This is a genomic window from Streptomyces sp. NPDC005393 (genome assembly GCF_040606675.1).
GTDB lineage: Bacteria > Actinomycetota > Actinomycetes > Streptomycetales > Streptomycetaceae > Streptomyces.
This window is the reverse complement of sequence record NZ_JBEXFG010000052.1, coordinates 1-44,451: the sequence shown is the minus strand read 5'-3', so window position 1 is coordinate 44,451 and position 44,451 is coordinate 1. Positions and strand designations below refer to the sequence as shown.

The window sequence follows — 44,451 nt, the reverse complement described above, 5'->3', positions numbered from 1 at the left end:
CCGAGCCTGACAGCGGGTCAGACCCGGCGACCGACCCCAGCCCCACCGGGCGCGGCCCCGAAGATCCGGCAGCCGGGACGGGGCCCGCTATCGGCGGCGGCTCGGGTCCGGCGCGCGGCGGGACCGACCCCGGCCCGGCGGGCGCACCAGGCCCCAGCACCGACCCGACTGACACGGCCGCAACCACACCCGAGCCCAGCCGGGGCAGCCACGTAGACCACGCACCCCATGGGTGCGGACCCACCGAGCCTGACAGCGGGTCAGACCCGGCGACCGACCCCAGCCCCACCGGGCGCGGCCCCGAAGATCCGGCAGCCGGGACGGGGCCCGCTATCGGCAGCGGGTTCACCGGCCCCGGCGGCGGGGGCGGACCGGGGCCGGCTACCGGCGGCGGTTTAGGCGCCGCGGCCGGGGCGGGGTTCGGGGCCGGCCACGGGGGCGGCCCCGACCGTGGGGCCGGGGCGTATGGCTCCCCGTCAGGCCCCGGCATCGACGTCTTTGAGGAGAGCGAACTGCTACGGCGTGCGTTTGTGACCGGTGGGGCGGCCGCGGTGGCCGCGGGGGTGGGGGCCCGGCGGGTGGGGGAGGCCGAGGCCGCCGCCGTGGAGGAGGCCGTACGGCGGATCCGGGTGCTGGACGACCGGCATGGCGCGGACACCCTTTACGCGTACACCGCCAAGCCGCTGAGCGCCGCCTACGCGCTGCTCGACGCGGGCGGCTACAGCCGCTCCGTCGCCGAGCGGCTGTTCGCGGGCGCCGGGGAGCTGGCCATCTCGGTGGGCTGGCTGGCCCATGACTCCGGCCGTCTCTCCGACGCGCGTTCGCACTACGCCGAGGCCCTCGCCACCGCACGCGTCTCGGGCGACCCCGCCCTGGAGGCGCACGCGTTCTGCAACACCGCGTTTCTCGCCCGCGACGCGGGGCGCCCCCGCGAGGCGGTGCGGGCGGCCCAGGCCGCGCAGCGGGTCGCCAAGCGGCTCTCCTCGCCGCGGCTGCTGTCGCTGCTGGCGCTGCGCGAGGCGGGCGGCTGGGCCTGGCTGACCGACCGGGGCAGTTGTGAGCGGGCGCTGCTGCGCGCGCAGGCGCTGTTCGGGCGCGGGCCCTCGGACGCCGATCCCGAGTGGATGAGCTTCTTCGGGGAGGCCGAGCTGGAAGGGCTGGAGGCACAGTGCTGGTCGGCGCTGGGCGACTGGGGGCGTGCGGTGGACCACGCCCGCCGCGCGGTCCTTCTCCAAAGCCCCCATTTCGCCCGCAATATCGCGTTGTTCACCGCGGAGCTGGCGAGCGATCTCGTGGCGGACGGGGCGCCCGACGCAGCCGCGGCCGCGGCGGGCCGGGCGCTGGGCCTGCTGGACCAGGTGAAGTCCGGCCGTATCCGCCGGATGCTCGACGACACGGCCCGCGTACTGCGTCCGTACGGGCACAACGCGCCCGTCGCGGACTTCCTGGCCCGCTTCGAGGCGGCCGGGCGCCCGTGTCCGGTGTGACCGTGACCGCGGCAGCGACGGGCGCGCCGCCTCAGGCCAGATGACCCGTGTCGTTCCAGCGCTCGATGGCCGGCTCCCCGTACGCCCAGCCCAGGATCGACAGGGACGTCGGGTCGAGGCGGATCCGGGCCGCGAAGGAGGCGTCGTAACCGAGCCAACGCGCGCCCAGCGTCCGCAGGATGTGGCCGTGCGCGAAGACCAGCACATCGCGGTCGGCCGAACGCGCCCACTCCACCACCGCGTCGGCCCGCGCCGTGATCCCGGCGAGCGACTCGCCGTCAAGGACGCCGTCGCGCCAGATGAGCCAGCCGGGCCGGGTGGCCTTGATCTCGTCGGGGGTCAGCCCCTCGTAGGCGCCGTAGTCCCACTCCAGCAGCGCGTCCCACTCGCGCGCCCGGTCGCCGAAGCCGGCGAGGCGACAGGTCTCCTTCGCGCGCGACAGCGGGCTGGTGCGCACCTCGACGTCCGGCAGCCCGGCCCACGGCGCGTGGTGCAGCCGCCGGCCGAGCAGCTCGGCGCCGCGCCGCCCCTCCTCGAGCAGCGGAATGTCCGTGCGGCCGGTGTGCTTCCCGCAGAGCGACCACTCCGTCTGTCCATGCCGGGCCAGGAGGATGCGTGGTGCCATGGGGTACTGCCTTTCACCGGAGTCGCACCGCCGTGCGCAGCCTGCGCCATTACACGCCGCTGCCTGCGGTTTTCTGCATGCGCGGGGACAGGCCGAGGTCTGTCCGCCGTCCTTCCATCATCACGCACCTGAACGGGAGGCAACCTCCGGGGCGGTCCCGGCGTCTTCCCCGTCGCGCATCTGTCTGCCGGGGGGGTACCAGCAGCGGGCGCCCCTCCGCGGCCGGGGGCATCTCGGGGGCGGTGCGCGGTTCGCCTCGCCTACACCGTACGGTTGACCGCGCGCCTTGTTGTGGCCGCCTGAACTTTGGAGAACGTCCGGATGCCCCATACCGCGCCGCGTGCCCTGGCAGCACAGGGCGGTCGGCCCCGTTGGTGGACCGAACTGCCGCTGATAGCGGTGGTGTACGCCGCGTACTCGACCGGTCGGCTGATGGCCCGCGGCGATGTGTCCACCGCCGTCGACCACGGTCTGGCCATCCTCCACTTCGAGCGGCGGCTGAACATCGATTTCGAGTCACCGCTGAACGACGTCTTCACGGCCCATGCCGCGATAGGCATACCGGCGGATTTCGCCTATGCCTCACTGCACTATGTGGCCACCCCGGCGGTCCTGGTGTGGCTGTGGAAGCGCCGTAAGGCGGCCGACTACCGCTTTTTGCGCACCGCGTTGCTGGTCTCCACGATCATCGGGCTGGTCGGCTTCACGCTGATGCCGACGTGCCCGCCGCGGCTGCTGGAAGCGGGCCACGGGTTCGTCGACACAATGGCGCAGTACCGCTCGTACGGCTGGTGGGGCGGCGAGGCGAGCGCGCCGCGCGGGCTCGGCGGGCTGACCAATCAGTACGCGGCGATGCCCAGCCTCCATGTGGGATGGGCCCTGTGGTGCGGGGTGGCGCTGTGGCGGCACGGGCGCTCGGTGTGGGCGATGACCGCCGCGGTCGCCTATCCGCTGGGCATCGCGCTCGTGGTGATGGGCACCGCGAACCACTACTTCCTCGACGCGGCGGCCGGTGTCGCCGCCATGGCGCTCGGGGCGCTGCTCTCGCGGCCCGTCCTACGGCTCGCGGACGGGCTCCGCGCCCGCTTCCGCCCGGCGCGCGCGGCCGTCGCCACGACCGCTTCCACGGCTGCCGCCACACCCGCGCCGACGACCGCCCCCACGGCCGCCGCCGTCGCCGGAAACGGCGGTGCGGCCACGAATGTCAGTGACAAGTGCGAGACTTCGGCGCGTGAACGGGAACGGATCCCCCGACAGCAGGGCAGGGGCGCGGACAGGCAACGTACGGACGCCGCCGTCGTCGGCGACGGCGGCCGGGGAGCCGGTGCCGGTGCCGGCACAGGCGCCGACCAGGCGGCCGGAGCGGACGACGGCACCACGCCCGCGGCCGGTGACGGGGCTGCGGCAGCGGCTCGCTGAGCTGCGCGGCCCGGCCACCGTTCCCCAGCCGATGGACGCCCGTGCGCTGGCGGCGCTGGCCGCCAACCCGGGCTGCCGCCGCCGCGCGTTGCTGGACGGCGCCGGGGTGGACAAGGGGGCGCTCGCGCGGGCGCTGGGAGCCCCCGCCGCCTTCGGCCAGTCGCAGTTCGCGCACCAGCGCGGCAACTCCTTCGAGGCGCGGGTCAAGGCGGACCGCGGCGAGGAGCTGCTGCGGCTGCTGCACGAGCGGCTGCGCGACGGCTCGGCCGCGCACGAGCCCGGCGCCGCCGCGACCCCCGATCTGACGGCCACCGGCCCCCAGGGGCGTACGGCCCGTACGGCGCTGGCGCTCAGGGAGGCCACGGCGGCGGGGCGGTGGGCGCTGCTGGACCATCCGATGGTGAGCCTGGACGTGGCGGGCTCCCCCGCCTTCCTGGAGCCGGACGCGGTCGTGGTGCACCCCGACGGGTCCTGGACGGTCATCGAGATCAAGTCCTTCCCCATGGTGGACGGCTCGGCGGACCCGGCCAAGGTGGGGGCGGCGGCGCGGCAGTTGGCGGTGTACACGCTCGCGTTGGAGCGGGTGGCGGCCCTGATCGGCGAGCCGCCGGAGGCCGAGAAGGACGCCCAGGACGCACACAACACACCGGCGACACCCGAGACATCCCACACACCCGACACACCGGCAACATCCAAGACATCCAAGACGCCGGTCCGGGCCCGGGTGCGCCATGAAGTACTGCTGGTCTGCCCCAAGGACTTCTCCAATCTGCCGACCGCCGAACTCGTCGATGTGCGCAAGCAACTGGCCGTCACCCGGCGGCAGTTGATCCGGCTCACCCGGATCGAGGAGATCGCCGCCGCCCTCCCCGAGGGCATCACCTTCGATCTGCGGCTCACGGACGACGGCCGGACGCCGACCCGGCCGGCCGAGGAGCTGACGGCCGCCGTCGAGGCGGTGGACGCGGCGTACGCGCCCGAGTGCCTGTCCACCTGCGAGCTGGCCGCCCACTGCCGCGCCCGGTCCCGCGCGGCGGGCGCCGTCGAGTCGCTGGGCCGCGGCGTACGGGGCGAGCTGGGCGGGCTGACGACGGTGGAGGCCGTCCTCTCGGCCGCCCTGGGCGAGGCCACGGGCCCCGGGGCGGAGCCCACCGGCGACCCGGCCGTGGACGCCCTGCGCCGCGCGGCGGCCCTGCGCGCCGAGGCCCTGGCGTCGCATGAGGCGGCGGCATGTCGCTGATCACCGCGCTGGCCCGGATGGAGGCCGTCCGGGAGGGGCGGGCGCGGCCGGTCGCGACGGTGCGGCACCGGCATCTGTCCGAGCGGCCGCTGGCGTTCGTCCCGCTGACCACCGCCGGTGAGGCCGGGGCGCCGCTCGGGGCGCTGGTGGGCACCGACCGGGACGCGCCGCGGCTGCTGGTCGTGGCGCAGCCGCGCAACCGGGATCTGCGGTTCGCGTTCCTCGCCGATCTGGCGGAGGAGATGCTGCCGTATCTCGACTCGTACGCGGACGAGGTCGATCTGGAGGAGCGCAAGGAGACCGACCCGGAGACCGGGAAGAAGGTGCCGGTCCAGGTCGAGCTGTGCACGGACGCGCCGCAGCTGCTGGTGCCGAGCGCCGCGGGCGTCGCGTACGTACGGCTGCTGGGCCGCTCGATGCGGTTCCGGCGGACGGCCGAGCAGGATCCGGAGACGCCCTTTCCGGCCCCCGCGCGGGTGCCGCTGCTCGGCCGGTGGCTGACGCACTACGGCGAGCGGTCGCGGGTGCCCGGATCGTGTCTGCTGCTGTCGCTGACCGAGCTACTGAGCCGTCACTGGGCGACCGGGCAGAGCAATCTGGAGGATCAGCACCTGGGCTCGCTGCTGGGCTGGATCGACCCGCCGGAGGGCGTGCCGGGGGCGGAGGCGGCGCTGCGGGCGGAGTCCGCGCGGGACGGGCACGGACAACTGCTGTGCCCGCCCGCGGGCCCGGCCACCGACCCCGCCTTCGACAACAAGCTGCTGGCACCGGCCATGTCCCGCTATGACGCGGCGCGCGCCGAGGTGGCCGGGGGCAGAGCCGGCGCGCAGGCGCGGCTGCGGCTCGCCGAGGCGGAGCTGCGCGCGCTGATCGAGTCACAGCTGCGGCCCACCTGGGATGCGCTGTGGCACGGCGTGGACCTGCTGCGCGCCGTTCCGGAGGGGGCGCGGGTGGCGGACCGCTGGAAGCGTGACCGCTGGTCGTACACCGGTCACCGGGACCGGGTGCGGGCGGGCGAGCCGCCGCAGCCGAAGCGGGACGACGCGGTGACGGCGGCGCAGAAGCTCTCCGCGCGGGAGACCGCGCAGGCGCAGTTGGAGGCGCAGGAGGCGCTGGACGATCCGCTGGTCATGGCCGGGCGGCGGCTGGCCGGGGAGGCGTTCGCGGGCGAGGTCACCGAGGTGGTGATGGCCTGGTCGGAGGCGAAGGTGCCCAGGCCGCGCCCGCTGGTCACCGTCCGTACGGAGGACCGCCCGCATCTGGCCGAGCAGATCAAGCTGCACCGGGTGATGGCCGATGGCAGGACGCAGACCGGGGAGTTCGCGGATGAGGCGGGCCCCGGCGCGCTGGTGGTGCGGCTGACCGGCGGGATGGGCCGGGGCAAGACCCCGGAGCCGGGCTCGGTGCCCGTCGAGGGCGACGCGGTGTGCTGGACGCTCTTCGAGCACGCGCCGCGCGGCGGCCCGGAGCTGCCCGATCCGGAGAGCACACCGTGGACCCACGGCGGCCCGCCGGACGCCGCCGCCCGGACCTCCAGGCCCGACCCCGACTCCGTGACCGAGGAGGACTATCTGTGATCGGCACGGACCGGACGGCCCGCGCCCGGGAGGGCGAGCCGTTCGACCCGTCGGTGGCCGCGGCGCGGGCGACCGACGCGATCCTGCGGGACACACTGCACGGTGCGCACCGCGGCGTCGTCGTCGACTCCCCGCCCGGTGCGGGCAAGTCGACGCTCGTGGTGCGGGCGGCGCGTGAGCTGGCCGCCGCCGGGCGGGCGTTGATGGTGGTCGCGCAGACCAACGCCCAGGTGGACGATCTGGTGGACCGGCTGGCCACGGCGGACCCGGATCTTCCGGTGGGGCGGCTGCACAGCAGCGATCCGCATCCGTACGACCCGGTGCTCGACGGCCATCCGTCGGTCCGTGCTTCCGCCAAGATCGCGGATCTGGCCGGGCTCGGCATCGTCGTCTCCACCGCCGCGAAGTGGGCGCATGTGAAGAACGTGGAGCCGTGGCAGCACGCGATCGTCGACGAGGCGTACCAGATGCGCTCGGACGCGCTGCTGGCGGTCGCGGGGCTGTTCGAGCGGGCGCTGTTCGTGGGCGACCCGGGGCAGCTCGACCCGTTCAGCGTGGTGGGCGCGGACCAGTGGGCGGGGCTTTCCTACGATCCCTCGGCGAGCGCGGTGACCACACTGCTCGCGCACAACCCGCAGCTGCCGCAGCACCGGTTGCCGGTGTCCTGGCGGCTGCCCGCCTCGGCCGCGCCGCTGGTCTCGAACGCGTTCTATCCGTACACCCCCTTCCGCAGCGGCACCGACCACGGCCAGCGGCGGCTGAGCTTCGGGGTCGCCTCCGACGGCTCGAGCCCGGACCGGGTGCTGGACGAGGCCGCGGCGTCGGGCTGGGGGCTGCTGGAGCTGCCCGCCCGGCGTACGCCGCGCACCGACCCGGAGGCGGTGGCGGCCGTGGCCCGGGTGGTGCGGCGGCTGCTGGACCGGGGCGGCGCGGCGGTCAGCGAGCGCTCGGACGAGCCGGTGCCGCTGACGGCGGACCGGATCGCGGTGGGCACCGCGCACCGGGACCAGGCGGCGGCGGTCCGGGCGGCGCTCACGGGGCTCGGGGTGTCCGGGGTCACCGTCGATACGGCCAACCGCCTCCAAGGGCGTGAGTTCGATGTCACGGTCGTCCTCCACCCGCTGTCGGGCCGGCCGGACGCGACCGCCTTCCATCTGGAGACGGGGCGGCTGTGCGTGCTGGCGTCGCGGCATCGCCACGCGTGTGTGGTGGTCTGCCGGGCCGGGGTCGCCGAGCTGCTGGACGAGCATCCGTCGTCGGAGCCGGTGCAGCTGGGGGTGACGGTGAAGTTTCCGGACGGCTGGGAGGCCAATCACGCGGTGCTGGCCCATCTGGACGAACACCGGGTGGAGTGGCGACGACCGTAAGGTGCGCCTCCGGCCGAGGGGCGGCCGCGTGGAGCCCGGCCAGGGTTCGGGACGCGGTGGGGTGGGGAGAGACCCCAGGTCGACGGCGTGTGGCAGGGGCGCTCTTGCCTCGCGCGCGACAATGGACAGCAAGACGCACCGCGCACCGAACGGTCTCGCGACTCAGGAGGAGAGATCACATGCCCGAGCCGGATCCGGCTCACGGCCCGCACGGCGCCGCGCCCCGGCGGCGTAGACCCGCCGCACTGCTCTTCGAACCGGCCGCCGCCGTCACGGACGAGGCGCACTTCTTCGACCTGGAGTCGATCGAGGACCCGCGTGAGCTGCTCACCCGCTCCACCGAGCTGGCGCTGGCCTTCCGCGCGGCGACCGACCGTGCCATGGAGTTCCAGGCGATGGCGGCCGCGCAGCTCGCCGACCCGAGGCGGTTCGACCGGCTCACCACGGCCGTGATCGCCGAGCGGGCGGAGTGGACGGAGGACTACGCCACGAAGATGGTCGAGTTCGGCCGCGAGCTGATGCGGAGCGGCGAGCTGCCGGACTGATGGGCGGATGCGATACGGACACGGTACGAGAGAGGCTGATGAGCTGGTGGTGCACCGTCGCGATCATGAGCCCGGGGCATATGCAGGTGGAAGATACCCCCTGCCGCCCCGCCATGTCCCGGTTTTGTCTCATCCGCCTACGCCCTCCCTGTCGGCCGTAAGGGTGGAAACATGAGCAGATTGCCTCGGGACTCACATCACACCGCCGCGTACGTCACCCCGGCCGGCGCGGACTGGCTCGCCTCGGCCAGCCCCTCCCCTCGCGGTGTGCAGGCGCTGTGGGCCCAGCACCCGGCCGCCGCCGTGGCACTGCCGTGCGGCACGGCGTTCGACGTGGTCAGCATGGACGCGCTCTTCGGCCGCCGGGTCGTCAGCCGGTTATGGACCGACGGCCCCGGCTCCGGACCGGTGGCCGCGCAGGGCGGCCGGGTCATGCTGTTCGCCACGCCGGGGACCGCCCAGCGGCTGCCCGCGCTGCTCGGCTGGGAGGAGTGGGGCGCCGCCGCTCCCCCGCTGCTCTGCTACGGGTGGGGGGACGCGGTGACCGTCCCGCCGCTGTTTCCGCTCGATCCCGCCCCGGCGGAGCCCGCCTCGGCGCCGCGCCCGCGCTGGCTGGTCGCCCCCGATGTCCGCAGCCCCTGGCTGCCCGGTCCCGAGGTGCTGCTGTGGGCGTGTGTGAGGGCGGCCCGCACGGTCGGTTCCGATCATGGCGCCACGGCTGTGACCAGCGTACCCGCCGTCTTTCCGGGCTGAGGGATATGGATTTTCACTCCGCCGGATCCGGGTGCTAAGGTCTTCTACGTCGGCAGGCGCCGCTAGCTCAGTTGGTTAGAGCAGCTGACTCTTAATCAGCGGGTCCGGGGTTCGAGTCCCTGGCGGCGCACAGACAGCGAAAGGCCCCTCACCTCGGTGAGGGGTCTTTCGCATGCGAGGGTGATCGTCACTCCCCCTCGCGCCGCGATCCGGCGGCCGGGTCCGCCAGCCGGGCCACCGCCGTGACCGCCTCCCGCGGGCCGGGCATCGTGAGCACCTCCCGGCGCAGGGTGCGCGCCGCGGTGCCGTACGAGGGCTGTTCCAGCAGCGCGAAGAGGTCCCGGGCCAGCCGGGCGCCCGCGCCGCGCGGCGATCCGTCGAGGACATCGGCGGGCAGATACACCCCGGCGCCCACCCGGGCCAGCCGCGCCCCGTTGAGCTGCTGTTCGAGACGGGGCGCGACGATCAGCTGCGGCACCCCGGCGACGGCGGCGGTCAGCACGGCGGGGCCGCCGCCCTGGTGCACCACAGCCCGGCAGCCCGGCAGCACCCGGTGCAGCGGCCCGGCAGGCGCCCGCCGCCCGGCGGCACTCCCGACGCGGACGACCTGGACGCCCCGCGCCTCGGCCGCGCGCAGGGCCGCCCGCACGGCGTCCGGCGGGCCGGTCGGGTCGTCCCAGGCGACGCAGATGCGCGCGGGCGCGGACCGCGAGGGGCCGGGAGGCCGCCGACCGTTCGACGCCGCGGCGCGCGGCTCGGGGCGTGGTGTCTCATACGGCTCGTACGGTGTGGCGTGCGGCGTGTCGTACGGCACGAAGCGCACCGGGAGCCGCCGCGCCCGCGAGGGCAGCGCCAGGCTCGGCGGGCAGGGGTCCAGCCAGAGGTCCGGTTCGCGGGCCGGGTCCGCTCCGTAACGCCGCATCAGGCGGGCGTAGCCGGGCAGCGGCGGGCCCTCAAGACGCTGCCGGTCCAGCCGTAATACGGCCGCGCTCCCCCACAGCTGGCCGACCGCCGGCACCCCGAGCGCCGCCGCGGCCACCGTGCCCGCGTACGCGCTCGCGTCGTGCACCACCAGATCCGGCTGCCAGCAGCGGGCGAAGGCCACCAGCCCCTGGGTCATCGCCTCGGCGATCCGCACCTGCTGATCGCCGATCGCCCGCAGCACGCCGTGCTGCTCCGGGCTGAGCGCGCCCGGCCGCATCGGCCAGTCCGCGGGCCAGACCTCGCGCGGCCGTCGCCCGCGGCCCGCCGCGCCGACCGCCGACGTGGGCAGCGTGCCGACCGGAACCGGGACCAGACCGAAGCGGGCCACGGCCGCCGCACACCCGGACGGCACCGCGACCCGCACCTGGTGCCCCACCGCGAGAAGAGCCCGCGCGAGCGGCACCATGGGGACGAGATGGACCCCCGAGGCCCAGGTCGTGAACAGGACGCGCACGGTCTCCTCCGGAGGGTCGAGCGAGGCCGGACCGTTCGGGCCCGGCCGACGGACAGGACGACGAGCCAACGGCCACAGCACCCCGGCCGCCCGCCCGAACACCGGCAACGGCCCCCGACGGCCGCAGCGAGCGGCCCACCCGCGTACTCCCGCCGCGCCGGTCGCCGTCCACCGGCCGCCCGCACCCGCGACCGCGGCCGGTCGCCGTCCATCGGCCGCCCGCTGCCGCCCCCCACCGGCGACCGCGAACCGGCAACCCACCACCCGCGGCCGGCCGACCCCACCAGCCCGCGCCCCGACCCGGCCGACCCGCCACGCGAATCGTCAGCGGCCGCCCGCCACCGTCACCGTCTCGCCGGTGATGTTGCCGTTGGCCGACGAGCACAGGAAGAGCAGAGTGCGGGCGATGTCCTCGGGGGTGCTCAGCCGGCCGGTGGGGGTGGCGGACAGCTCGCGCTCGCGGGCCGGGCCCGGTGGGGCCAGGCCGGCTCGCTCGCCCGCCGTGAGCCCAGGGCATACGACGTTGACCAACACCCCGTCGGCGCCGACGTCCCACCTCAGGCTGCGGACCAGACCGTGCAGCCCGGCCTTGGCCGCGCCGTGGAACTCCTGGCCGCGGTCGCCGTCCAGCGCGTGGTGCGAGGAGACGAGCGCGATCCGGCCCCAGCCGCGCTTGCGCATTCCGGCGACGGCGCACTGGACGGTGCGGATCGCGGGCGTCAGATTGTCCGCGACGACCGGGAGCCAGTCCTCCTCCCGGACGTCCTCGAAGCGGGCGTGCGGGCCCCGGCGCACGCCCCACCGCCATGCGTTCGCCACCAGCACGTCGAGCCCGCCCCAGCGCTCCTCGACGGCGGCCACGACCCAGCGCGGCGACGCCGTGTCCTCCAGTGCGTACGGCACGGCGAAGGCCCGGCCGCCGTCGGGACCGGCCAGCTCGGCGGCCAGCTCCTCGGCGACCTCGCGACGGTGCCGGAAGGCGAGCGCCACCCGCGCGCCCTGCTCCGCGAAGGCGCGGGCGGCGGCCCGGCCGATGGCCCCGGTGGCGCCGGTGACCAGGACCGTACGCCCCTCCAGGCCGAGGTCCATCATCGGCGCTCCTCGCGGTCGTTCCACTGAGAACGCCATGGTCGCCGCCGTGACTCGAGTCCGCCTCGACCCGCGCCCGAGGGGTGGCGGATTCAGGCCATGGTGCGCTGGAATGCGGCGCGGTAGGTGTGCGGGCTGGTGCCGACGACCCGCTTGAAGCGATCGCGGAAGGCGGTGGGCGAGCCGAATCCGACCTGGGTGGCGATCCGCTCGACCGGATGGCTGGTGGCCTCCGGCAGATATTGCGCCTGGCGGATCCGGGCGCGGTGCAGCCGCTGCAGCGGGGTGGTCCCGGTGTGCTCCCGGAAGCGGCGGTTGAGGGTCCGGGTGCTCATGCCGACGTGGGCGGCGATCTCGCCCAGGGTGAGATCGCGTCCGGCGTTGTCCTCCATCCGCCGCAGCACGGGTTGGAGCAACGAGCCCTGCGGTACGGGGGCTGGTCGTGAACGATGAACAACTGGGCCTGCCCGCCCTCGCGTTCCAGCGGCATCACGGACAACCGCGCCGCGTCGGCGGCCACGGCGGAGCCATGGTCGCGCCGGATCATGTGCAGACACAGATCGAGAGCGGCCGCCGCGCCCGCCGAGGTGAGGAACTGGCCGTTGTCGACATAGAGCACATCCGGATCGACGTCCACCTCGGGGTGGCGCTCGGCCAGCAGCGCACCGGCGAGCCAGTGTGTGGTGGCGCGGTGTCCGTCGAGCAGCCCGGTGGCGGCGAAGACGAAGGCCCCGGCGCAGATCGAGGCGATCCGGGTGCCGCTCGCGGCCGCGCGCCGCAGCGCGTCGATCACCTCGTCCGGGAGGCGGGGCGAGCGGATCGGCGCGGCCGGGCAGGACGATGGTGTCCGCGTCGGCGAGGGCCTCCAGCCCGTACGGCGCCTGGAGGGCGAAGACCCCGGCGTCGACCGTGCCGGCGGGGGCGCAGACCCGGACCCGGTAGGGGGCCCGGCCCTCCGGCAGCCGGGTGCGCGAGAACACCTCGATCGGGGTGGCCAGATCGAAGGCGATCACCTGGTCCAGGGCCAGAACGGCAACGGTGTGCATGGCCACAACGTAGGCCGTGGCGCATGCCGCGCCACGGCATCCCTGGCGAGATCGCGGTGGGGCACACCCTTCCCGCCATCGCGCCGATGGTCACCCCGCGCGTCACAGCCGTCCGTACGCCAGGTCGTCGGTGATGCGGATCGACGGATTCCCGTATGCCATCCGCTGGAGCACCTTGCGGTAGAGCGGCGTATGGCGCAGCGCCCGCGCGAGATGGGGGCGCACCCGGGTGGCGAACGCGCCGTGGGAGAGCATCGCGCGGCTCTGCAGGGTCTGCATCCGCATGACGGCCGCGATATCGGGCCCCCGCCGCCGTTCGAAGGCCGCGAGCCGGGCGGCGCCGGTGTCGTCCTCGGCGAGCGCGCGGGTCAGCACCGGATGCAGGACGACGGCGTCCTGCACGGCGAGATTGATGCCCTGGGCGCCGATCGGGCTATGGGTGTGGGCGGCGTCGCCGATCAGCACCAGACCGTCGTCGACCCAGCGCTCGGCGCGCGCCGAGAAGACATCCAGCAGGCTGAAGTCGCAGGGCGAGCGGATCTGCTCGCGGATCAGCGCGGCGTACTGCGGCACGACGCGCACCAGCCGCTCCTTGACATGGTCCAGGCCGAGCGCGGCGATGTCCCGGTAGCCCCGGTGCGGCAGCGTCCAGCCGATCTGGACGCGGTCGGGCCAGGAGCCGTACACGAGCGCCGGGCTGCCCCCGGCGCGGAACACCCGCACCTCGCGGACCGGCGGCCACTCCTCCCCGCGCACGCTGAGCGTGCACCACAGCACGTCCTGCGCGAGCGCCTCGGCGCGGCCCGCCCCGATGCCCGCCAGCCGCCGGATCCGCGAGAAGCGGCCGTCAGCGCCCACGACGACCCGGGCCCGCACGGTGCAGCGGCCGTACGGCCCGTCGGCGGTGACCCCGGCGATTCGCCCGTCCCGCCGCACCAGATCGCCGGCCCGCCGCCCGGGCAGATAGCGGAAGCCGGGCGACCGGCGGCAGCGGGCGAGGAGTTCGTCCAGCACATGAGGGCGGGGAAGGGACAAGATGTGGTCGTAGGGGGCCGGAAGCAGCCGGTAGTCGGCCTCCAGCAGCACCCGGTCCCCGTCGATGACCCGGTACCGGTCGTGCTCATGGGCACCGCGCGCCCGCGCGCCGGCGAGGACACCCAGCGCGTCCAACAGCGCCATCGCGCCGGGCTGGAGAAGCTCACCGCGGAATTCGCGCTGATGCGCGCGGGCACACTCCAGCACGGTCACCCGCGCCCCCGAGCGCAGCATCAGCAGCGCCAGCACCAGACCGGCCGGGCCGCCCCCGACCACGCACACATCGGTGTCGATCTCGCGCACCGGGCACCTCCCTACTCTTCGAGCAGCGCCACCATGCGGGTCCCGCCCGCCCCGGCGCCCGCGCACGCGGTCCGTGCGGGGCGGCAGGCGACCCGGAATCCGGTCGGCGGCAGGGTGTCCAGCCGGGCCAGCCGCTCGATCTGGCGGTAGGCGTGCCGGCGGCCCGCGAAGTGCGCGGGCCACAGCACCGAGCGGTCGCCCGTGGCGTGATAGCGGCGGATCATGTCGCGGAAGGGCGCGTCGAGGCTGAAGGCGTCGGTGCCGATGACGCGCACACCGAGGTCGAGCAGATGGTCGGTGGCCGGTCCGTCGAGCCCGGTGAAATCGGTGAAGTAGCGGGGCGTACCGGCCCAGCCGGAGGCGCCGGTGCGCAGCAGGACCACATCCAGCGGGCGCGGCCGGCAGCCGAGGCGGGCCAGCGCCCGGTCGATGTCCGCGATCCCTGCGGTACGGGTCCGCGGGTCCGCGCCACGGAGGTCGAGCACATGGGCCGGGCGCGGGATCCACCGCGGCCGGCTCCGGGGATCCGGCGACCAGCCGGAGGGGTCCACCGGTGTGGACAGATCGATGATGCGCACTGCGCCCCCTGGGCTGGTATGCGGATGGCAGGAACAGGCCCTGGATGCACTACGGCTCCGCTTGCCCGCGCGGGGGGATCGGGCAGCGGAGCCGTAGCGGGCCCGGCTGAAGGGCGGCGCCGGGCGTTTCGGGGGGTTGGTTCGCCGGACGGGGACGGCTGACGCGGGACTCCGGACGAGGGGACGTCGGGTCAGGGGAATAGGGGGATTCGGACTACGGGACTACGGGACTACGGGACTACGGGACTCCTAGCTGATGGGAGGGGGTACGGAAGGGCTTACGGGACTACGCGGCGAACAGGTCGAGCACCGGGCGCCGCCAATGCCCCTCCAGGTCCAGATCGAGCGCCGGATCCGAGGCGAGCACCGCCTGCTGCAACTTCTGCAGCCGGGGCGACGGCTCGAGCCCGAGGTCCTCGACCAGCCTGGCGCGCAGCCCCTGGTACACCTCCAGCGCCTGCCAGGGGCGGCCCGCCCGGTAGAGCGCGGCCATGCACTGGGCGTGCAGCCCCTCGTGGAGGGGATGGCGGGCGGTCAGCTCGGTGAGCTCGGTGAGCAGCTCGGCATGGCGCCCGAGCCGCAGATCGGCCTCGATACGGCGCTCCAGCACCCCGAGCCGGCTCTCCTCCAGCCGGGCCAGCTCGATCTCCAGAACCGGGCCGACCTTCACATCCACCAGCGCGGGGCCGCGCCAGACGGCGAGCGCCTCGCGCAGCAGCAGGGACGCCTGGACATCGTCCCCGGCGTCGAGCGCGTCCCGCCCGGCGGCCAACAGCCTGTCGTACTCATGGATGTCCACCGCGCCCGGCTGGGCCTCAAGCACATAGCCGCCGTAGCGGGTGGCCAGCACATCCTTCGACGCGTGCGGCGCCTGCGGGCCGTAGGCAGCGGCCAGTCTGCGGCGCAGCTGCAGGATGTAGGTCTGCAACGTGGTCAGCGCGCTACGCGGCATCTGTGTGCCCCAGATTTCCTCCATAAGAGTGGGCACCGGCAGCATCTGGTTGGCGTAGACGGAAAGCAGTGCAAGGATCTGCCGCGGCTTGCCCGCGCTGGGCACGATCGACTGACCGCACGCCTCGACGCTCAGCGGCCCCAACACCTTGATGTCCATGGTCCTGTACCTCCGTCAACGGTCCGTCAAGTGCCTCCTGGCCGCGCGGCCCTGCCACCGAGGCATCTAAGAGCCTCGCTCGTGGGGGGCCTGTACAGCCAGTGCCGGAATACCGAACTCGGTATGAGTCCTGGGCAGTCGCAGCATGAGAAATTCACACCCCGGCGATGAGAGAGTCCGCGATGACCGATACGCCCGCCCCGACAGAGCCCGACGCCGCCCCGGCCGAGGACGACGACCTGGTCATCGAGGACCTCACCGACGACCCCCGGCCGATGCCCACGCCCCGCATCTGCATCTGCACCGTCAGCGCCGAATGACCTCCTCATGACCGGCGAACTGGGCTTCACACCACATCTGCGGGTCGAGCCGGTGCCGGGCGAGGCCGTCTATCTCGTCTCCGAGCACGGCGTCACCGCGCTGCACGGACGGGCCATCGCCGCGCTCGCCCCGCTGCTCGACGGGTCGCGGGACCTCGCGCACATCCTCACCGAGGCCGGCCGCGCGGCGGGCCGGACGAGCGCGGTCCCCGCGGGCCAGGCCGAGCGGGTGATCGCCCGGCTGCGCGCGGCGGGGCTGGTCTGCGAGCGCGAGCGCACCCGCGTCCCCGGCCCCGAGGAGGCGTACTGGGAGCTGGCCGGGCTGGGCACGGCCGCCGCCCACGCCACCGCCTCCACGGCCCTTCCCGCCGCCTCCGTGGCGTCGCTGACCCTCGGCTCCACCGACCCGCGGGAGGTCGGGCGGGCGCTGCGCGCCGCGGGCCTGCGGACCGTGGACGGGGACGCGGCGGACGGGCACCCGGCGGCCCAGGGCCCCCGGGACGGAGAGTACCGACGCGCGATATGTCAAATCGACCCCCGTCAACACGGCGCCATGGAACTCACTCTTGTGGTGTGCGACGACTACCTCGATCCACGGCTCGCCGCCGTCGATGGCGCGCACCGCGCCGCGGGCCGCCGCTGGCTGCCCGTCAAACCGGTCGGCACCCAGGCGTGGCTCGGCCCCTTCCTCGGCGCCCCCGACGACCCGTGCTGGTCCTGTCTGGCCGACCGGCTGTGGCGGCGGCGGCAGGCCGAGGCGTATCTCCAGCGCCGGCTCGGCCGCCCCGGCCCGGTGCCGCGCCCGCCCGCCTCGCTGCCCGCGAGCCGCGCCGCCGCGCTCCAACTGGCCGCCCTGGAGGCCGCCAAGTGGCTGGCCGGACACCGCCATCCGGGCCAGCGGGCGCTGTGCACCCTGGACAGCCTCACCGCCATCGTGGAGCGCCATCCGCTGGCGCGCCGCCCGCAGTGCGCCGCATGTGGCGATCCGGCGCTGGTGGCGGCGCGGATACGGGCGCCGCTGGCCCTGCCGTCCCCGCGCGAGCCTGCCGCGGCCGACACCTCACCGCACGGGATCATGGAGCGCTACGGGCATCTGGTCGACCCCGTGACCGGGCTGGTCACCGAGATCCGCCGCGATCCGCGCGGCCCCGCCTTCCTCAACTGCTACCACGCCAGCCACCCTTCGTACGCCGGGGCCGATCCCCTGGGCGGACGCGACGGGCGCGACGGACGCGGCTGCCTCGACGGGCGCGACGGCCTCGACGCCGTACGCGCCGGGCTGCGGGCCGCCGCGCACGGCAAGGGCCGGACGGCCGAACAGGCGCGGGCGAGCGCGCTGTGCGAGGCCCTGGAGCACTACAGCGGCCATTTCCAGGGGGACGAGCCGCGTCAGCGCGCCCGCTACCGCGATCTGGGCCCCGAGGACGCGGTGCATCCGGACACCGTCCAGCTCCTCGATCCGCGCCAGTTCCGGGACCGGGCCCTCCCCGCGCGCCACCGGATCCACGACCCGTTCGACGAGGGCGCGGAGCTCGACTGGACCCCGGTGTGGTCGCTGACCTCCGAGCGCCACCGGCTGCTGCCCACCGCGCTGCTGTACTACGGCGCCCCGCAAGCCCCCGGTCGCCGCTACTGCCGGGCCGACTCCAACGGCGCGGCGGCGGGCGGCACCCTGGCCGACGCCGTCGTACGCGGCTTCCTGGAGCTGGTGGAGCGGGACGCGGTCGCCCTGTGGTGGTACAACCGCACCCGCAGGCCCGCCGTCGACCTCGACGCCTTCGACGATCCGTGGCTGGCCGAACTGCGCCGCGCCCACCGGGGCTTGCGGCGCGAGGTGTGGGCCCTGGACCTCACCACGGACTTCGGCATTCCGGTGGTCGCCGCGCTCTCCCGCCGTACCGACAAGCCCGCGCAGGACATCACGCTCGGCTTCGGCGCCCACTTCGACCGGCACACCGCGCTGTGCCACGCCTTCGCCGAGCTCAACCAGATGCTGCCGACGGTCGTCGAAGCCCGCGCCGACGGCGGCGGTTACGGCGCGGCCGACCCCGAGGCGCTGCGCTGGTTCCGCACCGCGACCACCGCCGGCCGACCCTATCTGACGCCGGATCCGGCCGCCCCGGCGCTGGGCGCCCCGGCCGGCCCCCGGGAGATACCCGGCCCCCGGGACGACGGCTCCCGGGACGACGGCACCCTGGCCGCCGTACGGGAGTCGGTCCGCCGGCGCGGTATGGAGCTGCTGGTGCTGGACCAGACCCGGCCGGATGTCGGGCTGCCCGTGGCCAAGGTGCTGGTGCCCGGACTGCGCCCGCACTGGGCCCGGTTCGCCCCCGGCCGCCTCTTCGACGTGCCCGTGGCGCTCGGCCGGCTGCCGGCCCCCACGCCCTATGCGGACCTCAACCCGACCCCTCTCTTCCTGTGATCCCGGTGATCTCTCGTAACCCTCCGTACCCCATCAGCCTTCTACGCGGCCTCTCCACCCCCGGTAAAGATCGGATACTCTCGGGCAAGCCACCCAATCCGGCCCGACCATCCGGAGGACGAGTGCAGGGGAGCCTCTTGCCCGACGATGCCGGGAACAAGCCGCCGCGCGATCACGACGCCCTGGCGCCGCGCCTGGCCGTGGTCATCACGGTGATCGTGCTGCTGGGCTACTTCTCCGTGGCCGTGACGTACGTGGTCGACGCACACCCCTCGGGCAAGGCCGTGGACCCGGTGGTGCTGACGCTGGCGCTGCTGCCGATGACCGCGCTGCTGGGGCTCCAGCTGACGCACTCCTTCCCGGGGCTCGTGCCCCGCCTCGGCGGCGCCCGGCACTGGACGCTGGCGCTCCAGGCGGTGCTGACCTTCCTGCCGTTCGCGGTCTTCAAGCAGGCCTGGCTGGGCATGCCGGGCTTTCTGGCGGGCTCCTCGCTGCTGGTGCTGGCCCCGGCGCTGGCCTGGCCGACGTTCGGCGCCATCCTGCTGTGCACCGATGTGCTGCTGTTCCAGGTCGGCTACGGCTGGGGCAAGGTCGGGTACACCACTGTCTCCACGGCGCTGACCGGGCTGGTGGTCTTCGGGCTCTCCCGGCTGTCCGGGCTGGTCGCCGAGGTCTCCCGGTCGCGCGCCGAACTGGCCCGGCTGGCGGTCGCCCAGGAGCGGCTGCGCTTCTCCCGGGATGTGCACGACCTGCTCGGCTACAGCCTCTCCACCATCACCCTCAAGTGTGAGCTGGTGCACCGGCTGGTGCCGCGCCAGAACTCCCGGGCCCAGCAGGAGCTCTCGGAGATTCTGCAGACCTCCCGTCAGGCGCTCGCCGATGTCCGGGCCGTGGCCAGCGGCTACCGCAAGATGTCGCTGTTCGCGGAGGCGGAGACGGCCAGATCGATGCTGGCCGCGGCGGGCATCACCGCCACGGCGCGTATCGACTGCGGAAAGCTGCCGGATCTGGTGGACACCGTGCTGGCGAGCGTGTTGCGCGAGGGGCTGACCAATGTGCTGCGCCACAGCAAGGCCGAGCACTGCGCGATCGAGGCGCGGCGGACCGAGCACCGGGTGCGGCTGACGCTCGTCAACGACGGGGTGGGCAAGCCGTCCACGATCCTGCGCGCCGACAGTTCGGACGGCGGCAGCGGGATCGGCAACCTCAAGGTCCGGCTGGAGGGCCTGGGCGGGCGGCTGCGCGCGGGCGTACGCTCCGACGGCTGGTTCGAGTTACGGGCGGAGCTGGAGGTGTCCGGGGACGCTCCGCCGGGCCGGCGGGAGCGCGGCGCCGAGGAGGAGTACGGCCCGGTCCTGCCGTGACGGCGCGACCCGGGCCGCCGTAGCTCAGAGCCAGCCCGCCTCGCGGGCGATACGGATGGCGTCGACCCGGTTGCGGGCGTTCAGTTTGGTCACAGTGGACGTCAGATAGTTGCGCACCGTCCCGACCGACAGAAACAGCCTGGCCGCGATCTGTGCGGACTCCTCGCCCTGCGAGGCCAGCCGCAGCACCTCCAGCTCGCGCGGGGTCAGCGGCTGCGGACCGTCGTCCAGGGTGGCCAGCGCGAGCTGCGGGTCGATCACCCGCTCGCCCTTCGCGACCGCGCGGATCGCGTCGCACAGCTTGTCCGGGCTGCTGTCCTTCAGCAGAAAGCCGGAGACCTGGGCCGCCAGGGCCCGGCGCAGATTGCCGGGGCGGCCGAGGCTGGTGAGCATCATGGTCCGGCATGCGGGGACGGCGGTACGCAGCTCCGCGGCCGCCGTCAGCCCGTCCACGCCCGGGAGGTCGATATCGAGCACCGCGACATCCGGCCGGAGCTCCCGGGCGCGCGGCAGAATATCGGCTCCGCTGGAGAACTCGGCCACGACATCGATATCCGGTTCGAATTCCAGCAGGGCGACCAGTGCCTTGCGCAGCATGTGCATGTCTTCGGCGATGAGCACCCTGATCATGTCGCCCCCTGCTGTTCCCACCCCGTTGTCGCCCGGCATACGATTATTCCCAAGTCCTCTTGACCGTTCTACGATTTCCCGCTGGAATTCCCCTGTCGAACATCCGTCCCGTCACCCCCTCCGGCAGCCGCGGCCGATGGATCACGAGGGCACCCTGCGGGTGACCTGGACGGTCCAGCCGCCGCCGGTCGCGCGTCCGGTGACCGTCACGCGGACGGCCTCCTCCTTGGCCGACAGGCTGTCCCCGACGCCGAGCGGGGCGTCGGCGAGCGCCGGGTAGACCGACTCGTTCCAGCAGGCGGAGGTGGCGGGGTGGCCGTCCAGCACCTGGACGGGGCCGTCGCCCGAGGCCTTGTCGTTGCGTACGCGGTAGACCAGCACGCCCTGGGTGCAGGTCCCGGCGTCGTTGCCGTAGGCGCCGCGCGCCTCGATGGCCAGCGCGCTCGTGGGGCCGGTGCGGACGACCACCAGACGGGTGCGGGAGTCGGCGGCGGCATCGCCCGACGCCATGGGGGCGCCGAGGGGTTCGAGGGTGTACATGCGCGGGCCGGTGGCGCGGTCGCAGGCGACCTGGCGTGAGCTGAGCCAGCCGAGCTTCCACTTGTGCCAGCCGAAGGGGTCGGGGGCCATTCCGAACTGGCTGCCCATCAGGTCCCAGTCGCCGACATAGGTGTCCCAGTCGCCGTTGTTGTCGCTGTCCTTGGGCCGGTGGTAGAGGTCGGGCAGATCGAATACATGGCCGGTCTCATGGGCCAGCACATTGCGGTCCGGCGGGTGGTGTTCGAAAACGGTCACCAGGCGGCGCAGCTCAATACCGTCGGCATGCAGTGGCTTTTCGAAGTTGACCACTTTGGTCGCGTCGGCGTCGACGCCCGGGGCATCGGGGTCGGCGACCAGATAGACGAGGTCATAGCGGCTGAAGTCCACATGCGGATCGGCGGCGGCGATGGCGTCGCGCAGATACGCGGCGCGCCGCCCGGAGTTCCAGTCGCGCTGTATGGCGTAGGCGGTGGACGGCCGGGGCATGATGAGCCAGCGCCCCTGCGGATGCACGCGCAGCGCGAATTTCCCGTAGGAGGCCCGTTTGAAGAAGTCGGCGGTGGCGGGGGTGTGGTCGGCGGCCAGCCGGGCGGGGGTCACCTTGGGCTTGGCATCCGGGAAGGACAGGAAGACCATGGCCGCGTCGAGCCTGCGGGCCGGGCGGGGGTAGCGGGAGTTCCAGGTGTCCAGGCCCTCGGAGTGGTGCGCCCCGGTGCGCTCCAGGTCGCAGGGGCCGCCCGCGCCGGCCGCGACCGCGGGGCCCGCCACCACGGTCGTCGCGATCATCGCGCTCAACGAGGTCAGTACGGCTCCGGTACGCCGCAGCCGGGGCGGGCGGTGCACCCCCTCGGGTCCATGAGGACGCACCATGTCGACCTCCCGGGCGTAGTCGGAACACCCACTCCACCCTGGGCCGGATTGGCGCGGTACGCCCTGTTCGGCTGGACCGGTCGAGTGAACCGGCCGCGATGCGGGTACGTAACAGACGGTCACAATCGGTCAGAGGGGCAGTTGGCCCGCGCAGAGTCGAACAGATACGACCAAACACATTGTCAAGGGGGCGGTGAGCGCGATGACGTCGATGGAGTGCCCGGGGTGCGAGCCTTTATGATCGGCACATTTCCAGCGGGGATTCCCTATTCAGGCGGGCACTTACGGCCTGCCCGGCACCCGGTGTGAGACATGCGCAAGACGTGTACGACAGACCTGGACAAGACAAACGCCACGCGGGAGCGAGCGGTGAGCGGAACCCCCGACGGGCAGGGCCGCGCGCCCGGCGCGACGCTGCCGACGATCACTGAGCGTGATGCGATGCCCAGCGCTCCACCCCTCTCGGGAGGCGCGGGCGCACCTTCCCCCGCCCCCGACGCGCCCCCGGGCGCCGCACCCCCGGGCGCCGCGTCCCAAGGCGCCGCGTCCCAAGGCGCCGCACCGCCGGCCGCCGCACCCCGAGGTGCCGCGCCGAGCGACTATCGCGCCGCCTTCAACGCCGCGCGTCTGGCCATGGCCGTCGTCGACCGCGAGGGAAGAGTGCTCGACGCCAACCCCGCCCTCGGCGACCTGCTCGGCACCGATCCGGCCCTGCTGGCCGACCGCAGCGCGGCGGATCTGGCCGATCTGCGCGAGGATCCGCGCACCTGGAGCGAGTACCGGGACGTGCTGCGGGGCCGCCGCGAACGGCTGTGCTGCACCCGGCGCCTCCAGCGCACCGACGGCCATCTGCTCTGGGCCGAGATCACCGTCGAGCCCGCCCCGGGCAGCCGCGGCGTGCTGCTGTCGATGGCGGACATCAGCGACCGGCGGGATCTCCAGGGCCGGCTGCGCCACCTCCAGATGCACGATCCGGTGACCCGGCTGCCCAACCGCAATCTCTTCTTCGAGCGGCTGGCCACGGCGCTGGAGTCGGCCACCTACGACCGCGAGGGCACCGGCCGGATCGGGCTGTGCTATCTCGATCTCGACGGTTTCAAGGCGGTCAATGACACCCTCGGCCACCGGGTCGGCGACCGGCTGCTCGGCGCGGTCGCCCAGCGGCTCACCGAATGCGCGGCGCCCGGCGGCCATCTGGTGGCGCGGCTCGGCGGCGATGAGTTCGCCCTGCTGGTCCGGAACTCCACCGGCACCGAGCAGCTGTGCGAGCTCGCCCGCTCCGTGCTGGCGGCGCTGCAGACGCCGTTCGACGTGGGCGGGCAGCGGCTGGCGGTGTCGGCGAGCATCGGCGTGGTGGAGCGGCCCGCGGCCGGCACCCACACCACCTGGCTGATGCAGGCCGCGGACACCACGCTGTACTGGGCCAAGGAGGACGGCAAGGCGCGCTGGACCCTCTTCGACCCTGAGCGCAACGCCCATCGGATGACCCGGCAGGCGCTGTCCAGCACGCTGCGGCCGGCGGTCGAGCGGGAGGAGTTCGTCCTCGACTACCAGCCGCTGGTGGGGCTGGTCGACGGGGTCGTACGGGGCGTGGAGGCCCTGGTGCGCTGGGACCATCCGCAGTTCGGCCGGTTGTCGCCGAATCGGTTCATCCCCCTGGCCGAGGAGAACGGCGCGATCGTGCCGCTCGGGCGGTGGGTGCTGCGGACCGCCTGCCGCCAGGCCCGCGCCTGGCAGCTGGCGCATCCGCTGCACCCGATCGTCGTCAGCGTCAATGTGGCGGTCCGCCAGGTGTGGGACTCCGATCTGGTCGCGGACGTCGGCTCGATCCTCGCGGAGACGGGGCTGCCGCCGCATCTGCTGCAGCTGGAGCTGACCGAGTCGGCGGTGATGGGCTCGGCCGGCCGGCCGCTCCAGGCGCTCCAGCGGCTCAGCGACATGGGGATGGCCATCGCCATCGACGACTTCGGGACCGGCTACTCCAACCTCGCCTATCTGAGCCGGCTGCCGGTCTCCACGCTCAAGCTCGACGGGTCGTTCGTCCAGGGGTTCCGGACGGCGGAGCATCCGAATCCGGCCGACGAGACGATCGTCGAGGCGCTGGTGCAGCTCGCGCACCGGCTGGGTCTCACGGTGACGGCGGAGTGCGTGGAGAGCGCGGAGCAGGCGGAGCGGCTGGGGCGGATCGGCTGCGACACGGGGCAGGGGTGGTTCTACTCCCGCCCGGTCCCGCCGGACCGGATCCAGGCGATGATCGCCGCCTGCCCGGCGCCCACATAGGAATCCGGTCCGCCCGCCCCGGTCGCTCCGCGGCTACGCCTCTGCCGTCGGCAGATCGTAGGCGTCCGCGATCAGCTCGTACGAGCGCAGCCGGGCCTCACGGCCGTGCGCGGTGGTCGTGATCTTGATCTCGTCCACCCCGGTCCGCTTGATCAGCCCATCGAGGCCCTCGCGGACCTCGTCCGGCGTGCCGTGGACGACATTCGCGAGCCAGCTGTTGACGAAGTCGCGCTCGATCTCGCTGAACTCATATGCCTCGGTCTCCTCGGGGGTCGGGACGAGGCCGGGGCGGCCGGTGCGCAGCCGGACCATGGACAGCGCGCCGGTGAGCACCTGGCGGTAGGCCTCCTTCTCGTCCTCGGAGGCCAACGCCGAGACGCCGATCGAGGCATACGGCCGGTCCAGCACGGCCGACGGCCGGAAGCTCTCGCGGTATAGGTCGAGCGCGGGGACGGTGTTCGCCGCGGAGAAGTGGTGGGCGAAGGAGAACGGCAGACCGAGCAGCCCGGCGAGCCGGGCGCTGAAGCCGCTGGACCCCAGCAGCCAGACCGAGGGCCGGCCGGCGGACTGCACCCCGCCGGGCACGGTGCCCTGCACCGGCCCCGGCACCGCGTGGATGCGGGCGTAACGGTGGCCGTCGGGGAAGTCGTCGTCGAGGAACCGGGTCAGCTCGGCGAGCTGCTCCGGAAAGTCGTCCGCGCCCTCGCGCAGCCGGTCGGTGCGGCGCAGCGCGGCGGCCGTGGCCCCGTCGGTCCCGGGCGCGCGGCCGAGGCCCAGGTCCACCCGGCCGGGGGCGAGCGCCTCCAGCGTGCCGAACTGCTCGGCGATGACCAGCGGCGCGTGGTTGGGGAGCATCACCCCGCCCGAGCCGAGCCGGATCCGCTCGGTGTGCGCGGCGAGATGGGCGAGGATCACGGCCGGCGAGGAGCTGGCGACACCGGGCATGGAGTGGTGCTCGGCGACCCAGAAGCGGTGGAAGCCGCGGCGCTCGGCGAGCTTGGCCAGCTCGGTGGTGGTCCGCAGCGCCTGGGCGGCGGTCAGCCCGCTGCCGACGGTCGCCAGATCCAGCACCGACAGCGGCACCGGTGCGCTGCCGCTGGGCTTGGCCCGGATGGTGTCGCGCCGGTCGTCTCGCCGGTCCTGCTCATCGGCCACGGTGACCCGCCTCCCTGGTCGGTCGCTGTGCTGTGCGCGGTGTCCGGGCACAGCCATCCGAGCACAGGAACCGGAGAATGGCTCCGCTTTATTCCCGGCTCTATTCCTCGCGCGCCTCTTCCCGGGGCGCACGCGACCAAGTCCGCCCCCACTCCTGTCGGCAGGGGGGCGGACCCGGCGCAAGCGGTGCGGCCAGGGGCTAGCCGGCGGTCCGCGCCGTACGGCGACGGTGGAGAACCAGCGCCGTGCAGGCGCCGCCGATCACCAGCGCGCCGGCCGCGAGGCCGATAGGCAGGGCGGAGGAGCCCATCGGCAGAGTGGCGGAGCTGCCGGTCCCGGCGAGGCGCCGGGTGGTCAGCGCGTTCACGATCGGGGCGTTGGCGGCCAGAGCCGAGGTCGTGTAGTGACCGGCCTTGTGCACCGAGGCGACCGAACCGTCCCGCTTCAGCAGCACCTGGGTGTTGTTCGGGTGCCGGAAGTCGAACATGCCGGACAGGGTGTTCGCCCGGGCGTCGAAGGAGGAGTCCCCGATCCGGCCGGTGTGCCAGTTGTCCTCGATGAAGCGGGTGACCGACGTCTGCTCGGTCTGGGTGTGGTCGACCTTGTTGGCCTTGCTGTACGGCGAGATCACCAGCAGCGGCTGACGGGTGCCGGGGCCGCAGCGGTCCTGGTAGCCGCCCTTGGCCTTCGGGCCGGACTGGCAGGCGGGGCTGTCGGTGGCCTTGCCGTTCGAGCCGACCGTGGAGTCCTTCGACCCGTTGGTGGGCTTGGCGTAGGCGTGGTCGTACCAGCCGTCGCTGTCGTCGTACGCGACGACGATCGCCGTGTCCTTCCACTGCGGCGACTTCTGGATCGCGTTGATCTGCTTGACCAGGAAGTGCTGCTCGTCGATCGGGTCGGAGTAGCCCGCGTGGCCGTCCTGGTACTCGGCGGCCTTCAGAAAGCTGACGGCCGGCAGATGACCGGTCTTGAGCGCGGAGTGGAAGTCGGTGAGGTCGTAGTTGTGGTTGGCCTGACCGTTCCGGCCGATCTCACGGACGTTCTTCGGCGGGAGGTGATGGGGATTGGCCGTGGACTTGTAGTACTGGAAGGGCGCGTGGTGCGGGCTGTAGTCCACGGACGCCGCGCCGCCGACGTTCTGATGCGTGGTGCCGGAGCACTTGGCGTAGGAGCCCTGCTGACCGTCCCAGGGGGTGCTGGGCCGGAAGCCGCCCTGGAACCAGCCCCAGGACACACCCTTGGCGTTGAGCCGATCGCCGATGTTCTCGCCCTTGAGCCGGGCGAGGGCGTTGTTGCTGGTGTGGTCCTTGTTGGAGCAGTCGTCGAAGGCCGGGTCCGGGTCGTTGATCACCGTGCCGACGCCCTTGGCGTCGGGCGAGGCCACCGTGTACGGATCGGGCTTGTCGGTCTGCTTGGGGTCCTCGGTGGAGGACTTGGGGTCGGTGGAGATCACGCCATGGGTCTGACCGGAGACCAGCTCCAGAGCGCCGGGGGTGGAGGGACCGTAGGCGGAGCTGAACGACCGGTCATTGAGCGCGTAGTGCTGGGCGTAGTTCCACAGCCCGGTGACCGTGTTGCCGTCGTAGTAGTCCATCACCAGACCGGGCTCGCCGAACAGCCCGCTGCACTTGCTGACCTCGGTGTTCTCGACGTACTTATCGGCCTTGCCGCCATTGGCCGCGTACTGCTCGGGACCGTAGGAGTGGTTCTGGTCGCAGGTCATGGCCTGGTCGCTGCGGAGCCGCTTCGGCTTGTAGAGGTTGGGGTTCTTCTTCAGCAGACCCGCGTGCGCCAGGGTGTCGATGTTCTTCGGGGTGTCCTTGGCCGGCGTGAACTTCGTCCCGTCGGTGTTCGCGGCCTTCGGGTAGGTGCCGAAGTAGTGGTCGAACGAGATGTTCTCGTCGAAGATCACCACCACATGCTTCACCGGGGTCGCGGTGTCCGGCCCCTGGTGCGCGGGGGCGGCCCATGCGGGCGCCACCCCGCCCACCGTCGCCAGGGCCGCGGCACCGGCCAGGGCGCCCCAGCGCGTGACCCGGCTCCGCCGCCGGCCCCTTGCGGATCCTGCTGTTCCGCCCATGCCGTTTCCTCCACATGCTTCGCGTTTCACACCTGTGCCCGATCCTGTGCCGCGGGCCGAACTCTCCGATGGAATCCATGGAGGCTGCCGAGTGAACAGAGGGTCAGGAAAACCCAAGGAACTCTTGAGGTGTTCTTGACCGGGTGGTGGTGCGACACTCGGCGCTGATCAGGACAGAAGGGTCCGTCCCAACCAGTCGGTACGGTCCTTGGCGCCGGGCAGCGCGTAGAAATAGCCGCCCCCGAAGGGGGTGATGTAGTCGACCAGCGGCTCACCCGCCAACCGCTTCTGCACCGTCTCGAACTGCCGCACGAGATCCTGCTGGTAGCAGCAGAACATCAGGCCCATATCGAGATTGCCGTTCCCGTCCATGCCCCGGTCGTAGTTGTACGCGCGGCGCAGTATTCGCTGGTCCTCGCTGTGCGCGGTGCGCGGATCGGCCCGCCGGATATGGCTGTCCAGCGGGATGATGTCGCCCTTGGGGTCCTGTGCGTACCGCGGGGTGTCGAACTCGTGCCGCCCGTCCAGCGGTGCGCCCGTCTCCCGGCTGCGGCCGAGCATCCGCTCCTGCTCGGTGATCGACACCCGGTCCCAGAACTCCACCAGCATCCGGATCAGCCGGATGACCTGATAGCTGCCGCCGACCGCCCAGCCCGGCTCACCGGAGTGGGCGCCCGTCCACACCAGACGGTCCATCTGGCGGGCGTCGCCGGCATCCGGGTTGGCGGTGCCGTCCTTGAACCCCATGTGGTTGCGCGGGGTGCCGGAGGGGCGCGGCGGGCTGACGAAGCCGTCCAGGCGCCAGCGCACCTGGAGCGCGCCCCGGGTGTGCCGGGCGATATCGCGCAGGGCGTGCAGGACCGTGTCCGGACTCTCCGCGCAGAGCTGGAGGCTCAGATCGCCATGGCACCAGCCGGCGTCGAGATCGTCGTCCGGGAAGGACGGCATCGTGCGCAGCCGCCGCGGCTTGCGGTCCTTCAGCCCGTACCGCTCGTCGAAGAGCGAGGCGCCCACACCGACCGTCGCCGTCAGCCGGTCGGCGGCCACCTGCGGGCCCAGGGTGCCGGAGTCGACGGGCGGGGCGGTGATCCCGGCCGGGTCCGGGGTGCCGCCGGTGGTGAGGAACCGGCAGCGCTCGGTGAGGGTACGGAAGGCGTCGGCCAGCTCCTTACGGCCCTCGGCCGTGGCATCGAAGGCGATGAACGCGGTCGCCCGCTGGGGCGGGGTGAGGATTCCGGCCTGATGGGCGCCGTGGAAGGGGATACGGGCGGGCGCCCCCTGCCGCTGGCTCGACCGCGCCGCGGCCGGGACCGCGGCAGCGCCCGCCACCGCGCCGACCGTGCCCGCCGCCGCGCCCCGCAGAAAGCCCCGCCGCAGCACCTCGCTCACCGGGTCCTCCGTACATCCGTCAGCGCCGCCACATCCGCCAGCCGCTCCACCAGCGCGCCCATATCGGCGTTCAGCTTCTCACGCCCCGTGCGGCTCAGCTTGTCCACCGGGGTCCAGTGGTCCCCGTGGTGCGCACCGTCCAGGGTGTGCTGGGTGCGCTCCAGCCAGGCCCTCAGCTCCCGCAGCCCGGGGTCCCGGGACGTCAGCACCGGGTCCAGACAGCGCAGCACGGCCCGGGTGCCGTCCAGATTGGCGCGGGCGGTGGCCACAGTGGTGCCGCTGCCGTAGTCGGTGCGGCCGGTCAGCTCGAACTGCACGGTGTTCTCCATGATCTCGTGCGCCCGCAGGCCCAGGTCGCCAGGGTCCATCCGCTGCCCGGGCCAGTCGTCCCGCAGCCCGCGGACATCCTTGTCGAGCCGGTCGGCGACTGCGCGCAGGGCGCTCGCGGACTCGCCGTGCCACAGGCCGTACTCGATGCGGTGGAAGCCGGTGAAGTGCGGGTCGCGGACGCCGCCGGACAGCCCCGCCGCGGTGCCGTTGATCGCCCCGTCGGCCTCACCGAAGGTGCCATAGGCGGCGCCCAGCCGCTCGTACACCAGATGGGCGGGCAGCCAGGCCGCGCGGGCCGCGGCCAGATCGCCGCCGCGGACGGCCGAGCGCAGCGCGTCGGTCTTCCGCACCAGCTCCCCCATCCGGTCCTGGACCCACTTCTGGTAGGCGATGGTGGGCGGGATCAGATCCTGCTGGGTGACCGGGAGGGCGGACGGCCCGCCGCCGCGCGCCGGTCCGGCCACGGTGACGGTCGGGCCGGTGACCGCGTCCGCGTCGTCGGGCAGACAGAGAAAGGCGTAGGAACCTCCGCCGAGCGTGACCCGCAGCGGCCGGCTGGTCCCGGGGCCCAGGCCGTCCACCTCGCCGTAGACGGCACCGTTCGCCGGATTGGTGAGATAGACCTCGGCCGCCCTGCTGGAGGTGTTCCGCAGATCGAAGACCTGCTTGCCACGGCTCGGATGGGTCCAGCCACGGCCACAGCCCCCCTCGGAGATCTCGACCGAGGTGTGCCGAAGCCCGTCCGACGGGCGAGCGGAAGCCTGTGGGCGATGGCCGTCCGACGAGCCCCCGCCGACGGTCATCGCGCCGACCCCGGCGGCCGCGGCGGCCGTCACCGCCCCGGCGACCAGCAGCTGACGAGATGACGGCCGGAGGAGGGAGAGCTGAAGGTGACGCACGGCTGCATGCTAGACACAGTTCGGCAAACGGAACGCGTCGGCGAAGAAAGAGAAAGCTGGAATTCCGCCGGACTTCACCGACCCGTCACCGCCCGCTCCCGCCACCCGGCCGGCTGCTGCACCGGGCCTCGCCGCGGCCGGCCCCGCCGCTCCCGGCCGCCGCTGCCACCCTCTCCGGCCGCCGCCGTCACCGACCGCCCCCGATGAACAGCGTGCCCAGCCGGTCATGGACCGGCTCACGGCCCAGCAGCCGCAGCCCCTCCCAGACCGTGACCTGATTTGCCGTGAGCACCGGCTTGCCCAGCTCCGCCTCCAGATCGGGCAGCCAGGCCGCGGTGTGCAGAGCCGTATCCGGAAGGAGCACCGCCTGTGCCTCGGGGTGGTCTCCGGTGCGGGCGAGACGCAGCACCTCCTCCCGGCCCCAGGTGCCGACCTCGGCGGCAGTGATGATGCCGCTGCCGCGCGTCGAGACCACTTCCGCGCCCGCCGCCTTCAGAAAAGTCCTGAAGTGCTCGGCGACATCCTCCGGGTAGGTCGCCGCGATGGCGACCCGCTCGGCGCCCAGCGCCCGCACCGCGTGGGCGAAGGCGAAGGAGGTGCTGGAGGCGGGCAGCCCGGCCGTCTCGCTCAGCTCGCGGACCTGCTCCCGCGCGCCCTCCCAGCCGAAGACGAAGCTGGCGCTGGTGCAGGCCCAGACCACGGCCCGCGCACCGCGCTCCGCGAGCTCGGCGACCCCGGCCGCGAGGCGCGCCGCCGCCCCCATCTCCAGCAGGGCGTCCACCCGGTGGGCGTCCTCGCCGATGTCGGTGTGGACCAGGGGAAGCCGGACCCCGCCGCCCAGGATCCCCTCCAGCCACGCATAGTCGTCCTCGGCGGAATATCCCGGGTAGAGAAAGCCCACCGTGTCCGGGGCCGGCCGCGTCGTGTCCACCATGACTGCCTCCTTACCGGCGGCCCCCGCGAGCGCCGCCCCTTGCACTGTCACTTCTCATACACCGCGGCCGCCCGGCGGGTTCCGCTCCCGCCCGGCAGATGCCCTCACCTCGGCGACGGGCCTCCCGGGTCGTCCAGATACGGGCCCTCCCCGATCCCGGGCCCGAACCCCGGATCGAGGCCGTCGGCCGGATCCCCGTCCGGCGCCGGCGACGCGGCCCCGGCCAGCGCCGCCTCGGGCTTGTCGACCACGGAGTCGACCACCGAATCGACGATGGGATCCACCGCCCCCCGGCCCGGACCGCTCGCCGGCCACGCCGCCATCCCCGCCGGACCGGATCGGGCGGCCGGGTCCAGCAGCGCCTGGTAGGGCCCGACGGCCTGGGCGCCGATCGCCCGCAACGCCGCCCACATCGTCACCTGGTTCGCGGACAGCACGGGCATCCGCAACTCCGCCTCCAGCTGCGGAATCACGTCGTAGGTCGGCAAGTTGGTGCAGCTGATGAACAGGGCGTCGGTCGCCCCGACCACCGCCTGCCGCGCCATGTCGACCACATCGCGGTACGGCACCTTCCAGATGTGCCGGGTCAGTCCGAGGTACGCCCGCCCGGTGACGGTCATACCGGCCTCGCCGAGGTACTCCTCGAGCGAATCGGTCACCGACCGGGTGTACGGCGTGACCACCGCGATCCGCCGCGCGCCGATCTCCCGCAGTGCCTCCAGCAGCGCGCCCGAGGTGGTCAGCGACGGAAGTTCGCCCGCTTGGGTCATCGCCGCGCACATCGCGCGCTCGCCGGCCACCCCGCCGACGAAGCTGCCCGAGGTGCAGGCGTACGCCACCACTTCCGGTGCGACCGCGCTCAGCGCCCGCACCGCCTCGTGCAAGGTCTCGTGCTCACTCACGAGCCGGGCCAGGTCGAGGCTCACCTCGACCGGTACGAACGGGGTACGGGTGAGGTGCAAGGAGACCTCGTCCGGCACCCAGCGCCACAGCTCCCGGTCGAGCGCGAAGTCGAACGGTGCGACCACCCCCACCCCGCGCTGCGGCAGTGGGCCACCCAGAAAAGAGACGTCCATATCGAGCCCCAATACGGAACGGAGGGACTGGACCTTTGGCCAGAGATACAGAGAAAGACACCGGCCTCAAGCCGGGACGCCGGGACAGACGTTGTTGTTGACGACGGTAGTTTCCGCTGCCTAGCGTGGTCAATCCTCAAACTCTGGCGTCTGCCCGGACACTGCCCCGCCAAACCCACCCACGTTTCGAAACGGTTTCCCGTCTATGTCCGAAAGCACAGTTGTCGTCTTCGGCGATCAACCGCCCGTCCGCCTGGACCGGCTGGCCGGCCGGGCCAAGGTCCTGGTCTGCGACGAGGATTCCCTACCCGAGCTGCTGCCCGTCGCGGATGTGCTCCTGGTCTGGGACTTCACCTCCGACGCGGTCCGCGACGCCTGGCCCGGCAAGGGGCCCAGGCCCCGCTGGGTGCACACCGCGAGCGCCGGGGTGGATCGGCTGCTGTCCCCCGAACTCATCGCGTCCGACACGGTGCTGACCAATGCGCGCGGCGTCTTCGAGCAGCCGATCGCCGAGTACGTCGCGGGCCTGGTCATCGCCATGGCCAAGGACTTCCCCGGAAGCTGGGAGCTCCAGCGGCAGCGCCGCTGGCAGCACCGGGAGACGATGCGGCTGGCCGGGTCGCGCGCGGTCGTCGTCGGCGCCGGCCCCATCGGCCGGGCGATCGGCTCCACCCTGGCCGCGCTCGGCGTGGTGGTCGACCTGGTGGGGCGCACCGCGCGGGAGGGTGTGCACGGCGGCGACGAGCTGCCCGAGCTGCTCTCGCGGGCCGACTGGGTGGTGTGCGCGGCGCCGCTCACCGACGCCACGCGCGGGATGTTCGACCGGACCGCCTTCGACCGGATGCGGTCCACCGCCCGGTTCATCAACGTCGGCCGCGGCCCGCTGGTCGTCGAGAAGGACCTGACGGCGGCCCTGGTCGCGCGGCGCATCGGCGGTGCGGCGCTGGATGTCTTCGAACATGAGCCGCTGGCCGCCGACGACCCCCTGTGGGATGTGCCGGGGCTGTTCGTCTCGCCCCATATGAGCGGCGACACGGTCGGCTGGCGCGACCATCTGGCCGAGCAGTTCGAGGACAACTACGACCGCTGGTGCGCGGGCGAGCCGCTGCTCAACATCGTCGACAAACGCCTCGGCTACGTACCGGTGGACTGAACGCACGCCCTGAACGGAGAGCCGGATGACCGACATTCACGACCTGACAGCTGTTCAACTCGTGGCGGGGTACGCCTCCGGCGATCTCTCTCCCGTCGAGGCGGCCCGCGCCGTGCTCCACCGGATCGAGCAGATCCAGCCGGAGGTCAACGCCTTCACCCGGGTGGACGCCGAGGGCGCGCTGCGGCAGGCGGAGGAGTCCGCGGAGCGATGGCGGCGCGGCACTCCCGCGGGTCTGGTGGACGGCGTGCCGGTGTCGGTGAAGGACATCCTGCTGCTGCGCGGCGCCCCCACGCTGCGCGGTTCGCGGACCGTACGGGCCGAGGGGCAGGCGTGGGACGAGGACGCGCCCTCGGTGGCCCGGCTGCGTGAGCACGGCGCGGTGTTCGTGGGCAAGACGACGACGCCGGAGTTCGGCTGGAAAGGCGTCACGGACAGCCCGCTCCACGGGGTGACCGGCAATCCGTACGATCCGCTGCGCACCGCGGGCGGCTCCAGCGGCGGCAGCGCGGCCGCGGTCGCGCTCGGCGCGGGTCCGCTGAGCCTGGGGACGGACGGCGGGGGCTCGGTCCGTATCCCGGCGTCTTTCTGCGGCGTCTTCGCGCTGAAACCCACCTATGGGAGGGTTCCGCTCTATCCGGCGAGCGCCTTCGGGACGCTGGCCCATGTGGGCCCGATGACCCGGGACGCGGCGGACGCCGCGCTCCTTATGGACGTCATCTCCGGTCCGGACTGGCGCGACTGGTCGCAACTGGCACCCCCCGAAGGTGGTTTCCGCGACGCGGTCACGGCGGGCGGCGGATCCGTGGACGGACTGCGGGTCGCCTACAGCCCGGCGCTCGGCGGTTCGGCCGCGGTCGACCCGGAGGTGGCCGCCGCGGTACGGCGGGCGGTGGACCTGCTGGAGGGCCTGGGCGCGGTGGTCGAGGAGATCGACCCGGGGATCGAGGACCCGGTGGAGGCATTCCACACCCTGTGGTTCAGTGGTGCGGCGCGGGTGGTGCAGCCGCTGGGGCAGGAGCGGTGGGAGCTGCTGGATCCGGGGCTGCGCGAGATCTGCGCCCAGGGGGCCGCGTACAGCGCGCTGGACTATCTGGCGGCCGTGGACGTCCGTATGGCGCTCGGCCAGGTCATGGGGCGGTTCCACTCCGCGTACGACCTGCTGGTCACACCGACGTTGCCGATCACCGCGTTCGAGGCGGGGGGCGAGGTGCCCAAGGGGTCGGAGCACACCCGGTGGACGGGCTGGACGCCGTTCACCTACCCCTTCAACATGACCCAGCAGCCGGCGGCCTCGGTGCCGTGCGGTCTGTCGGCCGAGGGCCTGCCGATCGGGGTGCAGCTGGTCGGGGCGCGGCATGCGGACGCGCTCGTCCTGCGCGCGGCGCACGCGCTGTACGAGGCGGGGGTGGCGGACGGGGTACGGCCGCCGGCCGTCTGACGGCCGTCAGAGCGGCACAGAGCGCCGGACGGGCCGCACCCGGCCCGTCCGGCGGCGCGTTACGCCCGGCGGTGCGTCATGCCCGGCGGAAGCTCAGGGTCTCCCCCAACGCCCCGGCCCGCCACAGGTCCTGGCAGGCGTCCGCCATCCGGTCGAGGCCATCGACGACCGAGCCCCAGACGATGCCCGGGACCCAGCCCGCGTCGCCGTTGATGAGCAGATTGTTCCGCTCGTAGAAGAGCGCGAGATCGATGACCTGACGCCGCCCCTGGTGCTTGGCCTCCACCTCGTACCCGTACGACTTCGTCCCGAGCTGGGTGTCCGAGAAGGTGAAATAGCACAGGTCACCCGGGATGGGGGTGATCGTCGGGTTCTCCAGCGGAGGTTCCTCGGGGGCGAAGGGCGGCAGCAGCGCGTAGATCTCGTTGCGCGCGTACTTGGCGTGATACACATCGCCGCCCAGCGGCAGCGCGTTCCAGACCGCCTCACAGGTGATCGGCGCGCGGTCGTCGAGGAGTTTGGCCGTACAGGTCACCCCACGCTTGTCGAGCGAGACCTCGATGAACCGGTCGGCTCGGTCAACCATCGACATTCCTCCAGGTCGCTTCGGAACCATCCTGTCGTAGGGGCATACCCAGCATCGCCTGTATCAAGGGCTGAAAACGGTCCGCATATTTTCCGGGTGTTCGGGTAGCCACGCGCCCATGGCTCCACCACGTGGGAATGACATCGAAAGCAGAGAAAAAGGGACAAACCGACGATCACTTCTCGTCGGCGGTGCGGCCCTGGGTCTGCTGGGCGCGGTCGGCTGCAGCCGGGTGTCCAGCTCTGACGCCAAGGACGGAGGTAATCTGCTGGAGCGGCTGAGGTCGCAAGGCACGGTCCGACTGGGAATCGCGGGGGAGATCCCATTCGGCTACATCAACGAGAACGGCGACTTCACCGGCGAGGCACCCGAGATCGCGAAGGTCATCTTCAAGCGACTGGGAGTGGACAAGGTCCAGCCGGTGCCGACCGAGTTCGGCTCGCTGATCCCGGGGCTCCGCTCGCAGCAGTTCGACGTGGTCTCCGCGGGGATGTACATCAACCCCGAGCGCTGCGCCCAGGTGATCTTCTCCGATCCCGACTACCGCATGCGCGACGGGTTCATCGTGCGCAAGGGGAACCCGAAGAATCTCCATAATTACCACGACATCGCCAAGCACAAGGCCAAAATGGCCACCGGTACCGCTTATGCGCAGATCGGGTACGCGGAAGCCGCCGGGATCAAGCAGAGCGACATGCTGATCCTGCCGGATCAGCTGGCCGGGCTGCTGGCGGTGGAGCAGGGCCGGGCCGATGTCTTCGCGGGCACGACCGTGACCGTCCACAACGTGGTGAAGCAGCGGAACAGCCGGCGGGCCGAGGCCACCGAGCCGTTCCAGGCGATGGTCGACGGCAAACCGGACATCGGCGCGGGCGGCTTCGCCTTCCGCCCGGAGGAGACCAAGCTCCGCGATGCCTTCAACATCGAGCTGCACAAGATGAAGAAGAGCGGGGAGCTGCTGCGCATCGTGCGGCCCTTCGGCTTCACCAAGGAAGAGATGACCGATCTGACCGCCAAGGAGCTGTGCTCATGACAGCCGGGCTGTGGGAACACTGGCTTTTCCCGGGCATCTGGATCACGATCCAGCTGACCCTGTACAGCGCGGTCTTCGCCGCCGTCGTCGCGTTCGGCATCGGCATCGCGCGCACCTCCCCGCGGTGGATCGTCCGCTTTCTGACGGGCTTCTATGTGGAGGTCTTCCGCGGCACCTCGGCCCTGGTGCTGATGTTCTGGCTGTTCTTCGTCCTGCCGCTGGCCTTCGGGTACCAACTGGTGTCGATGTGGGCGGCGGTGCTGGCCCTCGGCCTCACCTATGGGGCGTACGGATCCGAGATCGTGCGCGGCGCGATCGCCGCCGTCGCCCCGGCGCAGCGCGAGGCGGCCATCGCGCTCAGCCTCACCCCCGCGCAGCGGATGCGCCGGGTGATCCTGCCGCAGGCGATACCCGAGATGATCCCGCCCTTCAACAATCTGCTGATCGAGCTGTTGAAGGCGACCGCCCTGGTCTCCGCCGTGAGCGTCGCCGACATCACCTTCGCCGCCCAGCTCTCGCGGCTGGCGACCGGTGACAGCCTGGAGATCTACGCGATCATCCTCGCCCTCTACTTCGTGCTGGCCTTCATCCTCACCCGGCTGATGCGACTGCTGGAGCGGCGTGCCAAGGCGGGCATCGGCCAGGGTCCGGTCAAGGAAGACAAGGGTCCCCTGGTCACCCGGAACCTTTCCGCCCGCCAGGAGACCGAGCAGTCGTCCAACATCATCACGTCGGGAGGTCCCTCATGACCTGGCACTGGGACGTGGCCAAGGACTTCTTCCCCGAGCTGGGGCACGGCCTGCTGATCACCCTGGAGGCGACCGCCCTGGGCTCGGTCCTGGCGTTCGCGCTCGGCCTGGTGTGGGCGATGGCCTTCCGTTCGCCGACCCGCTTCGTCCGCTGGCCGGTGGCCGCGGTCGTGGAGTTCATCCGCAACACTCCGCTGCTGGTGCAGCTGTTCTTCTTCTACTACGTGCTGCCGACCTGGGACATCAAGTTCTCGGCGCTGACCACCGGGGTGATCGCGCTCGGTCTGCACTACTCGACGTACACCGCCGAGGTCTACCGGGCCGGTATCGACGGTGTGCCGAAGGGCCAGTGGGAGGCGGCTACCGCGCTCAGCCTCTCCCGTGGCCGTACCTGGACCGCGGTGATCCTGCCGCAGGCGATCCGCCGGGTGGTGCCCGCGCTGGGCAACTACGTCATCGCGATGCTGAAGGACTCCCCGATGCTCGCGCTGATCGGCGTCGTCGACATGCTGCAGAAGGCGCGCGCGGAAGGCGCGACGTCCTTCCAGTACATCGAGCCCTACACGATGGTCGGCATCGCCTTCATCCTCATCGCCTATCCGGCTTCCCTTCTGATGCGAACCCTGGAGCGTCGTCTTGGCCACTGAAACCGACCACACGAACCCTGCCGTGGACGGCAGTGAACTGATCCGCTTCGACCGGGTGACCAAGCGCTTCGGCAGCAATACGGTCCTGGACAACCTCGACTTCTCGGTGTCCTCCGGTAAGCACGTCACCCTCATCGGCCCCTCGGGATCGGGCAAGACCACGATCCTGCGGCTGCTGATGACCCTGATCAAGCCGGACGAGGGCACGATCAAGGTCGACGGGGACTACCTCACCCATGAGGACAAGGGGGGCAAGCTGGTCCCGGCGGGCGAGAAGCACACCCGTGAGGTGCGCAAGAAGATCGGCATGGTCTTCCAGCAGTTCAACCTCTTCCCCAATATGCGGGTGCTGCGGAACATCACCGAGGCCCCGGTGCATGTGCTCGGCCTGGACAAGGACGAGGCCGAGACGCGGGCGCGGGAGCTGCTCGACCTGGTCGGCCTCGGGGACAGGTGCGACGCGTACCCCACGCAGTTGTCCGGCGGGCAGCAGCAGCGGGTGGCGATCGCACGGGCGCTGGCGATGCGGCCGCAGGTGATGCTGCTGGACGAGGTGACCTCGGCGCTGGACCCGGAGCTGGTGGCCGGGGTGCTGGACGTACTGCGTGATATCGCTCACACGACGGACATCACGATGCTCTGCGTCACCCATGAGATGAACTTCGCGCGGGACATCTCCGACGATGTACTGATGTTCGACGCGGGCCGGGTCATCGAGTCCGGGCCGCCGGAGAAGATCTTCACGGAGCCGGAGCATGAGCGCACACGGGAGTTCCTGAGCGCCGTTCTCTAGGCCACCGGACCCTTGATCGGGCGATTGCCCCCGCCGAGGACGGCGGGGGCATGCTCATGGCATATGCCAGAGCGATGCGCCGCTGCTGAGCGGGGCGGGGCTCGGCGGCAATATGGTCAACACCCGCTCCGAACGCGGCCCTTGGCGGCTATCGTGGTAGAAAGCCGCGCCGCGCGGGTACAGTGCGGGCTGTCCCACCGCCGTGACCTGCAGCGATGGCAATGACGCAAGCGGTCACAACCTGCGAGGGGGGAAACCGTGGCGCTCAGGCCCGAGCCGACCGCGCCGTTCCACTCGGTGCAGCACGCCCTCCGCATCCTGGAGGTCGTCGCCAAACACTCCTCCGGCGTGAGCGACGCCGCGATCGCCCGCGAAACCCGGCTGCCGGCGCACCAGCTCGCCGAGCTACTGCCGATGCTGCGCCGCGAGGGCTATGTGGAGCAGATCGCCGACGGGGGGTACGTCGGTGGCGAATCCCTGAGCCTGCTGGGCTCGGCCGGCTCCGGCCACGGTCACGCCGTCGAGACCAAGCTCCAGAAGGCGCTCACCGCGCTGCGCGACTCGGTGGGCGCGGCGGTCTACCTCAGCCGCTATGTCGACGGCGAAGTCAAGATCACCCAGTATGCCGACGGGCCGCGGATGCCCAAGGTCAATGAGTGGGTGGACTTCCGCTCCGCGGCCCATGCGATGGCGATCGGCAAATGTCTGCTCACCCAGCTCGACCACGACGGCCGCCGCGACCATCTCTCCCGCCACAAGACGGTGCGGCTCACCTCCCGCACGACCACCAGCGAGAAGGTGCTGTTCCGTAAGCTGGACAGCCAGCCCGCCACCGTACCCGTGCTTGACCTGCAGGAATACGCGGTCGGCACGGTCTGCGCCGCCGTCCCGATCACGGCCGGGCACTCGGTGGGCTGTCTGGCCCTCTCACTCCCCCTGGCCCACGCCCACCGACTGCGTCAGGCCGCCTACACCCTCAACCGGGAGGCGGCCCCGATGCTGCTCTCCCTCACCATCTGAGCCCGCGCCCTGCCCTGGATCGCGGTGGTCAAAACCACCTCGCGGACCAGGTAGTATTTATGTCGTCAGCAGGCGCCGCTAGCTCAGTTGGTTAGAGCAGCTGACTCTTAATCAGCGGGTCCGGGGTTCGAGTCCCTGGCGGCGCACCATGGCTTACGCCACTGACCTGGGGTTTCTCGGTTTTCCGAGAAACCCCGGTTGCGTTTCGCCTGGCGGGATGACGCGCTGGGGGACGTCAGCGATGCCCTTGCCATGATCGATTTCCTGCCGCGCTCCGGCGGGCAGCCCGTCAGCGGGCCCCGCCCCGTACCTCCAGCGAGCTCAGCAGCTCCCCCGTCGCGGCGGCGACCGCCTCGACAGCCCTGTCGAAGGCCGCAGCGTTATGCGCGGCGGGCCGGCTGAAGCCCGAGATCTTGCGGACGTACTGCAGCGCCGCCGCCCGCATGTCCTCCTCGGTCACCGTCTCGGCGTACGGCGGGCGGAGTGTCTTGATGGATCTGCACATACCGACGACGGTACGCCCGGGGTCCGACAGCGGCTATGCCGCTGGGCCGCCGCCGGCGCCGACACCGCCGCCGTCCAGCACAAACGCGCGCATCAGCTCCGCCAGCCGCCCCGGCTGGTCCTCGGGGATCAGGGTGTAGCTGTCGGGGATCTCGACAAGCTGCCCCTGTGGAAGGAGCCCGGCCAGCCGCAGACCGTGCTCCGGCGGCATGACGCGGTCCTCGGACGCCCACGCCACCAGGGCCGGGCGGTCGAACGTGCGCAGCGCCTCGGCCCAGCGCAGCAGCTCGTCCACCGGTGGTACGCCGCGTACGTATTTCCGCAGGTCGCGCCGGATCTCCGGGGAGGTCCACAGCGGCTGGAGCCATGCGTCCATCACCTCGGACGGCACCGGGCGCTTGGTCATCCAGCCCCAGGTCATCGGCAGCCGCCGCAGCGGCGCCAGCTTCAGCAGGCCGAAGGCGGCGCCCAGCCCGCCCGGAACCCTGACGGCGGTCCGCAGATTGGCGCCGGGAAGGCCCGGCGGGAAGTTCTCGAACGCCTCGCAGGAGGTGATCACGAGCTTGCCGATCCGCTCGTCGCGCCCGTCGGCGACCAGTGCCTGCGCCCCGCCCCAGTCGTTCATCGCCAGCGTGACGTCCGTGAGATCGAGCCGCTCCAGGAACTCGGCGACCAGCCGGGCCACCCCCAGCACCGACAGATCCGCGTCGGGGCGCATCGGGCGGCGATGGCCGCCGAGCGGAAGGGTGGGGACGACGCATCGGATGTCGGGGCGCAGCGCGGCGACCACATCGCGCCACAGCGAGCCGTCCATGGCGACGCCGTGCAGGAGCACGGCGACGGGCCCGTCACCGCCGGTGTCCTCGTACTCGATGGTGCCTGCCGAGAGTTCCACATCGAGGTGCGGCATAGCACCGACTGTACCCGCGCGGATCAGCCCAGCCGCAGACCGGCCACGGTCACCGCCGGCCGGGTCCGGTCGGCGGCCGGACCGCCGGGTGCGCCGTCCACGCACAGGGCGACGGCCGCGTGATAGCCGGGCGGCGCGTCGAGGTCGGCGAGCGCCCAGCCGTCCGGCCCGGGCGGTGCGTCGGCGGGCGCCAGCCCCTCGGCGATGCCGACATGGCGGCTGCTGATCCCGCCGGGCAGCCCCGTGCCGATGCCCTTGAGGTACGCCTCTTTCCGTACCCAGCAGCTCAGGAACGCCTCTTCCCGCAGCTCCTCCGGGAGCCCGTTGACCGCCGCCTGCTCCTCCGGGTGCAGCTGTCCGATCAGACCGGTCAGCCGGGTGCCGGCGCGCCGGGGATCCCGCTCCTCGACATCGGCGCCGACGGGCGCCCCGGCGACGGCGTAGAGCGCGGCGTCCCCCGCGTGGGAGAGGGAGAAGTGCAGGGTGCCGTGGCCCACCGCCAGGGCCGGGCGGCCGTGCGGCTCGTCGCAGCCCGGCATCCCGCAGGTCTCCCGGATGAACTCGACGTCCGCCGGGGCAATCGCGAGATACCCGCCGAGCAGCGTCCGCAGACCCACATGCGAGGTGACATAGCGCTCGCGCGCCGTCCCATGCCGAAGCCGCGCGGCGCGCTCGCGCTCCCGGGCGTCCAGCACCCCCTCCTCGGCGGCTGCGGCGGCGACGGACGACGGGATCCGCAGCAGCCATACGGCCACCTCGCCGGGGGCGGGACGGTCCTCGGGGCGGGGCAGGGCGCGGACCGGGCCCCAGCGCTCGGGCTCCCGCGTGGGTTCCACCGGGCTTATGAACGACACTGTTCCGCTTCCCCCGCTGCGTCGTTGGTCGTTGGCGGCCTCGCTCTGGCGTACCGCTCGCTCTGACGTACCGAAGGTACAGCGGCGCGCCCGGCACGCCGGGGGCGGCCCACCGCCGTACGAGGCCGCCACCGCCGGTCCGCCGCATCCCAACCCCCCTGCGGTGACGCCTTGTTGCCGACCGGGAACCCCCGGTGAGTTAGGACACGTTCGCCTCACGGCCGACCCGATCACAGGGCTGCCGCACTACGATCGCGCACGTCCGTGCACGATCGGTGATGGGGGTTTGCGACCATGGCGACGGGATTCCTGGCGAAGGCGGCCTCTACGGTGACCCTCCCGGTGGCGCCGCTGTACGGCGCCTTCCTCTCGTACTTCATCTATCACCCGCCCCGCAGACCGCATCACAAAAAGCCCGCCGACATGGGGCTGACCAGCACCGATGTCAACGTTCCGCTCGACGGCGGGAAGGGCCGCGGACTGCATGTCTGGCTCTGCCCCGGCGACCCCAAGCGGGTGGTGGTGCTCGGACACGGCCTGGGCCTCAGCAAATCCGCGAGCCTGGCGCAGGCACGGCTGCTGAGCCAGGCGGGCTATACGGTCGCCCTGTTCGACCACCGCAACCACGGCAAGAGCGTCGCCGACCGGGCCTGCTGGGGCATGAGCGACCGCCACACCGACGATGTGGTCGCCGTGGTCCGCCATATGCGCTCGCTCGAGGAGTACGCGGCGGCGCGCATCGCCATCTACGGCTTCTCCATCTCCACCTTCCCCTCGTTCTACATGCTCAGGCGGGGACAGGACTGCCCCGTCGACGCGGCGATCTTCGACAGCGGCCCGGCCCTGGAACTGGCCCCGTTGTTCCGCAACTTCGTCGCCGCCGACGGGATCCCGATCCCCGGCCCCCTGCGCACGGGCCCCTCCCGCAAGGTCCTGGAGACGGTCGCCTCGTCGGCAGCCGTGGCCATGCTGCGGGTCCAATGGCCCCCGCCGGCCGAAGGCGCGTACGAACGCACACCGATGCTCTTCCTGACCGGCGACCGCGACACCATGATCCCCGCCTCCGGGGTCCGCGCACTGGCCGACCGCTACCCCCTGGCCGAGGTGCACACCCTGCCGGACACCGAGCACCTCCAGGGCATCAAGACCCAGCCGGACATCTACGCGGACACGGTGCTGGGCTTCCTGGAGCGGACCCTGAAGGACTGACCTGGCCCGTGCCGCCTGTGGGGCGGTGGCGGCCCGGCCGGGTGCCGCCTTCGTTGTGGGCGCGCGTGGTGGGAGCATCGGCTCCCCTGGGCCCTGGCCAAGCCCGGAACCCCGGCTTCCAGGCAACGGGGGGAGAGGTCCGGCGCCGTGAGGGGCCCTCTGTTTTTCGCTTGACGTAGTAGTTGCGCCAGATCAAGCGTTTTTCGGGGCCCAACCGCCCCCGCGCGCTGGACGCGCGGAGTTGCGCGAGGCGGCTGCTGGTTCCGCGGTCCGGATCGCCCGTGCTTGCCCACTGCTCCGATGGTCTCAGGCAGGGGTCGGCCTGGCGTCGGCCCCCGCTGTCAAGCCAGGGCCGAGCGGCCGTACCCGGGGAGGCGACCGAGGGTACCGTTCTGATGTCGAGCAGAACGGAGTTCCTACGCCGCAGTCGGCGCGCAGGACATGGTCCGGTGACGGGGACGCTCGTGGCGAGCATCCCCTAGGTCTCCACGTGGAGCGGCGAGAAGCGTGTCAGCCGACGGGTCATCCAGAACCGGCGGGGCATCGCCTACGCCGACGAACTCCCGCACGACCGTGACAGCCGAGGGGCCCTGTGGGCCCGGCGCACCCTGAACAGAGGGCAAGGGAGGCCGCGGCTCGGCCACGTCCACCCCCAGCGGCAGCGCCGCGCCATGCGCAACCTCCTGTGCCAGGTATGCGCCGCCCCCACCGACAGCGACGGGCACGGCGTGCTGTACCTCACCGCGGACCGGCGCGGCGACTGGCCCGACTGGCCGGAAAGGCTGCTGACCACGCACCCGCCCCTGTGCCTGCCGTGTGCCAACAGGGCGGTCAGGTCCGTCCTGCCCGCACCTCCTGTCCGGGCATGTCGCCGTGCGATCCACGGCGTCCGAGATCTGCGCGGTCTACGGCAGGCGTTACCGACCCGGCCCGCTGCTGCCCGTCCCGGGTGAGAAGGCGATCGTGCAGTACGACGATCCCGCGATCCGCTGGGTCCTGGCCGGACAGCTCGTACGGTCGCTGCAGGGCTGCACGCTCGTAGACCTCTTCAAGGGATGAAGCAACCACTTGGCCTCCCCCGCCCCCGTTCCGCGGGGGAGACCAAGTTCGTGCAGAGTGCCGCGTTCGTGACGCCGCGCCCCAGTCTTCTGGCACGAAGATGCCATAGAAAGCGGCAGGCTCCGGCCCGCTGAGGGCTGGAGCCTGCCAATGTCGACCGGGTGGCGGCGGTCAGTCCTCGGGTGGCGGCGGTCAGTCCTTGATCTCGCAGACGACCGCGCCGGAGCTGACCGAGGCGCCGACGGCCGCGGTCAGGTTTTTGACGATGCCGGAGCGGTGGGCGTTCAGCGGTTGTTCCATCTTCATGGCCTCCAGGACGACGATGAGGTCGCCTTCGGCCACGGCGTCGCCCTCGGAGACGGCGACCTTGACGATGGTGCCCTGCATCGGGGAGGCGAGGGCGTCCCCGGAGGCGGCCGAGCCGGACTTCTTGACCGCCTTGCGCTTGGGCTTCTTGGCGCCCGCGCCCTCCCCGGGTGCCACCGTCAGGGCGAGTGAGGCGGGGAGGGAGACCTCGAGTCGCTTGCCGCCGACCTCGACGATGACGGTTTCGCGGGCGGTGGTCTCTTCGGTTTCGTCGGTGCCGGTGGG

General features: G+C 72.5%; 38 protein-coding genes, 2 tRNA genes and 2 pseudogenes. 22 read left to right on the top strand and 20 right to left on the bottom strand.

The window, feature by feature from the left end; genetic code table 11:
* Positions 1–500 precede the first annotated feature (500 nt).
* Positions 501–1,487, top strand: a pseudogene (locus tag ABZS71_RS30255) (tetratricopeptide repeat protein); the annotation flags it as partial.
* 31 nt (positions 1,488–1,518) lie between these two features.
* Here the strand turns inward: ABZS71_RS30255 and ABZS71_RS30250 are convergent.
* Entirely contained in the window at positions 1,519–2,112 is a 594-nt protein-coding gene (locus ABZS71_RS30250) for a histidine phosphatase family protein (protein ID WP_356215153.1), read from the bottom strand.
* A gap of 321 nt (positions 2,113–2,433) precedes the next feature.
* Here ABZS71_RS30250 and ABZS71_RS30245 point away from each other — a divergent pair, with 321 nt between their 5' ends.
* The 7 genes from ABZS71_RS30245 to ABZS71_RS30215 all read left to right on the top strand — a co-directional run bounded on the left by ABZS71_RS30245 (position 2,434) and on the right by ABZS71_RS30215 (position 9,143).
* Positions 2,434–3,531: a phosphatase PAP2 family protein gene (locus ABZS71_RS30245; protein WP_356215151.1), complete on the top strand. Its 1,098-nt coding sequence runs from the start codon at positions 2,434–2,436 to the stop codon at positions 3,529–3,531.
* Between the two features lie 31 nt (positions 3,532–3,562).
* Positions 3,563–4,771 (top strand): hypothetical protein, encoded by a 1,209-nt coding sequence (locus ABZS71_RS30240; RefSeq protein ID WP_356215157.1) that lies wholly within the window; start codon positions 3,563–3,565, stop codon positions 4,769–4,771.
* On the top strand, positions 4,762–6,348 hold the full coding sequence (locus ABZS71_RS30235; RefSeq protein ID WP_356215149.1) for a hypothetical protein: 1,587 nt from the start codon (positions 4,762–4,764) through the stop codon (positions 6,346–6,348). Before ABZS71_RS30240 ends, ABZS71_RS30235 begins: the two co-directional genes overlap by 10 nt.
* The gene (locus ABZS71_RS30230; protein ID WP_356215147.1) at positions 6,345–7,715 is read left to right on the top strand and encodes an AAA domain-containing protein; all 1,371 of its coding nucleotides are present in this window, start codon (positions 6,345–6,347) and stop codon (positions 7,713–7,715) included. The genes ABZS71_RS30235 and ABZS71_RS30230 overlap by 4 nt, the downstream gene beginning before the upstream one ends.
* A 179-nt stretch (positions 7,716–7,894) precedes the next feature.
* Positions 7,895–8,260 carry a hypothetical protein gene (locus ABZS71_RS30225; RefSeq protein ID WP_355855911.1) on the top strand — a complete coding sequence of 122 codons (366 nt, stop codon included), beginning with the start codon at positions 7,895–7,897 and terminating at the stop codon, positions 8,258–8,260.
* Positions 8,261–8,431: 171 nt separating this feature from the next.
* Positions 8,432–9,013: a bifunctional DNA primase/polymerase gene (locus ABZS71_RS30220; protein ID WP_356215145.1), complete on the top strand. Its 582-nt coding sequence runs from the start codon at positions 8,432–8,434 to the stop codon at positions 9,011–9,013.
* Between the two features lie 56 nt (positions 9,014–9,069).
* Positions 9,070–9,143 (top strand) — tRNA-Lys (locus ABZS71_RS30215).
* Positions 9,144–9,200: 57 nt separating this feature from the next.
* On the opposite strand, the gene ABZS71_RS30210 is transcribed toward ABZS71_RS30215, so the two are convergent.
* The 6 genes and pseudogenes from ABZS71_RS30210 to ABZS71_RS30185 all read right to left on the bottom strand — a co-directional run bounded on the left by ABZS71_RS30210 (position 9,201) and on the right by ABZS71_RS30185 (position 15,613).
* Positions 9,201–10,451: a glycosyltransferase gene (locus ABZS71_RS30210; RefSeq protein WP_356215143.1), complete on the bottom strand. Its 1,251-nt coding sequence runs from the start codon at positions 10,449–10,451 to the stop codon at positions 9,201–9,203.
* 324 nt (positions 10,452–10,775) lie between these two features.
* The gene (locus ABZS71_RS30205; protein WP_355856006.1) at positions 10,776–11,543 is read right to left on the bottom strand and encodes an SDR family oxidoreductase; all 768 of its coding nucleotides are present in this window, start codon (positions 11,541–11,543) and stop codon (positions 10,776–10,778) included.
* Positions 11,544–11,632: 89 nt separating this feature from the next.
* Positions 11,633–12,586 (bottom strand): annotated as a pseudogene (locus ABZS71_RS30200) (helix-turn-helix domain-containing protein).
* Positions 12,587–12,688: 102 nt separating this feature from the next.
* The gene (locus ABZS71_RS30195) at positions 12,689–13,924 is read right to left on the bottom strand and encodes an FAD-dependent monooxygenase (RefSeq protein ID WP_356215141.1); all 1,236 of its coding nucleotides are present in this window, start codon (positions 13,922–13,924) and stop codon (positions 12,689–12,691) included.
* Between the two features lie 11 nt (positions 13,925–13,935).
* Positions 13,936–14,502 (bottom strand): cyclase family protein, encoded by a 567-nt coding sequence (locus tag ABZS71_RS30190; protein WP_356215139.1) that lies wholly within the window; start codon positions 14,500–14,502, stop codon positions 13,936–13,938.
* 286 nt (positions 14,503–14,788) lie between these two features.
* A complete protein-coding gene (locus ABZS71_RS30185) occupies positions 14,789–15,613 on the bottom strand; it encodes an AfsR/SARP family transcriptional regulator (protein WP_355855923.1) in 825 nt (274 codons plus the stop codon).
* A 182-nt stretch (positions 15,614–15,795) separates the two neighbouring features.
* Between ABZS71_RS30185 and ABZS71_RS30180 the strand changes: the two genes are divergently transcribed.
* The 3 genes from ABZS71_RS30180 (at position 15,796) to ABZS71_RS30170 (ending at position 19,719) form a co-directional block, all read left to right on the top strand.
* A complete protein-coding gene (locus ABZS71_RS30180) occupies positions 15,796–15,933 on the top strand; it encodes a hypothetical protein (protein WP_356215137.1) in 138 nt (45 codons plus the stop codon).
* A gap of 7 nt (positions 15,934–15,940) precedes the next feature.
* Positions 15,941–18,355 (top strand): TOMM precursor leader peptide-binding protein, encoded by a 2,415-nt coding sequence (locus ABZS71_RS30175; protein ID WP_356215135.1) that lies wholly within the window; start codon positions 15,941–15,943, stop codon positions 18,353–18,355.
* Positions 18,356–18,492: 137 nt separating this feature from the next.
* Positions 18,493–19,719 (top strand): histidine kinase, encoded by a 1,227-nt coding sequence (locus tag ABZS71_RS30170; protein WP_356215133.1) that lies wholly within the window; start codon positions 18,493–18,495, stop codon positions 19,717–19,719.
* Positions 19,720–19,743: 24 nt separating this feature from the next.
* Here the strand turns inward: ABZS71_RS30170 and ABZS71_RS30165 are convergent, their stop codons facing one another.
* Together ABZS71_RS30165 and ABZS71_RS30160 are read right to left on the bottom strand one after the other, a co-directional pair.
* The gene (locus ABZS71_RS30165) at positions 19,744–20,349 is read right to left on the bottom strand and encodes a response regulator transcription factor (RefSeq protein WP_355855935.1); all 606 of its coding nucleotides are present in this window, start codon (positions 20,347–20,349) and stop codon (positions 19,744–19,746) included.
* Positions 20,350–20,490: 141 nt separating this feature from the next.
* Positions 20,491–21,759, bottom strand: coding sequence for a M6 family metalloprotease domain-containing protein (locus ABZS71_RS30160; protein WP_356215131.1), 1,269 nt, complete (start codon positions 21,757–21,759; stop codon positions 20,491–20,493).
* Between the two features lie 312 nt (positions 21,760–22,071).
* On the opposite strand from ABZS71_RS30160, the gene ABZS71_RS30155 reads away from it, so the two are divergent.
* Complete coding sequence (locus ABZS71_RS30155; RefSeq protein ID WP_356215129.1) at positions 22,072–24,039, top strand: EAL domain-containing protein; 1,968 nt, start codon at positions 22,072–22,074, stop codon at positions 24,037–24,039.
* A gap of 33 nt (positions 24,040–24,072) precedes the next feature.
* Here ABZS71_RS30155 and ABZS71_RS30150 read toward each other — a convergent pair whose 3' ends face one another.
* From ABZS71_RS30150 to ABZS71_RS30125, 6 genes are all read right to left on the bottom strand, one after another.
* Complete coding sequence (locus ABZS71_RS30150; protein ID WP_356215127.1) at positions 24,073–25,194, bottom strand: LLM class flavin-dependent oxidoreductase; 1,122 nt, start codon at positions 25,192–25,194, stop codon at positions 24,073–24,075.
* A gap of 199 nt (positions 25,195–25,393) precedes the next feature.
* Positions 25,394–27,274 (bottom strand): alkaline phosphatase family protein, encoded by a 1,881-nt coding sequence (locus tag ABZS71_RS30145; protein ID WP_356215125.1) that lies wholly within the window; start codon positions 27,272–27,274, stop codon positions 25,394–25,396.
* Between the two features lie 168 nt (positions 27,275–27,442).
* Positions 27,443–28,663 (bottom strand): iron uptake transporter deferrochelatase/peroxidase subunit, encoded by a 1,221-nt coding sequence (gene efeB / locus ABZS71_RS30140; RefSeq protein ID WP_356215123.1) that lies wholly within the window; start codon positions 28,661–28,663, stop codon positions 27,443–27,445.
* Positions 28,660–29,892, bottom strand: coding sequence for an EfeM/EfeO family lipoprotein (locus ABZS71_RS30135; protein ID WP_356215121.1), 1,233 nt, complete (start codon positions 29,890–29,892; stop codon positions 28,660–28,662). Before ABZS71_RS30135 ends, efeB begins: the two co-directional genes overlap by 4 nt.
* 187 nt (positions 29,893–30,079) lie before the next feature.
* On the bottom strand, positions 30,080–30,826 hold the full coding sequence (locus tag ABZS71_RS30130; RefSeq protein ID WP_356215119.1) for a decarboxylase: 747 nt from the start codon (positions 30,824–30,826) through the stop codon (positions 30,080–30,082).
* Positions 30,827–30,930: 104 nt separating this feature from the next.
* Positions 30,931–31,902 (bottom strand): decarboxylase, encoded by a 972-nt coding sequence (locus ABZS71_RS30125; RefSeq protein ID WP_356215117.1) that lies wholly within the window; start codon positions 31,900–31,902, stop codon positions 30,931–30,933.
* A 205-nt stretch (positions 31,903–32,107) separates the two neighbouring features.
* Here ABZS71_RS30125 and ABZS71_RS30120 point away from each other — a divergent pair, with 205 nt between their 5' ends.
* Together ABZS71_RS30120 and ABZS71_RS30115 are read left to right on the top strand one after the other, a co-directional pair.
* A complete protein-coding gene (locus ABZS71_RS30120; RefSeq protein ID WP_356215115.1) occupies positions 32,108–33,055 on the top strand; it encodes a D-2-hydroxyacid dehydrogenase in 948 nt (315 codons plus the stop codon).
* Positions 33,056–33,080: 25 nt separating this feature from the next.
* Entirely contained in the window at positions 33,081–34,496 is a 1,416-nt protein-coding gene (locus tag ABZS71_RS30115; protein ID WP_355855965.1) for an amidase, read from the top strand.
* Positions 34,497–34,572: 76 nt separating this feature from the next.
* Here the strand turns inward: ABZS71_RS30115 and ABZS71_RS30110 are convergent, their stop codons facing one another.
* A complete protein-coding gene (locus ABZS71_RS30110) occupies positions 34,573–35,082 on the bottom strand; it encodes a DUF3830 family protein (protein WP_355855968.1) in 510 nt (169 codons plus the stop codon).
* 118 nt (positions 35,083–35,200) lie between these two features.
* Between ABZS71_RS30110 and ehuB the strand changes: the two genes are divergently transcribed.
* The 6 genes from ehuB (at position 35,201) to ABZS71_RS30080 (ending at position 39,473) form a co-directional block, all read left to right on the top strand.
* Positions 35,201–36,115: an ectoine/hydroxyectoine ABC transporter substrate-binding protein EhuB gene (gene ehuB / locus ABZS71_RS30105; protein WP_355855971.1), complete on the top strand. Its 915-nt coding sequence runs from the start codon at positions 35,201–35,203 to the stop codon at positions 36,113–36,115.
* Positions 36,112–36,864 (top strand): ectoine/hydroxyectoine ABC transporter permease subunit EhuC, encoded by a 753-nt coding sequence (gene ehuC / locus ABZS71_RS30100; RefSeq protein WP_356215113.1) that lies wholly within the window; start codon positions 36,112–36,114, stop codon positions 36,862–36,864. The genes ehuB and ehuC overlap by 4 nt, the downstream gene beginning before the upstream one ends.
* Positions 36,861–37,511, top strand: a complete 651-nt coding sequence (gene ehuD, locus ABZS71_RS30095; RefSeq protein WP_355855976.1) for an ectoine/hydroxyectoine ABC transporter permease subunit EhuD — start codon at positions 36,861–36,863, stop codon at positions 37,509–37,511. Before ehuC ends, ehuD begins: the two co-directional genes overlap by 4 nt.
* 22 nt (positions 37,512–37,533) lie before the next feature.
* On the top strand, positions 37,534–38,304 hold the full coding sequence (gene ehuA / locus ABZS71_RS30090; protein WP_356215155.1) for an ectoine/hydroxyectoine ABC transporter ATP-binding protein EhuA: 771 nt from the start codon (positions 37,534–37,536) through the stop codon (positions 38,302–38,304).
* A 258-nt stretch (positions 38,305–38,562) separates the two neighbouring features.
* Complete coding sequence (locus ABZS71_RS30085; protein ID WP_356215111.1) at positions 38,563–39,324, top strand: IclR family transcriptional regulator C-terminal domain-containing protein; 762 nt, start codon at positions 38,563–38,565, stop codon at positions 39,322–39,324.
* A gap of 72 nt (positions 39,325–39,396) precedes the next feature.
* Positions 39,397–39,473 (top strand) — tRNA-Lys (locus ABZS71_RS30080).
* A gap of 140 nt (positions 39,474–39,613) precedes the next feature.
* Here ABZS71_RS30080 and ABZS71_RS30075 read toward each other — a convergent pair.
* The 3 genes from ABZS71_RS30075 to ABZS71_RS30065 are packed head-to-tail and all read right to left on the bottom strand — an operon-like array spanning position 39,614 to position 41,574.
* Positions 39,614–39,829, bottom strand: a complete 216-nt coding sequence (locus ABZS71_RS30075) for a DUF2277 domain-containing protein (RefSeq protein ID WP_356215109.1) — start codon at positions 39,827–39,829, stop codon at positions 39,614–39,616.
* A gap of 33 nt (positions 39,830–39,862) precedes the next feature.
* Complete coding sequence (locus tag ABZS71_RS30070) at positions 39,863–40,738, bottom strand: alpha/beta hydrolase (RefSeq protein WP_355855985.1); 876 nt, start codon at positions 40,736–40,738, stop codon at positions 39,863–39,865.
* 23 nt (positions 40,739–40,761) lie between these two features.
* Positions 40,762–41,574, bottom strand: a complete 813-nt coding sequence (locus tag ABZS71_RS30065) for a 4'-phosphopantetheinyl transferase superfamily protein (protein WP_356215107.1) — start codon at positions 41,572–41,574, stop codon at positions 40,762–40,764.
* A gap of 312 nt (positions 41,575–41,886) precedes the next feature.
* Between ABZS71_RS30065 and ABZS71_RS30060 the strand changes: the two genes are divergently transcribed.
* On the top strand, positions 41,887–42,801 hold the full coding sequence (locus tag ABZS71_RS30060; protein WP_355855991.1) for an alpha/beta fold hydrolase: 915 nt from the start codon (positions 41,887–41,889) through the stop codon (positions 42,799–42,801).
* Between the two features lie 873 nt (positions 42,802–43,674).
* Positions 43,675–43,860: a hypothetical protein gene (locus ABZS71_RS30055; protein WP_355855994.1), complete on the top strand. Its 186-nt coding sequence runs from the start codon at positions 43,675–43,677 to the stop codon at positions 43,858–43,860.
* Positions 43,861–44,052: 192 nt separating this feature from the next.
* Here the strand turns inward: ABZS71_RS30055 and ABZS71_RS30050 are convergent.
* Positions 44,053–44,451 (bottom strand): biotin/lipoyl-containing protein (locus tag ABZS71_RS30050; RefSeq protein WP_356215105.1); only part of this gene is annotated, 399 nt, incomplete at its 5' end.

Bases quoted from the DNA above. Each gene is read 5' to 3' on its own strand.
- ABZS71_RS30250 (WP_356215153.1), bottom strand. From the start codon at position 2,112: ATGGCACCACGCATCCTCCTGGCCCGGCATGGACAGACGGAGTGGTCG.
- ABZS71_RS30245 (WP_356215151.1), top strand. From the start codon at position 2,434: ATGCCCCATACCGCGCCGCGTGCCCTGGCAGCACAGGGCGGTCGGCCC.
- ABZS71_RS30240 (WP_356215157.1), top strand. From the start codon at position 3,563: ATGGACGCCCGTGCGCTGGCGGCGCTGGCCGCCAACCCGGGCTGCCGC.
- ABZS71_RS30235 (WP_356215149.1), top strand. From the start codon at position 4,762: ATGTCGCTGATCACCGCGCTGGCCCGGATGGAGGCCGTCCGGGAGGGG.
- ABZS71_RS30225 (WP_355855911.1), top strand. From the start codon at position 7,895: ATGCCCGAGCCGGATCCGGCTCACGGCCCGCACGGCGCCGCGCCCCGG.
- ABZS71_RS30220 (WP_356215145.1), top strand. From the start codon at position 8,432: ATGAGCAGATTGCCTCGGGACTCACATCACACCGCCGCGTACGTCACC.
- ABZS71_RS30205 (WP_355856006.1), bottom strand. From the start codon at position 11,543: ATGATGGACCTCGGCCTGGAGGGGCGTACGGTCCTGGTCACCGGCGCC.
- ABZS71_RS30185 (WP_355855923.1), bottom strand. From the start codon at position 15,613: ATGGACATCAAGGTGTTGGGGCCGCTGAGCGTCGAGGCGTGCGGTCAG.
- ABZS71_RS30180 (WP_356215137.1), top strand. From the start codon at position 15,796: ATGACCGATACGCCCGCCCCGACAGAGCCCGACGCCGCCCCGGCCGAG.
- ABZS71_RS30175 (WP_356215135.1), top strand. From the start codon at position 15,941: ATGACCGGCGAACTGGGCTTCACACCACATCTGCGGGTCGAGCCGGTG.
- ABZS71_RS30165 (WP_355855935.1), bottom strand. From the start codon at position 20,349: ATGATCAGGGTGCTCATCGCCGAAGACATGCACATGCTGCGCAAGGCA.
- ABZS71_RS30160 (WP_356215131.1), bottom strand. From the start codon at position 21,759: ATGGTGCGTCCTCATGGACCCGAGGGGGTGCACCGCCCGCCCCGGCTG.
- ABZS71_RS30155 (WP_356215129.1), top strand. From the start codon at position 22,072: ATGCGCAAGACGTGTACGACAGACCTGGACAAGACAAACGCCACGCGG.
- ABZS71_RS30145 (WP_356215125.1), bottom strand. From the start codon at position 27,274: ATGGGCGGAACAGCAGGATCCGCAAGGGGCCGGCGGCGGAGCCGGGTC.
- ABZS71_RS30130 (WP_356215119.1), bottom strand. From the start codon at position 30,826: ATGGTGGACACGACGCGGCCGGCCCCGGACACGGTGGGCTTTCTCTAC.
- ABZS71_RS30125 (WP_356215117.1), bottom strand. From the start codon at position 31,902: ATGGACGTCTCTTTTCTGGGTGGCCCACTGCCGCAGCGCGGGGTGGGG.
- ABZS71_RS30120 (WP_356215115.1), top strand. From the start codon at position 32,108: ATGTCCGAAAGCACAGTTGTCGTCTTCGGCGATCAACCGCCCGTCCGC.
- ABZS71_RS30115 (WP_355855965.1), top strand. From the start codon at position 33,081: ATGACCGACATTCACGACCTGACAGCTGTTCAACTCGTGGCGGGGTAC.
- ABZS71_RS30110 (WP_355855968.1), bottom strand. From the start codon at position 35,082: ATGGTTGACCGAGCCGACCGGTTCATCGAGGTCTCGCTCGACAAGCGT.
- ehuB (WP_355855971.1), top strand. From the start codon at position 35,201: ATGGCTCCACCACGTGGGAATGACATCGAAAGCAGAGAAAAAGGGACA.
- ehuC (WP_356215113.1), top strand. From the start codon at position 36,112: ATGACAGCCGGGCTGTGGGAACACTGGCTTTTCCCGGGCATCTGGATC.
- ehuD (WP_355855976.1), top strand. From the start codon at position 36,861: ATGACCTGGCACTGGGACGTGGCCAAGGACTTCTTCCCCGAGCTGGGG.
- ABZS71_RS30075 (WP_356215109.1), bottom strand. From the start codon at position 39,829: ATGTGCAGATCCATCAAGACACTCCGCCCGCCGTACGCCGAGACGGTG.
- ABZS71_RS30070 (WP_355855985.1), bottom strand. From the start codon at position 40,738: ATGCCGCACCTCGATGTGGAACTCTCGGCAGGCACCATCGAGTACGAG.
- ABZS71_RS30060 (WP_355855991.1), top strand. From the start codon at position 41,887: ATGGCGACGGGATTCCTGGCGAAGGCGGCCTCTACGGTGACCCTCCCG.